The 56535-nt window shown below is 61.8% G+C and carries 53 protein-coding genes (2 of these 53 cut by a window edge); 36 read left to right on the top strand and 17 right to left on the bottom strand.

Annotated features, from left to right (window positions below; translation table 11 throughout):
* Positions 1-58, top strand: the final stretch of a protein-coding gene (locus tag HMPREF9697_RS12605) for a heme ABC transporter ATP-binding protein (protein ID WP_002717611.1). Its footprint begins 746 nt before the window's first position; 58 of the gene's 804 nt are visible here — the last part of the coding sequence; its start codon lies beyond the left edge, outside the window; its stop codon occupies positions 56-58.
* A gap of 50 nt (positions 59-108) precedes the next feature.
* Here HMPREF9697_RS12605 and HMPREF9697_RS12610 read toward each other — a convergent pair whose 3' ends face one another.
* Complete coding sequence (locus HMPREF9697_RS12610) at positions 109-513, bottom strand: lipid-binding SYLF domain-containing protein (protein WP_244597965.1); 405 nt, start codon at positions 511-513, stop codon at positions 109-111.
* Between the two features lie 327 nt (positions 514-840).
* Between HMPREF9697_RS12610 and HMPREF9697_RS12615 the strand changes: the two genes are divergently transcribed.
* Positions 841-1701: an SDR family oxidoreductase gene (locus tag HMPREF9697_RS12615; RefSeq protein WP_002717613.1), complete on the top strand. Its 861-nt coding sequence runs from the start codon at positions 841-843 to the stop codon at positions 1699-1701.
* A gap of 39 nt (positions 1702-1740) precedes the next feature.
* Here the strand turns inward: HMPREF9697_RS12615 and rfbA are convergent, their stop codons facing one another.
* The 5 genes from rfbA to HMPREF9697_RS20960 all read right to left on the bottom strand — a co-directional run bounded on the left by rfbA (position 1741) and on the right by HMPREF9697_RS20960 (position 6729).
* Positions 1741-2625, bottom strand: coding sequence for a glucose-1-phosphate thymidylyltransferase RfbA (gene rfbA / locus HMPREF9697_RS12620; RefSeq protein WP_002717614.1), 885 nt, complete (start codon positions 2623-2625; stop codon positions 1741-1743).
* A complete protein-coding gene (rfbB, locus tag HMPREF9697_RS12625) occupies positions 2622-3674 on the bottom strand; it encodes a dTDP-glucose 4,6-dehydratase (RefSeq protein ID WP_002717615.1) in 1053 nt (350 codons plus the stop codon). The genes rfbA and rfbB overlap by 4 nt, the downstream gene beginning before the upstream one ends.
* A gap of 12 nt (positions 3675-3686) precedes the next feature.
* Positions 3687-4235, bottom strand: coding sequence for a dTDP-4-dehydrorhamnose 3,5-epimerase (gene rfbC, locus HMPREF9697_RS12630; protein ID WP_040308264.1), 549 nt, complete (start codon positions 4233-4235; stop codon positions 3687-3689).
* A gap of 222 nt (positions 4236-4457) precedes the next feature.
* Complete coding sequence (locus HMPREF9697_RS12635; RefSeq protein WP_002717617.1) at positions 4458-6272, bottom strand: ABC transporter ATP-binding protein; 1815 nt, start codon at positions 6270-6272, stop codon at positions 4458-4460.
* A gap of 55 nt (positions 6273-6327) precedes the next feature.
* On the bottom strand, positions 6328-6729 hold the full coding sequence (locus HMPREF9697_RS20960; protein WP_147293895.1) for a hypothetical protein: 402 nt from the start codon (positions 6727-6729) through the stop codon (positions 6328-6330).
* Between the two features lie 64 nt (positions 6730-6793).
* On the opposite strand from HMPREF9697_RS20960, the gene HMPREF9697_RS12640 reads away from it, so the two are divergent.
* The gene (locus HMPREF9697_RS12640; protein WP_002717618.1) at positions 6794-7894 is read left to right on the top strand and encodes a glycosyltransferase family protein; all 1101 of its coding nucleotides are present in this window, start codon (positions 6794-6796) and stop codon (positions 7892-7894) included.
* On the opposite strand, the gene HMPREF9697_RS12645 is transcribed toward HMPREF9697_RS12640, so the two are convergent.
* Positions 7884-9632 (bottom strand): NADPH-dependent assimilatory sulfite reductase hemoprotein subunit, encoded by a 1749-nt coding sequence (locus tag HMPREF9697_RS12645; protein ID WP_002717619.1) that lies wholly within the window; start codon positions 9630-9632, stop codon positions 7884-7886. The genes HMPREF9697_RS12640 and HMPREF9697_RS12645 overlap by 11 nt on opposite strands.
* Before the next feature lie 11 nt (positions 9633-9643).
* A complete protein-coding gene (locus HMPREF9697_RS12650; protein ID WP_002717620.1) occupies positions 9644-11473 on the bottom strand; it encodes an assimilatory sulfite reductase (NADPH) flavoprotein subunit in 1830 nt (609 codons plus the stop codon).
* A gap of 623 nt (positions 11474-12096) precedes the next feature.
* Between HMPREF9697_RS12650 and HMPREF9697_RS12655 the strand changes: the two genes are divergently transcribed.
* Complete coding sequence (locus HMPREF9697_RS12655; protein ID WP_002717621.1) at positions 12097-13713, top strand: PAS domain-containing sensor histidine kinase; 1617 nt, start codon at positions 12097-12099, stop codon at positions 13711-13713.
* Positions 13714-13768: 55 nt separating this feature from the next.
* Positions 13769-14143 carry a hypothetical protein gene (locus tag HMPREF9697_RS12660; protein WP_002717622.1) on the top strand — a complete coding sequence of 125 codons (375 nt, stop codon included), beginning with the start codon at positions 13769-13771 and terminating at the stop codon, positions 14141-14143.
* On the opposite strand, the gene HMPREF9697_RS12665 is transcribed toward HMPREF9697_RS12660, so the two are convergent.
* From HMPREF9697_RS12665 to HMPREF9697_RS12675, 3 genes are all read right to left on the bottom strand, one after another.
* Positions 14140-14820, bottom strand: coding sequence for a polysaccharide biosynthesis/export family protein (locus HMPREF9697_RS12665; RefSeq protein WP_002717623.1), 681 nt, complete (start codon positions 14818-14820; stop codon positions 14140-14142). The genes HMPREF9697_RS12660 and HMPREF9697_RS12665 overlap by 4 nt on opposite strands.
* A 120-nt stretch (positions 14821-14940) precedes the next feature.
* A complete protein-coding gene (gene msrA, locus HMPREF9697_RS12670; protein WP_002717624.1) occupies positions 14941-15597 on the bottom strand; it encodes a peptide-methionine (S)-S-oxide reductase MsrA in 657 nt (218 codons plus the stop codon).
* A gap of 66 nt (positions 15598-15663) precedes the next feature.
* Positions 15664-15981, bottom strand: coding sequence for a hypothetical protein (locus HMPREF9697_RS12675; protein ID WP_002717625.1), 318 nt, complete (start codon positions 15979-15981; stop codon positions 15664-15666).
* 328 nt (positions 15982-16309) lie between these two features.
* On the opposite strand from HMPREF9697_RS12675, the gene rpsT reads away from it, so the two are divergent.
* The 7 genes from rpsT (at position 16310) to HMPREF9697_RS20170 (ending at position 25608) form a co-directional block, all read left to right on the top strand.
* On the top strand, positions 16310-16576 hold the full coding sequence (gene rpsT, locus HMPREF9697_RS12680) for a 30S ribosomal protein S20 (protein WP_002717626.1): 267 nt from the start codon (positions 16310-16312) through the stop codon (positions 16574-16576).
* A gap of 375 nt (positions 16577-16951) precedes the next feature.
* Complete coding sequence (locus HMPREF9697_RS20965; protein WP_157223250.1) at positions 16952-17128, top strand: hypothetical protein; 177 nt, start codon at positions 16952-16954, stop codon at positions 17126-17128.
* A 680-nt stretch (positions 17129-17808) separates the two neighbouring features.
* The gene (gene dnaA, locus HMPREF9697_RS12685) at positions 17809-19242 is read left to right on the top strand and encodes a chromosomal replication initiator protein DnaA (RefSeq protein WP_002717628.1); all 1434 of its coding nucleotides are present in this window, start codon (positions 17809-17811) and stop codon (positions 19240-19242) included.
* 171 nt (positions 19243-19413) lie between these two features.
* Positions 19414-20529 carry a DNA polymerase III subunit beta gene (gene dnaN / locus HMPREF9697_RS12690; RefSeq protein ID WP_002717629.1) on the top strand — a complete coding sequence of 372 codons (1116 nt, stop codon included), beginning with the start codon at positions 19414-19416 and terminating at the stop codon, positions 20527-20529.
* A 178-nt stretch (positions 20530-20707) separates the two neighbouring features.
* Positions 20708-21844, top strand: a complete 1137-nt coding sequence (recF, locus tag HMPREF9697_RS12695; RefSeq protein WP_002717630.1) for a DNA replication/repair protein RecF — start codon at positions 20708-20710, stop codon at positions 21842-21844.
* A gap of 240 nt (positions 21845-22084) precedes the next feature.
* Positions 22085-24517: a DNA topoisomerase (ATP-hydrolyzing) subunit B gene (gene gyrB, locus HMPREF9697_RS12700; RefSeq protein ID WP_002717631.1), complete on the top strand. Its 2433-nt coding sequence runs from the start codon at positions 22085-22087 to the stop codon at positions 24515-24517.
* A 164-nt stretch (positions 24518-24681) separates the two neighbouring features.
* Positions 24682-25608: a glycosyltransferase family 2 protein gene (locus HMPREF9697_RS20170; RefSeq protein WP_002717632.1), complete on the top strand. Its 927-nt coding sequence runs from the start codon at positions 24682-24684 to the stop codon at positions 25606-25608.
* Here HMPREF9697_RS20170 and HMPREF9697_RS12710 read toward each other — a convergent pair.
* The 3 genes from HMPREF9697_RS12710 to HMPREF9697_RS12720 all read right to left on the bottom strand — a co-directional run bounded on the left by HMPREF9697_RS12710 (position 25600) and on the right by HMPREF9697_RS12720 (position 28526).
* Entirely contained in the window at positions 25600-26892 is a 1293-nt protein-coding gene (locus HMPREF9697_RS12710) for a lipopolysaccharide biosynthesis protein (protein WP_002717633.1), read from the bottom strand. The two genes, HMPREF9697_RS20170 and HMPREF9697_RS12710, sit on opposite strands and share 9 nt — an antisense overlap.
* 226 nt (positions 26893-27118) lie before the next feature.
* Positions 27119-27844 (bottom strand): bestrophin-like domain, encoded by a 726-nt coding sequence (locus tag HMPREF9697_RS12715; RefSeq protein ID WP_002717634.1) that lies wholly within the window; start codon positions 27842-27844, stop codon positions 27119-27121.
* Positions 27845-27956: 112 nt separating this feature from the next.
* Positions 27957-28526 (bottom strand): methyltransferase family protein, encoded by a 570-nt coding sequence (locus tag HMPREF9697_RS12720; RefSeq protein WP_002717635.1) that lies wholly within the window; start codon positions 28524-28526, stop codon positions 27957-27959.
* A gap of 168 nt (positions 28527-28694) precedes the next feature.
* Between HMPREF9697_RS12720 and HMPREF9697_RS12725 the strand changes: the two genes are divergently transcribed.
* Both HMPREF9697_RS12725 and HMPREF9697_RS12730 read left to right on the top strand, forming a co-directional pair.
* A complete protein-coding gene (locus HMPREF9697_RS12725) occupies positions 28695-29612 on the top strand; it encodes a pirin family protein (RefSeq protein ID WP_002717636.1) in 918 nt (305 codons plus the stop codon).
* A 38-nt stretch (positions 29613-29650) separates the two neighbouring features.
* Positions 29651-31027 (top strand): malonyl-CoA decarboxylase, encoded by a 1377-nt coding sequence (locus tag HMPREF9697_RS12730; RefSeq protein WP_002717637.1) that lies wholly within the window; start codon positions 29651-29653, stop codon positions 31025-31027.
* A 14-nt stretch (positions 31028-31041) separates the two neighbouring features.
* Here the strand turns inward: HMPREF9697_RS12730 and HMPREF9697_RS12735 are convergent, their stop codons facing one another.
* Both HMPREF9697_RS12735 and HMPREF9697_RS12740 read right to left on the bottom strand, forming a co-directional pair.
* Complete coding sequence (locus HMPREF9697_RS12735) at positions 31042-31371, bottom strand: hypothetical protein (protein WP_002717638.1); 330 nt, start codon at positions 31369-31371, stop codon at positions 31042-31044.
* Between the two features lie 157 nt (positions 31372-31528).
* The gene (locus HMPREF9697_RS12740; RefSeq protein WP_002717639.1) at positions 31529-32530 is read right to left on the bottom strand and encodes an adenosine kinase; all 1002 of its coding nucleotides are present in this window, start codon (positions 32528-32530) and stop codon (positions 31529-31531) included.
* Between the two features lie 161 nt (positions 32531-32691).
* Between HMPREF9697_RS12740 and murJ the strand changes: the two genes are divergently transcribed.
* From murJ to HMPREF9697_RS12805, 13 genes are all read left to right on the top strand, one after another.
* On the top strand, positions 32692-34251 hold the full coding sequence (gene murJ, locus HMPREF9697_RS12745; RefSeq protein ID WP_002717640.1) for a murein biosynthesis integral membrane protein MurJ: 1560 nt from the start codon (positions 32692-32694) through the stop codon (positions 34249-34251).
* A 48-nt stretch (positions 34252-34299) separates the two neighbouring features.
* On the top strand, positions 34300-35337 hold the full coding sequence (gene trpS / locus HMPREF9697_RS12750) for a tryptophan--tRNA ligase (protein WP_002717641.1): 1038 nt from the start codon (positions 34300-34302) through the stop codon (positions 35335-35337).
* Positions 35338-35497: 160 nt separating this feature from the next.
* On the top strand, positions 35498-36061 hold the full coding sequence (locus HMPREF9697_RS12755; RefSeq protein ID WP_002717642.1) for a NifU family protein: 564 nt from the start codon (positions 35498-35500) through the stop codon (positions 36059-36061).
* Positions 36062-36198: 137 nt separating this feature from the next.
* Complete coding sequence (gene tsaB / locus HMPREF9697_RS12760; protein WP_002717643.1) at positions 36199-36876, top strand: tRNA (adenosine(37)-N6)-threonylcarbamoyltransferase complex dimerization subunit type 1 TsaB; 678 nt, start codon at positions 36199-36201, stop codon at positions 36874-36876.
* Positions 36876-37376 carry a ribosomal protein S18-alanine N-acetyltransferase gene (gene rimI, locus HMPREF9697_RS12765; RefSeq protein WP_002717644.1) on the top strand — a complete coding sequence of 167 codons (501 nt, stop codon included), beginning with the start codon at positions 36876-36878 and terminating at the stop codon, positions 37374-37376. Before tsaB ends, rimI begins: the two co-directional genes overlap by 1 nt.
* A gap of 23 nt (positions 37377-37399) precedes the next feature.
* The gene (locus HMPREF9697_RS12770) at positions 37400-37849 is read left to right on the top strand and encodes a Fur family transcriptional regulator (RefSeq protein WP_002717645.1); all 450 of its coding nucleotides are present in this window, start codon (positions 37400-37402) and stop codon (positions 37847-37849) included.
* 130 nt (positions 37850-37979) lie between these two features.
* On the top strand, positions 37980-39407 hold the full coding sequence (miaB, locus tag HMPREF9697_RS12775) for a tRNA (N6-isopentenyl adenosine(37)-C2)-methylthiotransferase MiaB (RefSeq protein ID WP_002717646.1): 1428 nt from the start codon (positions 37980-37982) through the stop codon (positions 39405-39407).
* Positions 39400-40458, top strand: a complete 1059-nt coding sequence (locus HMPREF9697_RS12780; RefSeq protein WP_002717647.1) for a PhoH family protein — start codon at positions 39400-39402, stop codon at positions 40456-40458. The genes miaB and HMPREF9697_RS12780 overlap by 8 nt, the downstream gene beginning before the upstream one ends.
* A 4-nt stretch (positions 40459-40462) precedes the next feature.
* The gene (gene ybeY / locus HMPREF9697_RS12785; protein ID WP_002717648.1) at positions 40463-40957 is read left to right on the top strand and encodes an rRNA maturation RNase YbeY; all 495 of its coding nucleotides are present in this window, start codon (positions 40463-40465) and stop codon (positions 40955-40957) included.
* A gap of 1 nt (position 40958) precedes the next feature.
* Positions 40959-42065, top strand: coding sequence for a hemolysin family protein (locus HMPREF9697_RS12790; RefSeq protein WP_002717649.1), 1107 nt, complete (start codon positions 40959-40961; stop codon positions 42063-42065).
* Positions 42062-43669 carry an apolipoprotein N-acyltransferase gene (gene lnt, locus HMPREF9697_RS12795; protein WP_002717650.1) on the top strand — a complete coding sequence of 536 codons (1608 nt, stop codon included), beginning with the start codon at positions 42062-42064 and terminating at the stop codon, positions 43667-43669. The genes HMPREF9697_RS12790 and lnt overlap by 4 nt, the downstream gene beginning before the upstream one ends.
* Positions 43670-43872: 203 nt before the next feature.
* Positions 43873-44283 carry a helix-turn-helix domain-containing protein gene (locus HMPREF9697_RS12800; RefSeq protein ID WP_002717651.1) on the top strand — a complete coding sequence of 137 codons (411 nt, stop codon included), beginning with the start codon at positions 43873-43875 and terminating at the stop codon, positions 44281-44283.
* A 111-nt stretch (positions 44284-44394) separates the two neighbouring features.
* Complete coding sequence (locus HMPREF9697_RS12805; RefSeq protein ID WP_002717652.1) at positions 44395-45117, top strand: tRNA (guanine(46)-N(7))-methyltransferase TrmB; 723 nt, start codon at positions 44395-44397, stop codon at positions 45115-45117.
* 18 nt (positions 45118-45135) lie between these two features.
* On the opposite strand, the gene HMPREF9697_RS12810 is transcribed toward HMPREF9697_RS12805, so the two are convergent.
* Entirely contained in the window at positions 45136-46212 is a 1077-nt protein-coding gene (locus HMPREF9697_RS12810) for a DUF2336 domain-containing protein (protein WP_002717653.1), read from the bottom strand.
* 335 nt (positions 46213-46547) lie between these two features.
* Here HMPREF9697_RS12810 and rimP point away from each other — a divergent pair, with 335 nt between their 5' ends.
* The 9 genes from rimP to pnp form a co-directional block, all read left to right on the top strand.
* Positions 46548-47330, top strand: a complete 783-nt coding sequence (rimP, locus tag HMPREF9697_RS12815) for a ribosome maturation factor RimP (RefSeq protein ID WP_002717654.1) — start codon at positions 46548-46550, stop codon at positions 47328-47330.
* Between the two features lie 3 nt (positions 47331-47333).
* A complete protein-coding gene (gene nusA / locus HMPREF9697_RS12820) occupies positions 47334-48944 on the top strand; it encodes a transcription termination factor NusA (protein WP_002717655.1) in 1611 nt (536 codons plus the stop codon).
* A 15-nt stretch (positions 48945-48959) separates the two neighbouring features.
* The gene (locus HMPREF9697_RS12825; protein WP_002717656.1) at positions 48960-49637 is read left to right on the top strand and encodes an RNA-binding protein; all 678 of its coding nucleotides are present in this window, start codon (positions 48960-48962) and stop codon (positions 49635-49637) included.
* A gap of 41 nt (positions 49638-49678) precedes the next feature.
* Entirely contained in the window at positions 49679-52297 is a 2619-nt protein-coding gene (gene infB, locus HMPREF9697_RS12830; protein ID WP_002717657.1) for a translation initiation factor IF-2, read from the top strand.
* Between the two features lie 136 nt (positions 52298-52433).
* Positions 52434-52856 carry a 30S ribosome-binding factor RbfA gene (gene rbfA / locus HMPREF9697_RS12835; protein WP_002717658.1) on the top strand — a complete coding sequence of 141 codons (423 nt, stop codon included), beginning with the start codon at positions 52434-52436 and terminating at the stop codon, positions 52854-52856.
* On the top strand, positions 52856-53950 hold the full coding sequence (gene truB / locus HMPREF9697_RS12840; protein WP_002717659.1) for a tRNA pseudouridine(55) synthase TruB: 1095 nt from the start codon (positions 52856-52858) through the stop codon (positions 53948-53950). Before rbfA ends, truB begins: the two co-directional genes overlap by 1 nt.
* 12 nt (positions 53951-53962) lie before the next feature.
* Positions 53963-54232 (top strand): 30S ribosomal protein S15, encoded by a 270-nt coding sequence (gene rpsO, locus HMPREF9697_RS12845; protein WP_002717660.1) that lies wholly within the window; start codon positions 53963-53965, stop codon positions 54230-54232.
* Between the two features lie 122 nt (positions 54233-54354).
* Complete coding sequence (locus HMPREF9697_RS20970; protein WP_147293859.1) at positions 54355-54537, top strand: hypothetical protein; 183 nt, start codon at positions 54355-54357, stop codon at positions 54535-54537.
* A protein-coding gene (gene pnp, locus HMPREF9697_RS12850) for a polyribonucleotide nucleotidyltransferase (protein WP_002717661.1) crosses the window boundary here: on the top strand, positions 54530-56535 show its 5' portion. 139 nt of this gene lie beyond the right edge of the window; 2006 of the gene's 2145 nt are visible here — the first part of the coding sequence; it begins with the start codon at positions 54530-54532; its stop codon lies off the right edge, out of view. Before HMPREF9697_RS20970 ends, pnp begins: the two co-directional genes overlap by 8 nt.

Consider the following 56535-nt stretch of genomic DNA (forward strand, 5'->3'; position numbering starts at 1 on the left):
GCCCTTCGTGCTCCAGCAGGATATGGCGATCTTCCAGCCCTCCCGGCAAAACCATTGAACGGCCTTGCCGGGGACGAGCCGCCACCTGACTCCGATGAAACGCCTCTGTTATCGTTTCTGGATGGAGACGTTCATTCCGCTCAGGTCGAAATCGAACTGAAGCCCCAGTTGCTTGCCTTCGAGGGTGAGGATGACGCCTTTTGCGTTACGCATCTGAATGACACGCACGCCGCCAATCACCGCCACGCCCGCACCAAGCGCCGTGTAGACACCCTCGATGTCGGTCGGCTGGTGCATGTTGCGAACGGTACCGACGAAATCCGTCGAGGAACCACCGAACGTCAGTCCCGCACTGATCCCGCCGATATGGAACGGATAGATCTGCTTGCGAAACTCCAGAATACCGGAGCCGGTCTGCGCGCCCACGAACCAGCCCGCCTTGAAGAATTTGAAGCGAACCGTCCCCGTCTCCGCGTAGGAGGGAGATGCCATCGCCGCAAACAATACGGCCAAGACTGCGATTCCGAGGACAGAGCGCGCCCTGAAAAGGTTGGAGATTCGAGCGCGGATTCCCCGAGCAGACCGTTGACCGTCATTCAGCATCGCGCGCCCCTCATCCCCTATTGGCAAAACACAAGCAGCCGACACTCAGGATAGGCTGAGAATCAGAGCTTTGAAAGGCCTTGCCATTCCGTGACCCATGAAATCAACCTGCTTCCGCCATGGGCCGCGGATGGGACCTTTTTTAAGAAACATTTAAACTCTGCATCGCGAGAACTATACTCGCGCCGACTGCGATCCATTGATGCACACCAGTCGTATTATTTTTGAGGGGACAACGTGACTGCATTTCTGGTGACGGGCGCGACCGGCATGTTGGGCGGCTATGTATCGAGCATGGCGGACGCGCGGGGTTACGAGACGATCGCTCCTCCCCGCTCGGAATGGGACTTGAGAAATCCGGGATCGATCGCTGCCCTCATCAAGAAAGTGAAGCCCGCCTACGTCTTGCACCTCGCAGCCAAAACGGATGTCGACGCGTGCGAGCGAGACCCGGCCAGCGCAGCGCAGATGAACGTCACCGCCACGGAAGAAATCGCAAAGGCAACTGCGGAGGTTGGAGGCTGGCTGGCTTATATTTCCACCGGCTGCGTTTTCGGCGGCGCAGGTAAACCGACCTACAACGAATTGGATTTGCCCTGTCCGGTTCATTATTACGGCCGCTCCAAGCTATGGGGCGAATACGCCGTCAACAAACATCTCCCCTTCAATCACCTGATCGTCCGTGCAGGCTGGATGATCGGAGGCGGCCCCGAGAAAGATCACAAATTCGTCGGGAAGATCATTTCGCAGATCCGAAACGGGGCAAGCGAGATCAAGGCCGTCGACGACAAGCATGGCACCATCACCGTGGCCAGAGATTTGGCGAACTTCCTGCTGGCATCGGCGAACGAAGGACGACGCGGTCTTGTTCACTTCGCCAGCAAAGGCCTTGCGACCCGATTCCAGATCGCGGCAGAAATAGCGAATGCGCTTCACTATCGTGGATCGTTGCTGCCCGTGACGTCGGATATGTTTCCGCTAGCTGCGCCGCGGCCGACCTTCGAAGGACTTGAATCCGTCTATCTCACAGGCGAGAGCGGGAGCAACTATTTCGAGCGCTGGCAGGACGATCTCAGAAAATACGTTTCGGAATTCTAGCCCGAATTTTCAGCACGGACAGAATATCCGCAGCGCCCGTTACAGGTCGTTCTCGGTTTTCAGTACATGCTGCAGGTACAGGCCGTATCCGCTTTTGCGAAGCGGTGCGATAAGACGCGTAAACTGGCCATCGTCGATCCATTTCTGCCGCCATGCGATCTCTTCCGGCGAAGCAATCTTGATACCCTGACGTTCTTCGAGCGTTGCAACGAACTGGCTGGCATCGAGAAGGGACTGATGCGTGCCGGCGTCGAACCAGGCGAATCCTCGGCCCATGATCTCGCCGTGGAGATTGCCGGCTTCGAGATAACGGCGATTGAGATCCGTAATCTCCAGTTCGCCTCGCGCCGAGGGCTTCAGGTCGTGCGCATATTCAACCGCATGGTTGTCGTAGAAATACAGACCAACGATGGCATAATTTGATTTGGGCTGCTTCGGCTTTTCTTCAATCGCGGTCACGCGTCCCTGACGGTCGAAACTCGCAACGCCGTACCGTTCGGGATCCTGAACGTGGTAGGCAAAGACCGTGGCGCCATCGCTGCGTGTGTTTGCAGACTGGATGAGCCGCGTCAGGTCGTGGCCGTAGAAAATGTTGTCGCCCAGCACCAGCGCCGATGGACTGTTACCTATGAATTTTTCGCCGATAATGAAGGCCTGTGCGAGTCCATCTGGAGATGGTTGAGGAGCGTAGTTGAGCGAGAGACCCCATTGGCTTCCATCACCGAGCAGCCGCTGGAATAACGGCAAATCCTGAGACGTCGAAATAATCAGAATCTCGCGAATACCGCTCAGCATCAGCGTCGACAATGGATAATAGATCATCGGCTTGTCGAAGACCGGCAGGAGCTGTTTCGAGACGACCTGTGTCGCAGGATGAAGCCTTGTGCCGGAGCCGCCTGCGAGAATGATGCCTTTGCGAGTCATGCGATTGCGACTCCAAGCCGTTCGCCGCGATAGACGCCGGAGCGGATGCGTTCCCACCAATTGCGATTGGCCAAGTACCAGGCAACCGTCTGGCGCAGGCCCGACGCGAAGGTTTCGCTGGGCCGCCATCCGAGCGATGCGTTGATCTTGTCGGCGTTGATGGCGTAACGGAAATCGTGACCGGGCCGGTCGGTCACGAATGTAATCAGTTCCGCGTGCGGCGTGGATTTCGGCGACAGCTCATCCATCAGCGCGCAGATCGTCCGCACGACATCGATATTCTTCATCTCTGCGCCACCACCGACATTATAGGTGCTGCCGGGCTTGCCTTCGCTAAGAATGAGATCGAGCGCGGCGACGTGATCCCCGACATACAGCCAGTCGCGGACATTCTCGCCACGGCCATAGACGGGAAGCGGCTGTTTCTCCAAAGCGTTCAGGATCGTCAGAGGGATCAGCTTCTCCGGAAACTGAAACGGGCCGTAATTGTTCGAGCAGTTGCTGATAATCGTCGGCAGGCCATAGGTGCGGTGCCAGGCACGAACGAGGTGATCCGAGGATGCCTTGGTGGCTGCGTAAGGCGAATTCGGCGCGTAGGGTGTTTCTTCCGTGAACGCGCCCTCGTTCCCCAGTTCTCCATACACTTCATCCGTCGACACGTGATGAAACCGGAAACGCTCCTGACGCGCTCTGTCGAGTTCATTCCAATAGGCTCGCGCGACCTCGAGCAGCGTATGCGTCCCCTGGATATTCGTGCGGATGAAAGCTGCAGCCCCGTCGATCGAGCGGTCGACATGGCTTTCCGCTGCCAGATGCATGACGGCATCAGGCCGGTATTCGCGAAAAATCCGGGCGATCAGGGGCTGATCGCAGATGTCAGCTTTGATGAAGTTGTAGTTCGGCGCCTCGGCGATGGAGTTCAGCGAATCAAGATTGCCCGCATATGTCAGAGCATCGACGTTGACGACTTCGACTGACGATCGACCCGCGAAATGGCGAACGACTGCAGAGCCGATAAATCCCGCACCGCCGGTGACCAATAACTTCATCGACCGTGTCCGTTAAAAGATTTGAGGAAGGTCGCGAAAGGCCGGCAACTTTCCATCCTTTTCGGAGAGATGGACCTCTGATTTGCTCGGCCAATCAATAGCAAGATCGCGATCGTTCCACAAAAGACCCCGATCATGCTCCGGAGAATAATAATTGCTGACCTTATAAATGACCTCGGTGTCTGGCTCCAACGTCATAAAGCCGTGGGCGAACCCGACCGGCACCAGAATCTGATTCCATGCGTCAGTGGAAATGACAGCGCTAACGTGCTGGCCGTATGTGGGCGAACGGCGGCGAAGATCCACCGCGACGTCGAACACCGCCCCCCGCACCACGCGGACGAGCTTGTCCTGCGCGAACGGAGGAAGCTGGAAATGAAGCCCGCGCACGGTATGAACCGCGGAGGACAGTGAGTGATTGTCCTGCACAAATTCGATATCGATACCGGCTTCGGCAAAATCCTTCCGGCTATAGGTTTCTGAAAAGAAGCCACGAAGGTCACCGAATTTGCGCGTCTTGATGAGCTTGACGCCTTCCAAACCCAGATTTTGAATTTCTATCGCAGCACTTGCCAAAATTCGTCTATCGCCCGTGTGATCTGTGGTCTGAATGAGACTTGGAATAAGCTCGGGCTCACACTAATGGACACCGGCGATTCATGAAAGCGGCGATTGTTCCGGGGGCACCGCCGTCATCGCTGCCTGACCGCAACAGACGGGATTTTCTGCAAGATTGAGCGAAATCAGCCCTGATGGCCACCCCGCCACAATCCGCCAGTCTTTTTATCCGCCAGCTCTGGCCAATACCGCATCAGCGGTTTCGTCACTCGATTCACGCTGCTGCAACCGAAAGAAGGCTGCATAGCGGCCGTTCCTACGAAGCAGTTCATCATGAGGGCCCGATTCGACGACCACGCCGCCTTCGATCACGAGGATCCGGTCGGCACGTATGATCGTATGAAGCCGATGCGCGATAACGATCGTGGTGCGGTCCTTGCAGAGATGCGCGATCGCCTCCTGCACGAATTTTTCCGACTCGGAATCCAGCGCCGCCGTGGCTTCGTCAAGCAGGATGATCGGCGCATCCTTGATCAGGGCGCGCGCGATGGCAACACGTTGCCGCTGCCCACCCGAAAGTTGGGTGCCGTGCTCACCGACCGGCGTGTCATAGCCGAGCGGAAAGCTCGAGATAAAATCATGCGCATAGGCCGCCTTCGCCGCCGCCACGATGTCATCCTGCGTTGCACCGGCTTTTCCGAAAGCGATGTTCTCGCGGATCGTGCCCCGAAACAGATAAACGTCCTGCCCGACATAGGCCGTCTGCCGGCGAAGCGAGTTCCGCGAGCACTTCGAGATATTCTGATCGTCGATCATCAACGCGCCCTCGCCGGGCTCATAGAACCGGAGAAGAAGCGACAGGATCGTCGACTTTCCGCCGCCCGATGGGCCAACCAGTGCGGTGACTTGGCCCGGCTCCGCGACGAAATTCATCGACTTCAATACCGGATCTGCCGGACGGTAGGCGAACGTCACATCGCGAAACTCGATCTGCGACCGCGTAAGCTTCAGCGCGGGCTTGTCACTGTCATCCGGTTCCGACGCCGGCCTGTCTATAACGTCGAGCAACATCCGCGCACCGACCATCAGCCCGCTCAGATCTATATTGAGACGGGCCAAGCGCTTCGCCGGCTCATAAGCCAACAGGAAGGCGGTAATGAAAGAGATGAACTCTCCCGGCGCGGCGTTCGTGGCGATGACGCGATAGCCGCCATACATCAGCGCACCGGCGATCGCGATGCCGCCCAGCATCTCCATCAGCGGAGCGGAACTGTTGGCGACCTTCGCCATCCTGTTAGCACGCGCTTCCAGTTCCGCGACGCTCCCGTCGACCCGTCGCTGCATCGCCTCCTCGAGGGTGAAGGCCTTCACGGTACGGATGCCCTGAAGCGCCTCCTGAACAGCTTCCATGATAAAGGCGCCGCTGGTGAACTGACCTGACGCGATCTGCCTGATCAGGCGCACGAGCTTGCGAACGAACAGGAACATCGGCGGCGCGATGACGAGGCTGAGCAGCGACAGCAGGGGATCCTGCGTCACCATCACGATCACAAGCCCGATTAGCGTCAGGAGGTCACGTCCAGCAGTCGTAATCAGCAACGACAGGATTTGCGTAATGGAGGCCGCACCGACCACAAGTCTGTTCAGATGATCTGACGAATGGGATTGCGAGAAAAAGCCGACGCTTTCCTGCATCAATTTTGCAAACAGCTTCCGCTGATTGTTGGCGAGAATGGCATTGCTGATTCGCGACAGGATAACCGCCTGCCAGTACGTCGCGATTCCCTTGGCCGTGAAAAGACAGATCACGATCGCCGACAACGTCATGATGCCGCTGACGTTGCGATAGACATAGGCTTCGTTGATGACCTTGCCAAATAAATAGGCCGAGCCGGCGCTTGCCGCAGAGCCGATCGCCATCAGGACAAACACAACCACATAGCGCCGCCAGTACACGCGTCCCTGTTCAGTCACCAATCGCTTGATAAGCTGAAACATTCCGTAGGGATCATTTGTGATCTTCGAGGAAGATCGCGCCATAAATTGTCCGATCGAATGCAGCGGCTCGTTTCATTGCCCGTTGCAGCGCCGGTTTTCAAGACAAACAGGCGGAAATTTCGCAAGGAATCCCGGCCTGCGAACCGTTGTGGCCGCCCGTCCGACCATTCGCGACCGAGACAACCAGACGCGCGAGAATATCGGCGACAAGGTTCTTTCTCGCCTTCTTCTTGAATCTCGCGACCGACGTGGCCGCGATGGATCTGTGTAGAAAGCTGCCTGCCGACGCCCCGACATCGACGCGGAAGCAGTACGCCGCGCGCCCAAAGATTCCCCGCCCTCTACAAAAATACCAGACGGGAGCGGCATCACGCGCTAAAACATTTTTAAAACGTGGCATTTTCAGGCATGGGCAATCCACCGCTCCTTTGAGGCCTTTATTTGAGTCCTTTGTCGGGGCCCATTCTCCTGCGGCGAAGATCGACAGGCGGCGTTCCATATTTTTATTATGACCCATTTCCCAAATAGCTTATGTTTGAATCACGAAACCTGCCGGGATGGCGATGCTTTTTTCTCATTCTCATTTCAAATATCGACTCGATACCGAGCCGTCTGTTCTGGCCCTTTCGTCGGACACCGAACTGAATGAGATTCGCGTCCGGCCTTTTCTTGCAGCCCTCCTTGCCCGCGGCGTGATCTCCGACTTTCAGTTTGCGGACCGCAAGATGAACTTGACGGGGTGGCACAAGGATTTTGCCTTCACCCACATCTGGTGTCATCGCAACGTATCGACTGCGCAATATCGCTTCTTGCGGAAGCATCAGCATGTTCCGATCATTTATGATATCGACGACCTCCTGACCGCAGTCCCCGATTTCGTCAAAAACAGGCCGCATGTCGTCGAACGCATCCGCTGGTGCCTCGAGAACGCGCAAGTCGTCACCACGTCCACGGACGCGCTCAGATCGCACCTGCTGTGCGACCAGCACTCAACCGACAAAATCATAACCCTGAAAAACGGCCATCTGGGCCACGAACCACCGCCTCGGACGATTCAAAAGAAGATCATCTGGACGTCGGGCGATCACCCGTTCATGCTGCGTAAAAGCCCTGAATTCACCGGCAAGCTCGCGAACATCGCCAATCACCATGATTACGAGGTGATCTTCATCGGCCGCTTCAATCCCGCCATGGGGCAGCAGTTCAAGCGTTGGCGATACATTCAACGGCTGGACGTCAATTCCTATCGGGAATTCCTGCGATCCTTTGGCGGATCGATCGGGCTCGCTCCATTGCCGTCAGGCTTGTCGACGCACAATCAACAATTCTTCGACGCCAAGTCGGACATCAAGCTGCTCGATTACATCTCGAACGGCCTTGTACCGATCTGCACGAGCACGCCACCCTATGCCAACTCGGAGCTCTACGTGCCGGAGCTCGGTGCGGACGACCCGGACGGACTTCTGCGCAAACTCGATCTCTGCATCCAGGATCATGCGGGCTGGCTCGAACGGATGGATATGAGATTCCATCGCAATGGCGCGCTTGACGAGCGGCGGTACAACAACCTCTCACGGAAACTGGACGTCATCTTCACACGACATGAAGATGACGTCGCAAGCAAACCCGGCCCATCGCCAGCCGCGGCAGCGCTCAGTCGTTGAAGTAACGCCCCTCCTTCACCTCCGCGACGTAACCCGCGCGAATGGCGAAGTCCCCGAAATGCTCACCATTCTTGCGCTCGCGCGCGAAATGACCGAGCACCTTGTCGAGCGCCTCCAAAATCGCTGGCTCGCCGACGTTTTCGAGATACATCTTGTTCAGACGCTCACCGTGGAATCCGCCACCGAGGTAGAGATTGTATTTGCCCGGCGCACGCCCGGTCAGCGCGATCTCGGCGATATAGGGCCGCGCGCAGCCGTTCGGGCACCCAGTCATGCGGATCGTGATCGGCTCGTCCTTGAGGCCGTGCGCATCGAGCAACGTCTCGATCTTGGTGACAAGGTCAGGCAAGTAGCGTTCGCTCTCAGCCATCGCGAGAGCGCAGGTCGGTAGCGCCACGCACGCCATCGAGTTGAGCCGCAGCTTGCTGCGAGTCTCGAACTCGTCGAGCTTGTACTCCTTCATCACCGCTTCGATCGCGGACCGATCCTCCGGAGCGATGTCGGCGATGGTGAGGTTCTGATTCGGCGTCAGCCGGAAATGGCCTTTGTGAATGCGGGCCACCTCGCGTAGTCCATCCATCAGCGGATAGCCCGGCCGGTTGATGACGCGGCCGTTCTGAATGAACAACGTGCAATGCAGACGGCCATCCTCGCCGGTGATCCAGCCGAGTGGATCGCCGTTCGAGGTGAAGGTATATGGTTTCGCCGGAGCAAGGTCGAAGCCGAGCCTGTTCTCGATCTCGCCCTTGATCCAGTCGAGGCCTTTGTCATCGATGGTGTACTTGAAGCGCGCATGCAAGCGGTCGGTGCGGTCGCCATAATCGCGCTGCACCGACATCACCGCGTCGATCGCCGGGATCACCTTGCCGGCATCGACATAGCCGATCACGCTCGCGAGCCGCGGATAGGTCTTCGGGGCTTGGTCCGTGCGGCCGAGGCCGCCGCCAATGGCAACGTTGAAGCCCTTGAGCTTGCCGCGTTCGACGATGGCGATGAAGCCCAGATCCTGCGAGTAGACATCGATGTCGTTGCTCGGAGGAATCGCGAAACCGATCTTGAACTTGCGCGGCATATAGGTGCGCCCATAGAACGGCTCCTCGCTGCCGTCCGGCACCGACTTGACGGTGGAGGGGTCACGCTCCTCCTCGTACCAGATCTCGCGATAGGCGCCGGTACGATGCAGGGCATGCTCGCTCGCCTGCTTCGCGAGGGCGTAGACGTCGGCATGCGCCTTCGAGACCAGCGGGTTCACTGTGGCCATCACGCCGCGGGTGTCGTCGCCGCAGGCCGCCTTGGTGTCGAGCAGCACTTCGCGCAGCCCCTGCAACGCCGGGCGCAGATTATGCTTGAGTACGTGATGAAGTTGGAAAGTCTGTCGCGTGGTCAGGCGCACCGTATCACCGCCATAGGCGCGGCCGAGTTCGTCGAGCTTGAGCCACTGACTCGGGCTGCAAACGCCGCCCGGCAGGCGCACGCGCGCCATGAACGAAAAAGCGGGCTCCAATTTTTGACGGCGGCGCTCGTCGCGAATGTCACGGTCATCCTGCTGATAGATACCGTGAAATTTCATCAGCTTGTTGTCGCTCGGATCGACCGACAGCGTGATCGGATCCGCAAGACTCTTCGCGATCGTGCCGCGTAGCTGATCGCTGTTGGCCTTCAGCGTCTCATCGGGGCCGAGCTTGTCGAGCGGTTGCGACCGATCGCGACTGCGATCAACTTGAACTTTCACATCCATCACATGCGCCTTTAGTAAACGTCGAGCAGATAGCGGCGGTCGCGCTGCAACTCGGTGAGATATTCATTGGCGGCCTCGCGGCTCAGTCCGCCGTGGGTTTCGACGATGGCGGCGAGCGCCGCATGCACGTCGGGCGCCATGTGCGCGGCATCGCCACAGACATAGACCTGCGCGCCCTCTTCAAGCCACGCATAAACATCGTGGCCCTGCTCGTGCAGACGATCCTGGACGTAGACCTTGTTCGCGCCGTCGCGGGAGAAGGCGACATCCATGCGGCTCAGTGCGCCGCTCTTGAGCAGAGCCTGCCATTCCACTTGATAAAGGAAGTCGCTGCGGAAATTACGTTCCCCAAAAAACAGCCAGGAGCGTCCCGATGCCGCCTCTGCCTCGCGCTGTTGCATGAAGGCGCGGTAGGGCGCGACGCCCGTGCCGGCGCCGATCATGATGATCGGAACATCATTCGCCGGCAGATGGAAATGCGCGCTCGGCTGGATATAAACCGGCAGCGTGGCATCCTCACCCGTCAGAGAGGCGAGATAGCCTGAGGCCACGCCCGCGCGCGGCGCGTCGTGCAGATTGTAGCGTACGGTGCTGACCGTGAGGTGGACCTCGTCCGGCGCGGCCGCGAGGCTCGATGCGATCGAATAGAGCCGCGGCTGCAGCGGACGCAGGCCCGCAAGCAGCGTTGCAGGCTCGATGCCCGACGCCGGGAAGCGGTTCACGATGTCCAGAACATGATGATTGTGCAGAAACGCAGTGCGCGCCGCGCCCTCCTCAGGACTGCGCAGCCGCTCCAGCTCAGATGCGCCGGTGACGGCGGCCCAGTGGTCGAGGAAGCGCGGAGTCGCCGCCGTGATCTCGAAGGCGCTGCCGAGCGCTTCATGCAGCGGCAAGGTCCGCTGTTTCACCGTCACGGGCGTATCGGCGTTCAGTTTGAGTTTCTCGATCAGGGTCGCTACCAGCGCCGGATCGTTGCGCGGCACCACACCGAGCGCATCGCCCGGCTGATAGGTGAGGCCCGAATCGGCGAGCGACAATTCGATATGCCGCGTCTCCTTGCTGGAGTTGCGCCCCGTCAGCACGATGTTATCGATCACGCTTGCGATAAACGGATTCTTCTTATCAAAAGATGCCGCTTGCGCAGGAGTAACGGCAGACGAACCCCCCGCCGGTGCAACGGTGGATACCTGCGCGGCTGGCGCAAGACGACGCAGCACGTCGGTGTGCCATGCTGAAGCTGGCTCTTCGTAATCGACGTCGCAATCGACGCGTTCGGCGATCCGCTGGGCGCCCAGCTCTTCGAGACGGCGATCGATGCGCTTGCCGGCCTCGCAATATTTCTCATAGGTGGAATCGCCGAGCGCCAGCACCGCGAAGCGCAGTTGCGGCAGTTTCGGCGCCTTGCGGCTTTCCAGAAACTCGAAGAAGCCGACGCCAGCCTGCGGCGGGTCGCCCTCGCCGTGGGTCGAGGTGATGACGACGAGATCCTCCTCATCCTTCAGGGCGCGTACCTTGTAGTCAGCCATGCTGGCGGCGCTGGCATTGATGCCCTGTGCCTTGGCGTCCTGCGCGAGCGCCTTGGCGAGCGCCGCGCTGTTGCCGGTTTCGCTGGCGTAAAGAACGGTCAAGGTCCGGCTGGCCACCGCAGGCGCGGGCGTAGCAACCGCCGGCGGCTCGGCCAAGGCCGTTCCACCGCGAGTTCCGAGGCGGAAAGAATCGCTGACTCCGGAAAAATAACCGCTGATCCAGGTCGCCTGCTCAGGCGACAAGGTGGTCGCCAGCGAGCTGATCTGCTGCCACTGGTCTTCGGAAAGGGCCGGGCCGGGGAATACTTTTGTCATCGCAACCTTGCTCTCGATGCAGCACGAACCCGTCGGCTCGCGGAGGCGCCTGTCGTCTCGAAAAGCCGCTGCAGGACCGCTCGCCTGCACGCCATTTCGGCGAAGGACAACGCCGTTGTGCATCTTCATATGGGGCAATGCAAACGCGAGACGAGGTTTGGTGGCGATCGCAAAAAATCAAGTTATGCTTGCGAGAGAAGGCCTTTTTGCAACGACACGATGGAAGAAAACGTCCTTACTGCGCCCCGGACCGCAGCGAGAATATCCTTCTGTCGGAACCCGGCATTGACCCTTCCGCACCATCGAAAAATTTTTTTTGAGAGGCTGCGAAACGCGGGCGGCGCTTCCCGATTTCCGGAATTTCCGTGGCGGATCTGCGCAAGGACGCTGTCCCTTAAGCCCAGACCCCACTCCTCCGGCCCGGACCGAGTAAGCCATCGCCGCCGCCCTTGATCCAGAGACGGATCAGCGCGTCCGCCCAATGCTGCGGCCGGTAACCATCCGGGCGATTTTCCCGCCTCAAGCCGCCGGAAAAAGCTGGAACGAACAAGGCTTGCCGATGTTAGTAAGGCCAGCGCGGCTTCCAGGAAGCCCCGTCGTTTCAAAGGGTCTTTTTGAGGGTCATGGAATTCTCCGACCATTCCGCCGCGTCCCAGATAGAAGATGGCCGTTACCGCCTGCTGGTTGAAGCAGTGACGGACTACGCCATCTATATGCTCGACCCCAGCGGCATCATCACGAGCTGGAATCCCGGCGCACAGCGCTTCAAGGGATATGCGGCTAACGAGATCATCGGCCAGCACTTCTCCCGCTTCTATCCCGAAGCCGACCGCAAGAACAGGCTGCCCGAGCGGGCGCTGGAGACGGCGCGGCGCGAAGGCAAGTTCGAGAGCGAAGGCTGGCGCGTGCGCAAGGACGGCACGCAGTTCTGGGCTTTTGTCGTCATCGATCCGATCCGGGCACCCGACGGCAGCGTGGTCGGCTACGCCAAGATCACGCGTGATCTCACCGAGCGCCGCAACGCGCAGATCAATCTGGATCAGCACCGCGAGGCGCTGCTGCACTCGCAGAAGATGGAAGCCATCGGCCAGCTCACCGGCGGCATCGCGCACGATTTCAACAATCTGCTGATGGCAGTGATGGGCAGCCTCGAATTGATGCGCAAACGGCTGCCGGACGATCCCAAGCTCCACACCCTGCTCGAGAACGCGATGCAGGGCGCGCGGCGCGGCTCGACGCTGACTCAGCGCATGCTCGCCTTCGCACGCCGGCAGGACCTCGTGCAGGCCGCGATCGATATTCCCAATTTGATCCGCGGCATGACCGAACTGCTGCAGCGATCGCTCGGCCCGTCCATCGATATCCAGACGCAGTTTCCGCTAGCCATCGCACCGGCACTGACGGACGCCAATCAACTCGAAATGGCACTGCTCAATCTTGCAGTGAACGCCCGCGACGCCATGCCGGATGGCGGCCGGATCGTGATCGCCGCACGAGAGGAAGACATTCCTGAGGAAAACAAGCTGGCGCTCTCACCGGGACGCTATGTCTGCCTCAGCGTCGAGGACGGCGGCAGCGGCATGGATGCGGACACGCTGCGCCGCGCAGCCGAACCGTTCTTCACCACCAAGGGCCCGGGCAAGGGTACCGGTCTCGGCCTTTCGATGGTGCATGGCCTGACCGAACAATGCGGCGGCCGTTTCGTATTGCAAAGCGCCACCGGCAAGGGCACCACCGCCGAATTGTGGCTGCCGGTCGCTACATCGACACTCTCGGCCACACAACAAACGTCGCAGATCACCCGGGTTGCCCCCGGACAGGAATCGATGGTCGTGCTCGCGGTCGATGACGACACGCTGGTACTGACCAATACCATCGCGATGCTGGAAGACCTCGGTCATATCGGGGTTGCCGCCTCCTCGGCGCAGGAAGCGCTCGATATTCTGCGCAACCACGACGGCATCGACCTCGTCATCACCGATCAGGCGATGCCGCACACGACCGGCCTGCAACTAATCCAGGCCATCCGGGCACAGTGGCCCGCACTTCCCGTGATTCTCGCGACCGGCTACGCCGAACTCGAACCTGGTGCGGGCGACGACGTGGCGAAACTGGCAAAGCCTTTCACCCAGGTCGAACTGAGACGCGAGATCATGGAAGCAGGCGGCTACGTCCCGCGCAATGATGCGACCAAGGAAGCGGCGCAGATTCTGCCATTCCGGCAGGGCGCTGCGTCCTGATCTGTGGCCGGCAATTCCCGCTTGCCTTCAGGCGCGGGAATGCAACAATCGCAGCATGATGAAATCCGCTCTCGTCTCACGCTCCGCCATGCTCGCGTGCTGCGTCACACTCGCGATCAGCACCGCCCTGTCCTCGCTCGCGATGGCGCAACAGGACGCACCGCAGCGGCCATTCACCTCGACACTGTCGAACACAGCGCCGCTCACATTCGGCATGGACGCTGAAAGCGCGGCTGCGGCACTCGGCACGCCTCTGACTTATGTGCGCGGATCGCCCGGCAACGAGACCTTCGTGGTTATCCGCATGGTCAATGGCGAGGGCTTTCTGTTTCGCAAGGACCCGCTCTATCTGCAATTCCGCCACGGCCGCCTCACCGGATGGAAGGGCGACTGGAGCCGCGACTGGCTTGGTAAATCGCCGCTGTTTTAAAACCAGCGCTCGCCGACAAGGATGGTATCGCCCGGCTTGAGCGTGGTCGCGAGCGGCACGGTCGCGGTGAGCGGCCCTGCGGGATAAGTCCGCGTCAGCTTGACATCCTGCCGCTGCGCACGCGGCGTAAAGCCCCCGGCGATCGCCACCGCGCTCTCCGCCGTCATGTTCGGCACATAGGGATACTGACCCGGTGCCGTGACCTCGCCGAGAATGAAGAACGGCCGATAGGCTTCGATCTCCACCGCCACATAAGGCTCGCGGATATAGCCATGCTTCAGGCGCGCGGTGATGACGCCTGCAAGTTCGGCAGGTGACAGTCCCTTTGCGCGCACACCACCGATCAGAGGCATGGTGATGGAGCCACCGGCATCGACCGCATAGGTGTTGGTCAGCCCCTCCTGACCAAAGACGACGATGCGCAACTTGTCGCCGGCATCCAATCGGTAAGGTCCTTCCGTCGCAGCATAGGCATTAGCGACGGTCGCAGGCATCGCCGCGTTCGCGGACATCGCAGCTGGCGCACAGCGCGGCGGCGCGCAAGGCGCAGTCTTGTAGATCAGCGCGTCCAGATTGGCACGCGGGGCCACGACCGGAGGCGCAGCAGTACGCATGCAGCCCGACACCGCGAGCGCAAGCAGACCAACACCAATCAATGACACGCGAAACGGGCGCACCAAACGCTCCGGGCTTGCCCTTTCTCAAGAAAGGGTTTGTCCCGGTGTGCAGCATTTATGGTTAACAAAGGGTAAGTGACGCGACATCGGCGCTTTCCCGGGCGGGAAAGCGCCCTCTTCTCAGGCCGTGATACCGGTACCGATCTGGCAGGAGACGCCGGTACCGCCGAGGCCGCAATAGCCTGCGGGATTCTTGGCGAGGTACTGCTGATGATAGTCCTCGGCGAAATAGAAGTGCTCCAGCGGCGCGATCTCCGTCGAAATCGCCGAATAACCCTTCTCCGCCAACGCTTTTTCATAGGCGGCCTTTGACGCGAGCGCCGCCTTCATCTGCGCATCGCTGGTCGTATAGATCGCCGAACGATACTGAGTGCCGATATCGTTGCCCTGACGCATACCCTGCGTCGGATCGTGGCTTTCCCAGAACGTCTTCAGTAGCGTCTCGTAGGAAATCTTCGCCGGATCGAACACCACGAGCACCGCTTCGGTGTGCCCTGTCATGCCGCTGCAGGCTTCTTCATACGTCGGATTGGGCGTGACGCCGCCGGCATATCCGACCGCGGTGACATAGACCGCATCACCGAGCTCCCAGAACTTGCGTTCCGCGCCCCAGAAGCAGCCGAGCCCAAACACCGCGCTTTCCAGCCCTGCGGGATAAGGCCCTTTCAGCGCATGGCCGTTGACGAAATGGGTGCGCGCTGTCGGGATCGGCGTCGGCCGCCCGGGCAGAGCCTCGGCGGCGGTCGGAATGGCAAGCGGCTTGCGGGAAAAGAACATGGCGGTCTCCTGCGCTGTGACGAGGATATAGGTACTACGCAGGCGACGGCGAGAGGTTACGTCCGCTCAGTCACGCCCATAGCCGATCAGCGGCTTGGCCGGGCGGCACAGCACCAGCAGCGCGATGCCGAGAACACCGAGCACCACGCAGGTCGGCTGATGCAGCAGAACCTTGACGACGTGATCCCAGAGGAAGGCCGACGTCTCCTCGACTTTCGCCTGAAAGGCCCGCTGGCTCGCCTGATTGATGTCGTTCCAGAAGTCGCCGAGGCGGGTCAGGCGCAGGGTCTGATCGGCGATCGAGCGCGCGCCGTCATAGACCAGAAAGATGAAAGCCCCCGCCAGCAGCAGCAGACCGATGAGGCGAAACAGACCGCGGATCATGAGCCCCCCTTGCCAAGACGAAGCGGCAATACCGGGCAAAGCCATAAAATTCAACCAAATCCGCCCGATTTTCCTCGAAACCGGGCTGTTCCAGGGCCTGCGAAGTCGTTGACGGTCGAAAGTTGCGCCCTTATAAGGGGCCCCAATCTGGCGGCGGAGAAATCCGGCCGCCGCTGTTCTTTGAGGCACGCCTCATTTGTCTGACCAACGGTCTGACAGGCGCAGGCTTCCGGGACGCGGAACATCAACACTATCGCATCGGCCGCGTGGCCGAGCACGACCAGCCCGGCCTCTTTAACGGAGCGCCGCCGAAGGACGCAAAGAGACCATGGCCAATACTACCTCCGCCAAGAAGGCGACCCGCAAGATTGCCCGTCGCACCGCGATCAACAAATCCCGCCGCACCCAGATGCGCGGATCGGTTCGTCTGGTCGAGACCGCGATCCAGAAGGGCGACCGCGCCGCGGCCGTCGAGGCGATGAAGCAGGCCGAGCCGCAGCTCATGCGCGCCGCCCAGCGCAACATCATTCACAAGAACAATGCGAGCCGGAAGGTGTCGCGCCTCACCGCGCAGATCGCCAAGCTCGCGAAGTAACCAAGTCAACCATTCCTGCTTCAGCAGAATGGATCGAAGGCCCGGCATCGCCGGGCCTTTTTGTTTTTCAGATTGGTCTCTTCGGATCGTTGTTTTCTTCGAACTGCGCGTCGCCCTGCACACCATCGCCATGCGGCGGCTCGTCACACATCGCAACGCAGCGCGCAAAAAGCAGACACTTACACCTCGCACATGCGCACCGCATCTGCGCGGCAGCACGGTTTCGCGCTGTCAATAGCTTCACCTCACACGCACAGCCGCGCACCGAAAGTTACCCTGCTGCAATGAACAGAAATTAGCGCGACTCGATAATCACTTATCGGCATAGCGTGACAGACCACTTCGAAAGCACGGCGGCGCTCAGGTGAATCGTAAATGATTTATGAATTTTTTTTGGCGCGCCCGGCTTTTGTGACAGCGGATGACGTCTGCGAATCTATGCGGAGATTCAAAAAGTTGGCGAAGCACATCGCGACCTTCACCGACATCGCGCACACGCCGCGCTGGTTTTTTCGTCACGCGCTGAAAATCATTCCGTTGCGGGAAGTTTAGCCTCGTGTATCTCTTAACCCGTCGCGGCGCCCCGCGACTGATCGGATCGAACGGTCTTTGAAGCAAAGAACTGTCGAACGAAAGGTCAAGGGCGGACGTGCAGATCAAGGTGCAGGTTAGCGACGCTTCCTCAGCGATGACGGAGAACTCGACTCACACGGTTTGTGAGATTGGCTTGCTATGTCGAATTCGTCTTCCTCGCACCGGATCACCGGGACGGGAGAAAAGCCGGAGCACAGAGCAGCCGCCTTCGTCGACGCAGGGGATGCAGAGGAACGTAGGGCAAGCGGGTCAAGACGGCAAAGCCAGAAGGCGTTAGGCGCCAGGCTGCCGCGATTTAAAAACTGGAATGACACGAGCTCGCTGCGACCCACGCAGTGAGAGGGGGAGTACTATGCCTTTCGAGACGTCCTTCGACATCGGTCTTCGCTCCACAACGGCAGACTCTGCGACGGCAACTGGCCCCACTGAAAGGCACCCCACGCGCACCCTGCGCTACTGCGTGCTGCGCCCGCCCAGTCCGCATTTAACTCCGCGCTGACTTTCCCGCTTTCGTCCCCGAATTCAGTGACCGCCGCCGGTGCGTTCGCGCCGAACGCGGAACTGTCTTCGACGAAGCGCCAAGGAAGCATTTTATTCGCCAAACCAACCAGAAACTTCAAACGAGAAAAGCAAACGAAATGGCAATCGCTGAAGGCATCGAACAGGATCGTTGGACCCGAGTGAAGGGGCGGCTGCGCTCCACGGTGGGAGAGGATGTTTATTCGAGCTGGTTCGCGCGCATGGATCTCGAGCGCGTCGGTGGAGAGAGCGTGCATCTGTCGGTGCCGACGCGCTTTCTCAAGAGCTGGATCCAGACCCATTATGCCGACCGGGTGCTGAGCTGCTGGCAGGCGGAGTTGCCGGAGGTGAGCCGGGTCGATCTCACCGTGCGCACGCCAGTCCGCGCGCCGGTCGTCGCCAAGGACGTCAAGGCGAGCGTCGAGGAACGGCTGAGCGAGCACGAGCATCGCGGTCCTTCGGAATTGCGCGCGGTCGCGACCGTGCCGGTCTCGGCCAGCCATGAGGCGCTCGGTGGCTCGCCGCTCGATCCGCGTCTGACATTTGCAACTTTCGTCGGCGGCCGCTCCAACACCCTGGCACTCGCCGCCGCACGTCAGGTGGCCGAAGGCCGCCGCGGCGACAATGTGATGTTCAACCCGCTCTATATCCATGCGGGCGTCGGCCTCGGCAAAACTCACCTGCTGCAGGCGGTGACCTGGGCCGGCAATTCCGCCGATCGGAAGGTTCTGTACCTGACCGCGGAAAAATTCATGTACGGCTTCGTCGCCGCGCTGAAGACGCAGACCGCGCTGGCCTTCAAGGAAGCGCTGCGCGGCATCGACGTGCTGGTGATCGACGATCTGCAGTTCCTGCAGGGCAAATCCACTCAGGCCGAATTCTGCCATACGCTCAACGCGCTGATCGATGCCGGCCGTCAGGTGGTGATCGCCGCCGACCGTCCACCGTCCGATCTGGAGAGCCTCGACGATCGCGTCCGTTCGCGCCTCGCAGGCGGACTCGTGGTCGAGATGGGCGCGCTCGGCGAAGAGCTGCGCCTCGAAATCCTCAAATCGCGCGTCTCGGCTGCCCGTGTGCATCACGCGAGCTTCGACGTGCCGTTGCCGGTGCTCGATTATTTGGCGAAGGCCATCACCCATAACGGCCGCGACCTCGAAGGCGCGATCAACCGCCTGCTCGCCCACTCCAAGCTCAACTCTACGCCGGTGACGCTGGAAATGGCGGAGCGCGAAGTCCGCGACCTGATCCGCCCGCAGGAGCCGCGCCGTGTCAAGATCGAGGACATCCAGCGCGTCGTCGCACGGCAGTACAATGTCAGCCGCTCTGACCTCCTTTCCTCGCGCCGTACCGCCAATGTGGTGCGCCCGCGGCAGGTCGCGATGTATCTCGCAAAGACGCTGACGCTGCGCTCCCTGCCGGAGATCGGACGCCGGTTCGGCGGCCGCGACCACACCACCGTGCTGCACGCGGTGCGCAAGATCGAAACGCTCGTCTCCAAGGATGTGACGTTGTCCGACGAGGTCGAACTGCTGAAGCGGCAACTCCAGGAATAACGGAAATCCAGCCGTTAAATCGGCCGGCTCTCTCTTGCACTGTGCCGCCAATCACGGCACCTTAACCGCCCCGCGACGGGGGCCGGGCACATCGCCCCGGTCCCCTTGCGGTGTCATGACCGGCGCGCCCACAGGGCTGCCCGGTTTCCCAACGATCGATGGCGGAGTGTCATGAAAGTTACGGTCGAGCGCGCGCAACTGTTGAAGTCTCTGGGACACGTTCACCGCGTGGTCGAACGGCGCAACACCATTCCGATCCTCGGCAACGTCCTGATCCGCGCCGATAGCCGGCTGAGCCTGAAGGCGACCGACCTCGACCTCGAAGTCACCGAAACGCTGCCGGCGGAAGTTGCCACCGGCGGCTCCACCACCGTGCCCGCGCACATGTTCTACGACATCGTACGCAAGCTGCCCGACGGCTCCCAGATCGTGCTGGAGAGCGACGGCGAGCGCTCTGTGCTCGCGATCCGCGCCGGGCGCTCGCGCTTTACACTGCAGACGCTACCGGAGAGCGATTTCCCGGATCTCGCGGCGGGCGAGATGACCCATTCGTTCACGCTCACCGCCGCCGACGTGAAACGCCTGATCGACCGCACGCAATTCGCGATCTCGACGGAAGAGACACGCTACTATCTCAACGGCATCTATCTGCATGCTGCAGGCTCGGCCAAGGAGCAGACGCTGCGCGCGGTCGCAACCGACGGCCATCGCCTCGCGCAATTCGACCTGCCGTTGCCCAAGAGCGCCGTCGGAATGCCGGGTGTCATCGTGCCGCGCAAGACCGTCGGCGAAGTGCAGCGCCTGATCGAGGACACCGAAGCCGAGATTTCGATTGAGCTGTCGCAGGGCAAGATCCGCTTCACGCTCTCCAATGTGGTGCTGACCTCGAAGCTGATCGACGGCACCTTCCCCGATTACGGCCGCGTCATTCCGCAGAACAACGAGAAGGAACTCGTCGTCGACAAGCGCGACTTCGAGGCCGCCGTCGATCGCGTCTCCACCATCTCGAGCGAACGCGGCCGCGCCGTGAAGCTCGCGCTGTCGGCAGGCAAGCTCGTGCTGTCGGTGGTCAATCCGGATTCCGGCAGCGCCACCGAAGAGCTTGAGGTCGACTATGCCTCCGATCCGCTCGATATCGGGTTCAACTCGCGCTATCTGCTCGACATCGCAGCCCAGATCCAGGGCGACGCCGCGGTGCTCAAGCTCGCCGATCCCGGCTCGCCGACGCTCATCCAGGACAAGGCCAACCGCGACGCGCTCTACGTGCTGATGCCGATGCGGGTGTAAGGTTTTTCCTTCTCTGATGCGCTTTATTCGTCATGCCCGGCCATAGCCGTTCGAAGAACGGCGTTGCTTCGCTTCGTCTATAGTGCCGGGCATACGCGTCTTTGCCATTCGATGTCTGGAAAGTATTCAAGACGCCGACGGCCGGGACACGCCCGACCATGACGAACATAAGTTACCCATGATCCTCTCCCGCATCCTGCGCCTCAGTCTCACGCAATTCCGCAGCTATCGCGCGGCAAGCGTTGCGCCGCGCAGCGATCTCGTGGTGCTGGTCGGCCCGAACGGCGCAGGGAAAACGAACTGCCTCGAGGCGATCTCGCTGCTCGCGCCGGGACGCGGATTGCGCCGCGCGCGTTTCGAGGACATCGCCAACCGCACGGGCGACGGCTCCTGGGCCGTCGCGGCGGAGGTTGAAGGTGCAGGCGGGCTTGCCACGCTCGGCACGGGCATCGACGCCCCCACAGGCGAGGGCACCTCGCCGCGCCGCGTTCGCGTCGATCGTGAAGCCGTATCCTCCGCAAGCGCCTTCGGCGAGCATTTACGCATGGTGTGGCTCACACCGTCGATGGACGGGCTGTTCACCGGCCCCGCCTCGGAACGGCGGCGCTTCTTCGACCGTCTCGTGCTCGCGATCGACAAGGACCATTCCAGCCGCGTCTCCGCGCTGGAGCGCTCGCTGCGTTCGCGCAATCGCCTCTTGGAGGATCGCAATTTCGATGCGCACTGGTGCGAGGCGATCGAACGCGAGACCGCCGAGCTTGCTGTTGCTGTCGCTGCCCAGCGCGGCCATACGCTACAGCGGCTCAGTGCAATGCTCGCGGCGCGCGGCGCGACCTCGGCGTTTCCGTCGGCCCGCATCACGCTCGACGGCTGGATGGAAAACGCGCTGATGAGTGAGCCCGCCACGGCGGTGGAGGACCACTATCGCGATATCCTGCGCAAGAGCCGCCTGCTCGATGCGGCCGCCGGGCGCACACTGAACGGCCCACACCTCACCGATTTGCATGTGATCTACGCGCCGAAGGACATGCCCGCGAAAGAAGCCTCCACCGGCGAGCAGAAGGCGCTGCTGATCGGTCTCATCCTCGCGCACGCAAGCCTCGTCGCCGAAATGACCGGAATCACACCGCTGTTGCTGCTCGACGAAGTGGTCGCGCATCTCGATCCGCGCCGCCGCGCGGCCTTGTTCGACGAACTCGCAACGCTCGGCGCACAGGTCTGGATGACCGGCGCGGACCCCGCCGCATTCATGGAAGCCGGCGCCCGCGCCGATCGGTTCGAGGTCGAGGACGGGGCGATCAAACCGGCCCGATAGGCGTCCATTTCAGCCTTTCCGCGCACCTGAAAACCGCCTTCGAAGGAGCCGCGAATCAGGCTTTTTGCAAGCCCTCGAAAGGCCTGTTCGCGGCCTTGAAAAATGGTCAGAAAATACTATTTTTTCAATAACTTGAAGGCACCTACTTTGTCCTAGGCTCTGGCCTGGTTTCGTGCCACAAATCAGCGCTTCGCGGCGTCTTTTTTTCAGACGCGCGTTCGTTACCCGCAAAGGTTTCTCATGACCGAACCCGCTCGCCAGCAGACCCCCGAATCCGTGGCCGCCGAATACGGCGCCGAATCGATTCGGGTGCTGAAAGGCCTCGACGCGGTTCGCAAGCGGCCGGGCATGTACATCGGTGACACCGATGACGGCTCCGGCCTGCATCATATGGTCTACGAGGTCGTCGACAACGCGATCGACGAAGCGCTCGCGGGCCATGCCACGCGCGTCGAAGTGACCCTCAATCCGGACGGCTCGATCACCGTGTACGACGATGGTCGCGGCATTCCGACCGGCATCCACAAGGACGAAGGCATTTCCGCAGCCGAGGTCATCATGACCCAGCTTCATGCCGGCGGAAAATTCGACCAGAACTCCTACAAAGTGTCCGGCGGCTTGCACGGCGTCGGCGTCTCGGTCGTCAATGCGCTGTCGAGCAAACTCGCACTGCGCATCTGGCGCGACGGCAAGGAACACTATATCGAGTTCAAGCACGGCGACGCGGTGGCGCCGTTGGAAGTGGTCGGCGATGCCAATGGCAAGCGCGGCACGGAAGTCACGTTTCTCGCCTCGCCCGAGACATTCACCCACACCGAATATGATTTCGACACGCTGGAGCATCGCTTGCGCGAGCTCGCCTTCCTTAATTCCGGCGTCAACATTCTATTGTCGGACAAGCGTCACGCCGTCGAGCGGCGCGAGGAACTGCATTACGAAGGCGGCGTCGAGGCCTTCGTAAAATTTCTCGACCGCAACAAGAAGGCCGTGGTCGATACGCCGATCGTGATGCGCGCCGAGCAGAACGGCATCAGCGTCGAAGTCGCGATGTGGTGGAACGACAGCTACCACGAGAACGTGCTCTGCTTCACCAACAACATCCCCCAGCGCGACGGCGGCACCCATCTCGCCGGCTTCCGCGGCGCGCTGACACGCCAGATCACCGGCTATGCCGACGGCATGGCGAAGAAGGAAAAGATCGCGCTCACCGGCGATGATTGCCGTGAAGGCCTCACAGCTGTCCTGTCGGTGAAGGTACCTGACCCAAAGTTCTCCTCGCAGACCAAGGACAAGCTCGTCTCCTCCGAAGTCCGGCCCGTTGTCGAGAACGTCATCAACGCCTCGCTCTCTGCCTGGCTCGAAGAACACCCCACCGAAGCCAGGACCATCGTCGGCAAGGTGGTCGAGGCGGCGGCGGCGCGCGAAGCCGCGCGTAAGGCACGCGACCTCACCCGTCGCAAGGGCGCGCTCGATATCGCCTCCCTGCCCGGCAAGCTCGCCGACTGTCAGGAACGCGATCCGGCGAAGTCCGAACTGTTCATCGTCGAGGGCGATTCCGCAGGCGGCTCCGCCAAGCAGGGCCGCAACCGCGAATTCCAGGCCGTGCTGCCGCTGCGCGGCAAGATCCTCAATGTCGAGCGCGCGCGCTTCGACAAGATGCTGTCCTCCGAGCAGATCGGCACGCTGATCACCGCGCTCGGCACCGGCATAGGTCGCGACGATTTCGATCTGTCGAAGCTACGTTATCACAAGATCATCGTGATGACGGACGCCGACGTCGACGGCGCGCACATCCGCACGCTGCTCTTGACGTTCTTCTTCCGCCAGATGCCGTCGCTGATTGAAGGCGGGCACCTCTATATCGCCCAGCCGCCACTCTACAAGGTGACGCGCGGCAAGTCCGAGCAATACCTCAAGGACGAGCGCGCGCTCGAGGATTATCTGATCGAAACCGGGCTCGACGATTGCACCCTCAAGCTCGCTACCGGCGAGGAGCGTAAAGGCCGCGACCTGCAGACGCTGGTGGAAGACGCCCGCACCATTCGCGGTCTGCTTGCCAACATCCACTCGCGCTATAACCGCGCGGTGGTCGAACAGGCCGCGATCGCGGGTGTGCTGAATACCGGCGTGATCGGCAGCCCCGAAACCGCCAATGCTGCTGCGGATTACATCGCCAAGCGTCTCGATGCGCTCGCGGATGAAGTCGAGCGCGGCTGGATCGGCACGTTCACCGAAGGCCAGGGCTTCACGTTCGAACGCACCGTGCGCGGCGTGAAGGAAGTAGCAATGATCGACGACGCGCTACTGTCTTCCGCCGAAGCGCGCAGGCTCGACGATTTCGCGGCTGCGCTGCAGGACGTCTATCCGCGCAGCGCCGTGCTTCGCCGCAAGGACTCGGAAACGCCGATCCACGGCCCCGTCAGCCTGTTCGAAGCCGTCACCGATGCCGGCCGCAAGGGCGTCGCCTACCAGCGCTACAAAGGCCTCGGCGAGATGAACCCCAACCAGTTGTGGGAAACCACGCTCGACACCAACGCGCGATCGCTGCTGCAGGTGAAGATCCGCGAGGTGGATGCCGCCGACGATATCTTCACCAAGCTGATGGGCGACGTCGTCGAGCCGCGCCGCGAGTTCATTCAGGACAACTCGCTCGACGCGAATGTGGACGTGTAAGTTTTCGATCCCCTGCGTTCTGGAACCTGCTGGCGTCACGAAACAGGTTTGCCACGGCGGCTAACCGTCCGTTAACGCAACTGCACGCCGCGCCCATGGCGGCACGTCTGCGCGCGCCCACAAACTTTTAACTGCCGTTTGCTAGTCAGGGGTCCCGAAGCGGCATGGGCACGCCTGCCCAAAACGCCACCGAGACCCCTGTGATGCAATCCGTCGCCGTCATTGTCGCCGCCTACAACGCGGAAAGCACGATCGTCGCTTCGGTCGAAAGCATCCTGCTCGGCACGACACCATGTCACATCTATGTTGTCGACGATTGCAGCAGGATTCCCGCTGCGACCGCCCTTTCGCATCTGGAAGACCGGATCGAGATCATCCGTCTCGATCAGAATGTCGGGCCTGCCGCTGCCCGCAACATTGCGATCGACAGAGCAATCAAGGCAGGTTTTGAATTCATCGCGATCCAGGACGCCGACGATATCTCGTTTCCGACTCGCCTCGAAAAGCAGATCGCATTCATGCGCGGCCACCCGCGTGTCGGCGCCTGCGGCACATGGACATGCCTGCTGGACGAAAACCTGACCGGCGCTTTCTCGCCCGAACTGGAGGCCAAAGCTGTCGCAGTCCGGGAAACGAAAAAAATCGGCAACTTCGGCACATGGACATTGCTGTTCGACGAGCAGTCGCAGCGGACGGTCCATCTGTTTTCACGCGTGACAGACCCGAAGGATGTCCGCAACACGATGTTCTTCAACATCGGCCTGTCGCATACATCGGCGGTTATGCGGAGTGAAGCGCTCAGGAAAGTCGGACTCTATTCAACCGATTATCCCGCTGCGGAAGATTACGAACTGATGCGCCGGATCGGCACGCAGTTCGATCTCGCGAACATTCCGGAATGCCTCGTGCATTACCGGATTTCGCCGGGCGGCATTTCGCAGAGCCGCCGCCGCCGCCAGTTGTACGACCGTCTCATGATCCAGGTGAAATACTTTGAAGTGACGCAATGGCGCGCTTGGGTCGGCGCGGCGAAAACGCTGGCGACGATGGTCATTCCGCGTCAGCTCAAGGACATGATCCGGTCAGCCTGACGATTGCGTAATCGCGCTATTTGGCGTCTGCGCGCTTCGGCGGCTCAGAACCAGCCGTGGGATGATCAGCAACACCCCTGTGAACAAGTACGCCAGGCTCGCGCCTCCCAGACCGAACAGCGGAATCAGCACGGCATAGAGGGCCGCCGACAACGGGACGGCTGCCAAAGCGATGATCGCTATGGCGCGATCATGATGAAGCGCGACCAGAACATAATTGTAGCTGTCGACGCCAACCCGGAACAGGGTCGCGGCTACGATGATCCAGAATACGGACAGATGCTCTGCCAGCAACGGCCGCCCCACATAGGGAATGAGAAACGGCAAAGCGACAATCAGGGCAACCCCCAAAGACACCGCAAAGCCGGCCGTGCGCAGCTCGACCCGAGCCAGCAACTCGCGAAATTCCGAGATGCTCTCCCGGGCGGAACGGACGAGATTCGAGAGATAGGGGAGGAAGATGGCGGAGAGTGAAAGATTATGGATCACATTGGCTATCGACCAGAAGAACGTATAGACGCCCGTCAATTCGAGGCCGAGCAAAAGCGAGACCAGAAAGCGATCGATGTAGAGATTCGTCGCGACGCTCATGTCCTTGAGATAGAACGGAACGCTCTGCGGAATGCCTTCCGTGAGCAGCCGGGTATCCAGCCGCACATATCTCCACGCGCCGCGGCGCGTGACAAAGGCCGCGAGAACAATCCACATCAGTACAAGGCCGGCAAGCCAGCCGGCGATCAGCATCTCCAGCGTTCGAGTCGACGGCACGAGCAGGCCGAGGGCGATCACGCCGATCGGCCATAGTCCGGCGCGAAGAAAGAACAGCACGTTCGACAGCACCACATGACCGCGATAGGTCAGCATGATGGCGGCGTCATCAGACAGATGTTCAAGCAGCGCTACGCCGCTGAATAGCATCAGAACCGACCAGGGCACAGGCGCGCCCATCACGGCGTTGACGACATAGACGATCGCCTGAAGAACTAGATTGAATCCCACCGACAAGACCAGCCGCGTGGCCATCAGCGGACCGACGCGGGCAAGCGTTGAGCGTGCCGCTTGCCGGCCGATCCAGTCATTCGTACCGAAACCCGCAAAGGCAGGCAGTATCGTGGTGCCGGCCACCAGCAGCCCGTAGATGCCGAGTTCGCTCAGGCCGAGATAGCGCGCGGTATAGAGTGACAACGCGAATTTCGAGACCGTGTTGAGGCCACGGATCGCGATGAGCAGTAAGGGAGTCATGAGGTTCGACCAGTTCAGGTCGAACACATTTGCGCGTTTCATAGTTAAGAGGCCTGACAGGCGGCTATCATGGATGGTTTCGCAAACTTTATCATGCCATCCGCATGATGAATCTTAAGAGCGAGGAGCCGACTGATCGGCGCTGTCCGGCAGTGTTAAGAAATCCATAACGAATGGGCATGCCGGCACTGCAGAGTGTCCCGAAAGTTTGTTCACGACACCTCGCTCAACGCCAACCTGATCAACGCTTCATCTCCACTAGCGCTTCCTACATCGGGGTTGGAGAAACCTTGATGTATCCCGCGAAGGGATGCTCCATATCGACGATCAAATTGACGGCCGCAGCGATGGAGAATGCCGCAACGGCAAAGGCGACGAACACGACAGCATTCGGCGGCGCGAACACCGCGTAGCTGAAGAACAATACACTCAACCAGAATATCACCGCGATCAGAAAGAGATGCGGCGTGTGTGCACTTGTTTGAAGAGCCAGCAACCGACTGGTTTGCATGAGGTCGTCGATCATATGCAGACCGCTTGCGCGAGCTTCCCGGCCAACATCGTCTTCCGGTGTGAAGGCACGCAGCCTGCGCTGAATTTCGTTCAGCATTCCAACGCTGCGAGAATGATCGGTCGAGACCGCCATAGAGGCCGTCCATGTCTGCGCAATTTTTTCTTCCGTGAAGGCGCGCAGCAAGTCGCGCACCGGCTTGGCCTCCGGGCCGAAATGCACCGCCTCGCGATCGAACAATCTGAGATTCGTACTGAACTGCTCGATCGCCTTTCTGCTGCTATCCAGATCGGTCTTGGCGTTCGCGATCAGCAAGCCGACGACAAGCGCCGCCATAAGACCCACGGCACTCATCGCGAGATGAACTGTTTTGCTTGTCGGTTCAGAGAGGTAGCGTTTAGGAAGCTTCCTGCTGAGCAACAGGCCCGCCAGACTGGCCCCGAAAATGCAAACGAAAGCAATAAAACCCGTACCGGTGAACATTTGGCCACCCCAGACGAGCGTGCAAAGACCTAACGATCCGCGGCCGCCGGTCTGGTGTCAAGCAATCTCATCGAGCGGCCAGAACTTCCCGCCTTGGCCACGTTAAAGCCTGTTACGGCCTCATGAACGGCACCAGCATCGGCACCCTTTTGCGGTAGGCGTCGTATTCGCCTTCACCGAGTTCGGCGCGAAGCCAATTCTCCTCGATCCGGGCCTTGAGCCAGATTCCTGCTGCGATGAAGACAATCGACAGCAGACTCAGCACCGTCGCCAGCGCAATGGCCGTCGCGATCACGGCGACCAGCAAGCCAGTATAGATCGGGTGGCGCACAATGGCGTATGGACCCGTTTCAACAACATGATGCCCTTCTTTCAAGGTCACCGATCCTGACCACAGGCGCCCGAGATGAATGCGCGCCCACCACGCGAAGCAAAAGCCAAGAATCGCCAATACCGCCAGCGCGTAGCCACCACCGAAACCGACATGATAGAGACGCCCCGCGCCGAGCCATCGCGCCGTCCGATAATAAAGCAATACGCTGCCTGCGAGCAGCAGGGACTGATACAGCCACGTCAGCGGCGTTACCGGCTTGCGCAGGGTCGCACTGCTCCAGAGTGCAGCGACAACCCATGACGCGATCCAACCCACCCAAGCGCCGAGAAATATCAAGCCAGGTCGCATGGTGCCCTTCCGTCGATGGAACTTGGTAAACATTATGTACCGCTTCACAGTCACAAGTATGTCAGCGACATGATCGATGGAGCGTCTCGAAGCTTTAGTCTAACCGCAGTGCCCTCGCGGCCCGTTCCGATCGATGTATAATCCCACTTCCGAACAGGGAGACGTGCGATGAGCTGGATGCCCTCCAACGACCCGATCCTCGGCGACCCGCAATCCTGTGACGCGCTCGAACTCGTCATCGTGCCGCGCACCCGCGATCTCGGCGACGGCTTCGCCGTTCGCCGCGCGCTGCCACACGGCAAGCGCCAGATGGTCGGCCCTTTCATCTTCTTCGATCATTTCGGCCCAGTGCAGTTCATCGCAGGTCAGGGCATGGACGTGCGGCCGCATCCGCATATTGGCCTTGCCACCGTCACCTATCTGTTCGACGGCTCCATCATGCACCGCGACAGCGAGGGCAACATTCAGGAGATCAAGCCGGGCGCGATGAACCTGATGACCGCCGGGCGCGGCATCGCCCACTCCGAGCGCACGCCGGACGTGCCCCGCGCCAACGGGCAGAAAATGCTCGGCCTGCAGAGCTGGATCGCACTGCCGCAGAACCGCGAGGAGATCGCGCCGTCGTTCCAGCATTACAGCGCCGCCAGCCTGCCCCTCGTCAGCGACACCGGGCTCAAGGCGCGCATCATCGCTGGCAAGGCGTTCGGCGCAACATCACCCGTCGATCAAACCTCCGAATGGTTCTACGCTGAGGTCAGCCTCGATGCCGGATCGCACGCACCGCTCGATGCCGATCACGAGGAGCGCGCGGTCTATCTCGTCGAGGGCGAGGTGGAAATCGCGCATGAACGCTACGAGGCTCCGCGCCTCCTGATCTTCCGCCCCGGCGACCGCATCACTATCAATGCGGTGACGCCGACAAAAATGATGTTCCTCGGCGGCACCGCGCTCGAGGGACCGCGTTACATCTGGTGGAATTTCGTCTCATCGAGCCGCGAACGCATCGAACAGGCCAAACAAGACTGGAAGATGGGCCGCTTCGCGCATGTCCCCGAGGAGACCGAATTCATTCCGTTGCCGGAATGAAAATTCATGACTGTCCCATGAGCGGAGACGCCTGACCGATGCCAAGCCTGACATTCGACCGCGCCTTTCTCACTAATCTTCTCGGCACCTTGACCGACCGGGGACGTGACCTGATCCGCGGTTTGACGCAAGGATCGCCGCATCGCCTTGCCGACGGCGAACTCGCCGAGCTTGGCGAGACATTGCTGTCCCGGCGTGGCGAAGCCACCGGCGTCGCTCTCGCACAAGCGCTGCTGGCCGGCTATGAAGCGGCGACGCCTGAACAGCGCCTCGCCTTTCTCGAAGCGCTCGCCGATATGTTCGGTCCCGAACGCGAAGCCATCGAAAGCGCAATCGAGAAAGTGCGCGCCGAAGGCTTGAGTCCGGATGCAGTCAGCGCGCTGCATGAATCCGCCGAGCCGCGGCGACAGGAGTTGATCCGCCGCCTCAATCTCGCGCCCGGCGGCACCGCCGCGCTGGTGCGAATGCGGGAAGAGCTGCTGGCCTATCTCGGCGAGCATCCGCAGTTGCGCGTAGTCGACGACGATTTTGTCCACCTATTCGCATCGTGGTTCAATCGCGGCTTTCTGGTGCTGCATCGAATCGACTGGACGACGCCCGCCAACATTCTGGAAAAAATCATCCGCTACGAAGCGGTGCACGCCATCAAGAACTGGGACGATTTGCGCAATCGGCTCGCACCGCCTGACCGGCGCTGCTACGGCTTCTTCCATCCCCGGCTTGTCGACGAGCCACTGATCTTCGTTGAGGTCGCGCTGACGAAGGAGATTCCCGGCGCCATCGCGCCGCTGCTTGAGGAAACCCGCACGCCAATCGCACCTAAACAGGCCACCACTGCCGTGTTCTATTCGATCTCGAACACCCAGCGCGGCCTCGGCGGCATTTCGTTCGGCAACTTCCTCATCAAGCAGGTGGTCGAGGACCTGAAGCGCGAGTGGCCGAACCTCAATACGTTCGTGACTCTTTCGCCGGTGCCGGGGTTCGCGGCGTGGCTCGCGCGCGAGCGCGCGTCGGATAGTCCCGCGGCCCTTGACGCTGCGGACAAGGAGACACTGACCGCACTCGACCAGCCCGGCTGGATCGACGACCCTGCGATCGCCGAACGCGTGAAGCCGGTGCTGCTGGCTGCGGCAGCCTACTATTTCCTGGAAGCCAAGGACAAACGTGGCCGCGCCGTCGATCCGGTCGCGCGCTTCCATCTGGGCAATGGCGCAAGATTGGAGAAGCTCGATTACCTCGGCGACACTTCGACCAAGGGTCTCAAGCAATCACACGGACTGATGGTGAATTATTGCTACGACCTCGACGACATCGAGGATAATCACGAAGCATTTGTCGAGAAAGGCGTCATCGCCGCCTCAACCGCCGTGCGCAAAAGACTGCAGACCAAGTCCGGCCTGAGCGGCGCGGCATAGCCAGCGTCAGACGCTCACGCAGCGCCTGACAAATAAGCTTCGCGGCGGCCAATCATCCGCTCTGCGGCGATCTTCGCGGCTTCCTTGGTATCGGTCGCGCAGATGCGATACTCGAGCGCCGGCAATACAATCGCGTCACGCCGGATGAAGAACGATTTCAGCGAACGTGAGGGAATCGCCACGCGCGCGAGCGCTTCGGCAACGTTATCGACTGCACCGAAAGCGAACAGCGCACCGGTCGTAGCCACGCGTACTTCGTAAATTCCGGGACCAATGGGCGCTTCCAGTTTGTCGCCTCGCGCTGCCGTCGGATAGCGCTTCCAGTCGCCCCAAGTGGTAATCATCTCAGCCTCGGAAAAGTTAACGCAAAACTGCTCAGTATTGATTAGTGCGGTTCAACGCCTGCAGGTTCAATTTGTTCCAAATGTGGTTGCCACACGCGCGTTGTTCAAGGATGTCGCGCTTTCGTGAAGATAGTTCGTGAAGATAGAAAGTTCCGGGTCAGATGGGCAATCCGTGCTTCTGCGCCAGCTCTTTCAGCGACGTCTGCGGGCGGGCACCGATGTGCTGGATCACTTCCGCCGCGGCCATTGCGCCGAGCCGGCCGGCCTGCTCGTAGCCGGCTTCACGAACGAGACCGAACAGGAAACCGGCGGCGAACAGATCGCCTGCGCCGGTGGTGTCGACCACGCTCCGTGCGGGGAAAGCGGAGACTGCGGTGATCCCTTCCTTCGCCGCGACGACGCACCCCTTCTCGCTGCGCGTGACGACACCGAGCGCGACATCGTTGCGCAACTGCGCGAGCGCGGCGTCAAAATCCTGCGTGTCATAGAGCGACTGCAATTCCGCTTCGTTGGCGAAAATCAGATCGACCGTCTTGTCACGCATCAGGGCGATGAATTCATCGCGATAACGGCCAACACAGAACGCATCCGACAGCGTCAGCGCGACCTTGCGGCCGTGCTGGTGCGCGATCTGCGACGCCTTGACGAAAGCATCCTTGGCGTCCTTCGGGTCCCACAGATAGCCTTCAAGATAGATGATCGACGCCGCGGCGATCTCATTCTCAACAATATCAGCCGCTGACAGTTCCTGCGCCGCACCGAGGTAGGTGTTCATGGTGCGCTCGCCATCGGGCGTGACCAGGATGTAGGAACAGCCGGTCGCAGGCCCATCCTTTGCGGCTGCCGTGCCGAACGCGACACCCGCAGCACGAATGTCATGTGCATAGAGCTGGCCGATCTGGTCGTCCTTGATTTTGCCAACATAGGCCGCGCGGGCGCCCAACTGGGCGACGCCGACGATGGTGTTGGCCGCCGAACCGCCGGAGACTTCCGTCGCAGGGCCCATGTCGCTGTAGATCGACGCGGCGCGGGCCTCGTCGATCAGCGCCATCGAACCTTTCGTCATGCCGTGGTCGGTCAGGAACTTGTCGTCCACCCGCACAAGAATGTCGAAAAGGGCGTTACCGATGCCGAGAACATCGTATTTGGCGCTGTTCATTAAGATTAATCCTGCGGAGTGAGGCCGAAACCGGCGAAAGCTGGTAAAAGACGGAGACGTTCGCAGCGGGTTGAACGCCAGCGCGACCTATCACGACAAACCCTCTGCCAGCAAGCAGCGGTACTTTCGATCCATTCCAAGACAGCCCTTCCAAGACGCCGATGATCCGCCACATCCTCACGGTTTCCGCCGGAACGCTGATCTCGCGGGTCTTGGGCTTTCTCCGCGACACCCTGATCGCGGCGCTGCTCGGCGCGGGTCCGGTCGCGGACGCTTTCCTGGTCGCGCTGCAATTCATCAATGTCGCGCGCCGCGCGCTCTCCGAGGGCTCGCTGAACGCTGCGCTGGTACCGATCTATCTGCGGCTGCGCGACAGCGAGGGCGCAATCGCGGCCACCGCTTTCGCGGGACAGGTGATGGGAAGCCTCTGCCTGATCCTGATCGGCATTGCCGTTGTGTTCACTGGGTTGATGCCGTTCGTGATCTCGGTGATGGCGCCGGGCTTTATCGGACATCAGACCATGCAACTCGCAATCGACGATGCGCGGCTGATGATGCCATACTTCGCTTTCGTCGGCCCGATCACGGTGATGATGGGCGTGCTCAACGCCGAGCGGCGTTTCCTGCTCACCGCATTCTCGCCGGTGCTGTTCAACCTGATGATGATCGCCATCATCCTGTCGCTGCTCCTGTGGCATCACGATGCGCAAACATCCGCGACGATTATCGCGGGCGCGGTCGGCGTTGCCGGGTGCTTCCAGATGCTGGTGCTGATCCAGCGGCGCCCATGGCGCAGCGGCCTCGCCGCGCCCATTCGCATCTCCTTCAATCCGCAGATCCGCGCCTTCTATCGCAAGGCCGTCCCCGGCATGATCGCGAATTCCGGGCCGCAATTCCTGATCGTCGCAGGCGCGATTATCGCCTCCGGCGCGCCCGCCGCCGTCTCCTGGCTTTATTTCGCCAACCGCCTGATCGAACTGCCGCTCGGCATGGTCGGCGTCGCCATGGGCACCGTGCTGATGCCGGAATTCACCCACGCGATCCAGAACGACGACCATGATGCCCTCACCCATGCGCAATCGCGCGGCGTCGAACTCGCCCTCGGTCTGGTGCTGCCGGCAACGCTCGGTTTGATGCTGCTGAGCGAACCAATCATCGGCATCCTGTTCCAGCACGGAGCGTTTACCGCAACCGACACCGTCGCAACCGCGGAGGCGCTGTCCGTGCTCGCGCTCGGGCTTCCCGCCTATGTGCTGGTGAAAGTTCTGTCCCCCGCCTTTTTCGCGCGCGAGGACACCCGGACGCCGCTTCTCGCTACGCTCGCAGGCATCGCAAGCGCGGTGATTGCGGGCCTTCTGGTCAGCCATCGCTTCGGCGTGTCCGGCATTGCCGCGAGCATCTCGCTCGGCGCCTGGATTTGCGCCCTGATCCTCACCTGGCGCGGTGCATCCTCGTTCGGCTTTTCCATCGACGAGACCGCGCGCATGCGGCTGCCGCGCATCGTGCTGTGCGCCGCCATCATGGGCCTTACGCTTTTCACCTCGCAATATTTCGTCGCCCCCCTGACGGAGAACGCGCCGTTCTTCCCCCGCCTCACCATCCTGGGCGGAATGATCGCGGCCGGCATTTCGTTCTACGGCCTGTTGCTCGACCTGTTCGATGTCGTGAGCTGGGGCGAGGCTTTCGGCGACTTGCGCGACCGGAGCCCGCGTGGCAAGTGAGCGGCGGAAGCGGCTCGCGGCCTTGAGCCCTTTCACGGGAACGGCATCATGACAGCGATTCAGCGGGTTTTTTCAGGCGTCCAGCCGACGGGCAATCTGCACCTCGGCAACTATCTCGGCGCCATCGTCAATTTCGTCAAACTGCAGCAGACCCACAACTGCATCTATTGCGTGGTGGACCTGCACGCGATCACCGTGTGGCAGAACCCGACCGAACTGACGCACAACATCCGCGAAGTGACGTCGGCGTTCCTCGCGAGCGGCATCGACCCCGAAAAGCACATCGTGTTCAACCAGAGCCAAGTGGCCGAGCATGCGGAGCTCGCCTGGGTGCTGAACTGCGTCGCGCGTCTCGGCTGGCTGAACCGCATGACCCAGTTCAAGGAAAAGGCCGGCAAGGATCGCGAGAACGCATCCGTCGGCCTTTACGCCTATCCAAACCTGATGGCGGCGGACATTCTCGTCTATCGCGCGACCCATGTGCCGGTCGGCGAGGACCAGAAGCAGCATCTCGAACTGGCACGCGACATCGCGCAGAAATTCAACAATGACTTTTCTGAGTCTATCGCCGCGAAGGGGTACAACGCGAAATTCTTCCCGCAACCCGAGCCGCTGATCACCGGCCCGGCCACGCGCGTAATGTCGCTGCGCGACGGCTCGAAGAAAATGTCGAAATCCGATCCTTCGGATTACTCGCGCATTAACCTCACCGACGATGCCGACGCCATCGCACAGAAAATCCGCAAGGCCAAAACCGATCCCGAGCCGTTGCCCTCCGAGGAGGAAGGCCTGAAGTCGCGCCCCGAAGCCGACAATCTCGTCGGCATCTACGCCGCGCTGTCCGGCCGCACCAAGGCGGACGTGTTGCGCGACTTCGGTGGCGGACAATTCTCCGGCTTCAAATCGACACTGGTCGACCTGTCCGTGCACAAACTGGGCCCGATCGGTGCGGAAATGAACCGGCTGATGCAGGACCCCGGCCATGTCGATGCCGTGCTGGTGAAAGGTGCCGAGCGCGCCCGCGCCATCGCCTCCGAGACCATGAAGGCGGTGAAGGACATTGTCGGCTTCGTGCAGGCAAAATAATCCGCTTTTCGCGACACAAGCCCTTCTGCCATCAACCTTATTTCAGGGCCGCATATCTGCGCTGCGGCCTTGACCGTGCTTTTTACGGCGCCATCTGTTAGGAGAAGGCATCGCAACCCGATCGCGCCGGCCTTGAACCGGTGATGTGTTGGAGACACCCATGTTTATCCAGACCGAAGCTACCCCCAACCCCGCAACGCTGAAGTTCCTGCCCGGCCGCACCGTACTCGACAACGGCACGATGGAATTCACCAGCCGCGACAGCGCCGTGCGCTCGCCGCTTGCGGTGAAACTGTTCGACATTCCCGGCGTCACCGGCGTGTTCTACGGCTCCGATTTCGTCACCGTCACCAAGGACGACGGCGACTGGCAGCACCTGAAGCCCGCCATTCTCGGCACCATCATGGAACACTACATGTCCGGTGCGCCGATCCTTGCCGACGGTGCGCAGCCAGATGCCGGTCCGCATGCCGAGGAATTCTTCAACGAGGCCGACGCCGAGACGGTCGGCATCATCAAGGACATCATCGAAACCCGCGTCCGCCCGGCGGTCGCCAGTGATGGCGGCGATATCACCTTCCGCGGCTTCAAGGATGGCATCGTGTTCCTCGACATGAAGGGCTCGTGCTCGGGCTGCCCGTCCTCGACCGCGACGCTCAAACACGGCATCCAGAACCTGCTCAAGCATTTCGTGCCCGACGTTGTCGAAGTGAGGCCGATGTAAGCCTCCTCGCACCTGCGAGAGCGACGATTTGACGATGGCCGGGCTTGACCCGGCCATTTATTTTTTCGAATGCTTGCGCAACAGCAGGGCCTTTCCGCCTGCGATTTCAGCTTTCACGAAACCCTTCTCCTACAATCATGCTCGTTCTCGCCATCGATACCGCGCTGGAATCCTGCGCCGCCGCGGTGCTCGACACCGAAGCGGAAGCCTTTCGCGCACGACAGAGTCTGCCGATGAAGCGCGGCCACGCCGAAGCGCTGATGCCACTGATCGACGAGGTGATGACGGCCTCCGGCCTTTCCTATGCAGCGCTCGACCGGATCGCGGTCACCGTTGGTCCGGGCAGCTTCACCGGGCTGCGGGTGGGCATTTCGGCGGCCCGCGGACTGGGTCTTGCCGCCAACCGTCCTGTTGTCGGCATCACCACACTCGCCGCCTATGCCGCTCCGCTGATCGGAGAGGAAAGCGAAACACCGGTGATCGCGGCGATTGACGCCCGCCACGGCCATGTCTACGCCCAGGTGTTTTCTGGCGACGGCACAACGCTCATCAAACCCGCCATCATACCGCTCGAGGAGGTTTTCCGCGCCGCGCGCTTCGGCGCAGCGCATATCGTCGGCGACGCCGCCGATATGCTCGCGGCGCAATGGCCGTCGCAGTTCGAACCGCCCATGTCGGCCGACCGGCAGGCAGCCCCGGATATCGCATGGGTGGCGTGGCTCGGCGCCAGCGTCGATCCGGACGAGGCACCGCCGCGTCCGTATTATCTGCGCGCGCCCGATGCCAAGACCAAGGCCGAACTGGCGCAACGCTGATGGCGGGCCTTATCGCGAAATTTCTGTCGCTTTTCTCGTCACACAATAATGCGGCGGTCGAGCCCACGAATTTGCGCGACGCGCCCGCGATGGCGCGGCTTCACAAATCCTCCTTCCATCGCGGATGGGATGTCGGCGAGTTCGAGCAATTGCTCACTGACCGCAGCGTGCTCGCACACAAGCTGCGCATGGGCCGCACCGTCGCGGGCTTTATCCTCTCCCGCATGGCGGCCGATGAGGCGGAAATTCTGTCGGTCGCGATCGCGCCCAACCTGCGCGGCCGCGGCCTTTCCGGCCCGCTCGTCCGGACCCATCTCGGCTATCTTGCAGGGCAAGGCATTCGCACGGTTTTTCTCGAGGTCGAGGAAAACAACCAGCCCGCGCGCGCGCTATATGCGCGGGCGGGTTTCAGCACCGTCGGGCGCCGTGAGCGTTACTATAAAGATGACAGTGGCGCTCAATTAAATGCCATCGTGATGCGGCGCGACTTGTCGTCGTAGCTTCGGAATGGCAAAATAGCGCCATGCCAGTTGTGAAACCCGTTCCCGCTTCGACATCGACCGACATCGAGTCGCGCTGTGCCGCGACCGGCATGCGCATGACCGAACAGCGCCGTGTGATCGCGCGCGTACTTGCGGAATCCACCGACCATCCCGACGTGGAAGAACTCTATCGGCGCTGTGTCACGGTCGACGACAAGATCTCGATTTCGACAGTGTACCGCACCGTCAAGCTGTTCGAGGATGCAGGCATCATTGAACGTCACGACTTCCGCGAGGGCCGCGCGCGCTATGAGCAGGTGCCAGACAACCATCACGACCATCTCATCAACCTGCGCGATGGCAAGGTGATCGAATTCACCTCCGAGCAGATCGAGGTGCTGCAGACCGAGATCGCCCGCAAGCTCGGCTACCGGCTGGTGGATCACCGCCTGGAACTGTATTGCGTTCCGCTGGATGACGATAAAAGCTGAAATTCCATGATTTTCAGCGGCTTTTGCGGCCCGTGATCGCTGGATTCGGTCCCCGATCCGCTATATCTGAAGCGCCTGTCGCGAAAGGGGCCCTGTTCCTTCCGCCATCGCCGCAACTAACCCGGTTCTCATGACGCCGCCGCGCAAGCTGCACATCAAATCCTACGGCTGCCAGATGAACGTCTACGATGCGCAACGCATGGTGGATACGCTGGCTCCTGAAGGATTCGTGGAGACGGCGGACGCCACTGAGGCCGACCTCGTCATCCTCAACACCTGTCACATCCGCGAGAAGGCCTCGGAGAAAGTATTCTCCGAACTCGGACGCCTGCGGGTGATGAAGGAAGAGGCTGCGCGCGAGGGGCGCGAGATGAAGATCGCTGTCGCCGGCTGCGTGGCGCAGGCCGAAGGCGAGGAGATCACCCGCCGCGCCTCGACCGTCGATGTCGTGGTCGGCCCGCAGAGTTACCATAATCTGCCAAAACTTCTGGCCAGAGCACGCAGCGGCGCGCCCGCGATCGAAACCGAATTTCCGATCGAGGATAAATTCACATCTTTGCCCGCGCCGAAGCCCGCGGCGATCCGCGCGCGTGGCATCTCGTCGTTCGTCACCGTGCAGGAAGGCTGCGACAAATTCTGTACCTTCTGCGTGGTGCCCTATACGCGCGGCATGGAAGTGTCGCGACCGGTCGCGGCCATCGTCGATGACGTGAAGCGCCTCGTCGACAATGGCGTGCGCGAAATCACGCTGATCGGTCAGAACGTCAACGCCTATCACGGCGAAGGCGAGGATGGGCTGACAGGGTCGCTTGGCCGCCTGCTGCATCGCCTCGCCGCCATTCCGGGGATCGCGCGGCTGCGTTATTCGACGAGCCACCCACGTGACGTCGATGATTCGCTGATCGAAGCCCATCGTGACATTCCCGCCGTGATGCCGTTCGTGCATCTGCCGGTGCAGTCCGGCTCCGACCGGATTCTCGCGGCGATGAACCGCAAACACACTGCGGCCGATTACATCCGCACCATCGAGCGGTTCCGCAAGGCGTCCCCGGCGATTGCATTTTCCTCGGATTTCATCGTCGGGTTTCCAGGTGAAAGTGAACAGGATTTTTCCGATACCCTCGCACTCGTCACACAAATCAGCTACGCTGGCGCCTATTCGTTCAAGTATTCGCCCCGCCCGGGCACCCCGGCGGCGGACATGCAGGAGACGGACACGGCCTTGGCGGTTCCAGCAGCGGTGATGGACGAGCGCCTGGCGCAGCTCCAGGCCTTGATCGACGCCCAGCAGGCGAGCTTCAACAGGGCTGCCGTCGGCCAGACGGTCGAGGTGCTGTTCGAACGCGCGGCGCGTGAACCCGGCCAGATCGTCGGTCGTACTCCCTATCTGCAACCGGCACATGTGATGGCGCCCGCCGACATCATCGGTCAAGTTCTGCCGGTCACCATCGACAGTCTGGAACGCTACAGCCTCAAGGGCCGCCTCGCGCCCACACATGCGGCGGACATACCTCGCATATCTTCGATCCCTGCAACGGAGCCTGAAACCTTTGCCTAAAAGCGCAGCGGATTCATCTTCACTCGCTCCCGGCCGCAAACCCGATCGCGACCTTTCCTCCTCACCGGAAACACAGATCGTCGTTGCCTTCGACGACAACCGCGCGGCCTCCGCGCTGGTCGGGCCATATGGCCAGCATCTTGCTCTGATCGAACGCCGCCTCGGCGTGGTCGCCGACTCGCGCGGCAACCACGTCACCATCGCGGGCTCACGCGATGGCTGCGACGCCGCGCGCCGCGTGCTGGAGACACTCTACAAGCAGGCTTTGGCCGCAACCGATATCAGCCACGGCGATGTCGAAGGCGCGATCCGCGCCATTCTCGCGCAGGGCTCGCTGTTCGATTTCGAGTCCCGCCCCGGCAAATCCTCGTTCGAGGAAATCAATCTGCGCAAGCGCCCGGTGCGCGCCCGCACCGCCGCGCAGGACGCCTATATCCGTGCACTGAAGCGCAACGAACTGGTGTTCGGCATCGGCCCCGCGGGCACCGGCAAGACTTGGCTTGCGGTCGCGCAGGCTTGTCAATTGTTCGAGCGCAAGGAAGTCGACCGCATCATCCTGTCGCGACCGGCAGTGGAAGCGGGCGAGCGACTCGGCTTCCTGCCGGGCGACATGCGGGAGAAGGTCGATCCTTATCTGAGGCCGATCTACGACGCACTGTACGACCTGATGGATGCGCGCGTCGTCGAGCGCGCGCTTCAAAGCGGCGAGATCGAGATCGCACCGCTCGCCTTTATGCGCGGCCGCACGCTCACCAATGCCGCGATCATTCTCGACGAGGCTCAGAACACCACGTCGATGCAGATGAAGATGTTCCTGACGCGCCTCGGCGAAAACAGCCGTATGATCATCACAGGCGACCCGAGCCAGGTCGACCTGCCGAACGGCCAGCAGTCGGGCCTCGCGGAAGCCTCAAAACTTCTGTCCGGTGTGGAAGGCATCGCGCAGGTGACGTTCGCCGCCGAAGACGTGATCCGCCACGAACTGGTCGCGCGCATCGTTGCAGCTTACGAAGGCGCGCCGCGTCCCGCCTCTCCGGCCAAGCCCACCTGAGACGATGCCGCTCCCTCCTACCGCCGATGTTCTGATCGCCGCCGATTGCTGGCAGGTGCAGACCGATGCCGAAGATATCGTCCAGCGCGCCATCACGACTGCAGCTTCGTTCGTCGAACTGCCCGCGAATGAGACCGAAGTCGCGGTGATGCTGACCGACGATGCGCGCATTCGTGAACTCAACCGGGAATGGCGCGGGCAGGACAAGCCGACCAATGTGCTCTCCTTTCCCGCCGCCCAGCCGCCCGGTGCGACGCCGCAGCCGCTGATGCTGGGCGACATTGCCATCGCCTATGAAACAACGCGCAACGAGGCGGAAGCGGAAGGCAAGCCGTTCCAAAATCATTTGAGTCATCTCGCCATTCATGGCTTCCTCCACCTGCTCGGCTACGACCACCTCAACGATGACGAGGCCGAGGAGATGGAGGGGCTGGAGCGGGATATTCTGGCGAAGCTCGGCATCGCCGACCCCTATCTCACCAGCGATCAGGCGAAATAAAGTGTCCCCGGATTCCGACGATAACGCGGTCCCACCCGCTCCTTCGAACACCTCGCTGCCCGTTCCGGTGCAGCAGGGCGAAGTGCTGCGGCCGGCCGCAGAATCCTGGCTCGCGCGCGCGATCCGTTCGCTGTTCGGCTGGAAGGCGGGCTCCGCGCGCGCCGATATCCAGGTCGTGCTCGACGCCACCGCACCCGACGACGAAACGAGCTTCACCACGGTCGAGCGCACCATGCTGCGCAACATCCTGGCGCTGCACGACCGCCGCATCGCCGACGTCATGGTGCCGCGCGCCGACATCGTCGCCGTGCGCCGTGATATCTCACTTGCCGAATTGATGTCGCTGTTCGAAAGCGCCGGTCATTCGCGTCTTGTTGTCTACAACGATACGCTCGACGAGCCCGAGGGCATCGTCCACATCCGCGACCTCGTCGCCTTCATCACCTCGAAGGCCAAGGTCGATCCCGAGGTCAACGCCAAGCGCAAGAAGCCCTTTCCCGCGGGTCTCGACCTGAAATCTGTCAATCTCGCCGTTCCCCTCGCGGACACGACGATCATGCGCGAGCTTTTGTACGTGCCGCCGTCGATGCCCGCGATCGACCTGCTGGCGCAGATGCAGGCGACACGCATCCACCTCGCGCTGGTGGTCGACGAATATGGCGGCACCGACGGTCTTGTCTCGATCGAAGACATCGTCGAGCAGATTGTCGGCGAGATCGACGACGAACACGACAGCGACGAAGCGCCCTCCGTGGTGCGGCAGGCCGACAATTCCTTCATCGCCGACGGGCGCGCGAGCCTCGAGGATGTGCAATCCGTGGTCGGCGATACGTTCAACACCGGCGAAGCCGGCGAGGACGTTGATACGCTAGGCGGCTATATCGTCAATCAGGTCGGACGCTTCCCGGTGCGCGGCGAAATCATTCCCGGCCCGGGCGAATTCGAGATCGAGGTGCTCGACGCCGATCCGCGCCGCGTCAAGCGCGTGCGCATCGGCCGACGCAAGGAAGAAGCAAGTGGCCGGCCACCCCGCGACGGACGCCGACGCGATGCATCCACGGAGACAGCGGCACCCAAACCACCGCCGGGTGGAGAGACAGGGACATGAGCATCACCGCCAGCGCCCTGCACTCACCCGCGCGCGCAACCATCCTGAGTTGGGGCTGGCGGCGCATAGCGATTGCATTGTTTTCGGGCGCGCTCTCCGCGCTGGCGATGGCACCATTCAATGCATGGCCCGTTCTGTTCATCACTTTCCCGGTGCTGGTTTGGCTGATCGACGGTACCGGCCCCGGCCGCCGCGGAGTGATCAGTGCCGCCATCGCGGGATGGTGGTTTGGTCTCGGTTATTTCGTCGCCGGTCTGTACTGGATCGGCTACGCGTTTCTGGTCGACGCCGACACGTTCGCCTGGCTGCTGCCGGTTGCGATCCTCGGCCTGCCCGCGCTGCTCGCGCTGTTCATGGCCGCGGGCTGCGCGCTGGCACGGCTGATCTGGACGAAGGACTGGTCGCGCGTGTTGTCGCTGGCCGTCGCCCTCACCGTCAGCGAATGGCTGCGTGGGCATATCCTGTCCGGATTCCCGTGGAACCTGTTCGGCTACGCGCTCGCCGAACCGCTGGCGATGGCGCAAGCCGCCTCGCTGATCGGCATCTGGGGCATGAGCTTTCTTGCGATTGCGATCTTCGCAAGTCCCGCGATCCTGATCGACGACCGCGCCCGCACGAAATGGCCCTGGCTGCCGCTCGCACTTTCGCTCCTTCTGCTGGCCGCCGCCTGGGGCTACGGCACATGGCGGCTCGATCGCCATCCCACCCAATTCGTGAGCGACGTGAAGCTGCGGCTGATGCAACCGAACCTGCAGCAGGACGTGAAGTTCAACTACTCCGCCAAAGATGCCGTGATCGCGAAATACATGGCGCTGTCGGATCGCGCCACCGGTCCGCAGACGAGCGGCGTGCGCGACGCCACGATCCTGATCTGGCCGGAATCAGCGTTTCCGTTTTTCCTGACGCGCGAACCGGCGGAGCTTGCGAAGATCGCGAACTTCCTCCCACCGCAAACCACGCTTATCACTGGCGCGGTGCGCGCGCCCGATCTCTCGCCCGCGGTGAGACCGACACGCGCCTACAACTCGATCTACGTCATCAATCACGACGGCGATATTCTCTCGATCTACGACAAGCTGCATCTGGTTCCATTCGGCGAATACCTGCCGCTCCAGAGCACGCTCGAGAAACTCGGCTTCCAGCAGATCACCAAGGTGCAGGGTGGCTTCATCCCCGGCGCACGCCGCCGCACCATGACGATTCCCGGCGCGCCGCGCGCGCTGCCGCTGATCTGTTACGAGGCCGTCTTCTCCGATGCCATCGTGCCTGCAGGCGAGCGGCCAGGCTGGATCGTCAACCTGACCAATGACGGCTGGTTCGGAATCAGCACAGGCCCCTACCAGCACCTTCAGCAGGCCCGTTTGCGCGCCATTGAGGAAGGACTGCCGATCGTGCGCAGCGCCAATACCGGAATTTCCGCCGTGATCGATCCGGTCGGACGGGATGTCGGCCATCTCGCGCTCGGTCAGGAAGCCGTTCTGGATTCCGCCTTGCCCGTGGCGTTGCCGCCGACCGTCTTTGCGCGCTGGCGGCACGTGCCGCTGGCTGTCATGATCGTGCTGGCGTCCCTTGCGGTGCTGATCCGGCGGCGGCGCGAAGCCTGAAGGCGATCTCCAACTAATTTCATATATTGAAACGTCGCCGAGACTGCCGCCATTTCGCTCGTTTTCTCAGCCCAGATGGCGTTCCATTTTTTGACGGGCCGTCGTTGCGACCATATGGGTCAGGACGGCATTTGACGAAAGTCGAAAAAGCAGCTTAGTCGGGCCATCGTGACCTGCCCATGCTCCCTCGGGGACACTCTGTGATGTCGGCGAAAACACCCAACCCGGTCGACAAATATGTCGGCAGCCGCGTGCGGATGCGTCGCATCATGCTGGGGCTCAGTCAGGAGAAACTCGGCGACGCACTCGGCCTGACCTTTCAGCAGATCCAGAAATACGAGAAAGGCACGAACCGTATCGGCGCGAGCCGCCTGCATCAGATCGCCGATATCCTGCAGGTGCCGGTCTCCTTTATGTTCGAGGGCGGCCCGGCCAGCAGCACCGGCGTCGACGGCATGGGTGAGGCTCCTTCGCCCGCTTACGTCTCGGATTTTCTCGCGACTTCCGAAGGGCTCGCGCTGACGCGGGCCTTCACGAAGATCACGGATGCCAAGCTTCGGCGCAGCATCGTCGATCTCGTCGAGCAGATTGCCGCGACGCAGAGTCAGTCCTGATCTCAGGCTTGCCGCGATTTTTCGATTTCCATTTTCGCGCAGAGCCTTTTATTGCGAGCATCACCGTCGCAGGTTTCTCCTGCGCCCAATCTTTCAAGGCTTACTTCCGCCATGCCGGATGATCGATACAGCTCTCATTCCGATGAAGCATCTTCGCGACAGCCCGGTTCATTCTTCGGCCGTCGCAAGGGTCACAAGCTGCGTCCGCATCATGCCTCACTGATCGAGGATCTGCTGCCGCGCCTTGCACTCGACATCACCGCCTCCCCGCCCGCGAGTCTGACCACGCTGTTTCCCGCGGGTACGAACGCAGTGCGCCTGGAGATCGGATTCGGCGGCGGCGAGCATTTGCTTGCCGAAGCGGCGGCATTCCCCGACACCGGCTTCATCGGTTGCGAGCCTTACGTCAACGGCATGGCGAAAATCCTCGCGCAGATCGAAGCACGCAACCTCTCCAACATCCGCCTGTTCGCCGGCGATGCCGCCGAACTGCTCGCCTGGGTGCCGTCACGGTCGCTGGCACGGATCGATCTGATCCATCCCGATCCGTGGCCGAAGCGGCGGCACTGGAAGCGCCGTTTTGTGCAGCATGCAACCATCGCCGCGATGGCACGCGCGCTGACCTCACAGGGCGAATTCCGTTTCGTCTGCGATATCGACGATTACGTTGCATGGACGCTGTGGCACATGCGGGATTCCAGCGATTTCTCATGGCTCGCTGAGCGTGCGGATGATTGGCGTGCGCCGTGGCCGGGCTACACCATGACGCGCTATGGTGCGAAGGCGACGCGCGAAGGCCGCAAGGCATCCTACCTGCGATTTCAAAGGGCTTGATTGCGTTTCTGCGCGAATTTACTTTTCGCGCGCGCGCCAGAACACCAGCACACGTTGGGCCGTAGAGGTCGAAAGCCGCTCGTAATTGAGCCGCGCTTCCTCGATATCCGGCGGCGAAGGCATCTTGCCCGGCCCCAGACGCAGCACGATCAGCGCCCGCGCTGTCGCCCATTCCAGACCGATCGCGCGCGCGATCAGAAGGATCGGATCGTAGCGATCGCCGAGGATCAGCTGATCAACCGTCATCAACCGCACGCCTGACATCGCAGACAGTGCGGCAACAGCCTCTTCGTATTTGTGCTCTTTGGCGAAGTTGAGCAGCGCCGCTTCGTTCAAGCCGCCGGACTGATGCAGCGCCAGAACGAGCCGCTGCGCCAGCGCGAAGTCGCGCTTCACCAGAAGCGCGCGCGGCGCCGAGGAAATTTCCAGCATCGCCTGGTTGATCGCGAGCCGCTGCTTCGGCTTCGCCGTTTCGAACATACGGCGGCGTACGATGTCTACCGACTTCGACAACAGGTCTTTCAAGCCGTCGGGGGAAATGTCCTCGCGCTGACCGAGCGAGAGCGCCAGCACACCGTCATCGGCCGCGCGGTTGATGAGACCCGAATAGCCTGCCGCCGAAAACGTCGCGCCGGAGTTCTTCGCCAGCACGCGCACCACTTCGCGATCGGCCCGCCGCAGAATGACGTCAGTCAGCGGTGCCGCGAGCGTATCGCGTTCGGAGATCGCCGCGAGATGCGCCTGTCCCTTGGCGCGCGCAATCTCCAGCAGCAGCTCTTCGCCGATCAACGGTGACTTGCTGAGAATCGGGCCTGCGATGCGGATCTCGTCTTCACGAGCGAGATAATTGATGACGCCGGGCGGGGCATTCGGCAGGCTCGCAAAACGCGCAGCGACACCCGCACGCGCCGCAGGTTCGGCCGACGGCACAAGGCCAATCAGGATGCTATCGAAAAGATCGACGTGTTGCGGGCCAAAGATCGGCGCACCCTGCACGAACAATTCGGCGAGCTTGGTGATCGTGGTCGCGCGTTTTTCCGCGGAGCCGCTTTTCGCGATCGCATCAAGTTCGGGAATCAGGGACGTTGCTGCCATCAAATCAGGTCCGCGCAGGGTTCGAGCGCTAGTTCCCAATCTAGGGACCGCTCATGAATGAAGGGTTTAGCCAATCATTCATTTCCGTCGGGACACCAGGGTTCCCCCTGCCGGGCCTTGCCGGAAGGCCGGAAACGGGCTATATCCTTGCTCAATAAATCATCTCATACGATCGCGTAGGAGAGTGGGCCCTTCCGGACCCGCTCTTTTTTGTTACCTGACGCGGGCGCCTGAGCCGCAGGAAAAACGAGACCTTCCTGCCCGACAAACCGCCGCTGCTCCGGCAGCGTCATGAACCTTTTCTTAACCATCGCAGACGGACCGCTGACGCCGACATGACCGAACCCGCTTCCCATCCCGAGACCGCAACATCTGCGGTCGAACGCCGCCTGGTCGTCGAGCCGGGTGTTGCGGCGCGGGTGGCGGCGGTCGCCGAGCCGGTGCTCGAGGGGCTCGGCTATCAGCTCGTCCGCATCAAGATCTCCGGCGAGGCCGGCTGCACGGTACAGATCATGGCCGAGCGGCCGGACGGCACCATGCTGATCGACGATTGCGAGGCAATTTCCAAGGCGCTGTCGCCGGTGATGGATGTCGCCGACCCGATCCAGCGCGCCTACCGGCTTGAGATTTCCTCCCCCGGCATCGACCGGCCGCTGGTGCGCCAGTCGGATTTCGAGCGCTATACCGGCCACCTCGTGAAGATCGAGATGGCAGTTCCTCATGACGGCCGCAAACGCTTCCGCGGCATGCTTCAAGGCATCGAGAACGGTCTCGTGCGCGTGACCCGCGACGACGCCAAGGAGCACAAGGGCGCACAGGAGGCGGACGTACAGTTGCCGCTTGCAGATGTCTCGAGCGCAAATCTTGTCCTGACCAACGAGTTGATCGCCGAATCCATGCGTCGCGGTCGCGATGCCGAGCGCGAGCAGCTCGAGGATGCAGGCGTGCTGCCGCCGCCGCCGCCGCACGCCAAGAAAGCACGCGAGATGCGGGACAAGGCGAAACCGCGCCAACCGAAACCAGCGAAGAAGCCGCTGCCCAAAAACACCAAAGCTCACAGGCTTGCCGCCGATGCCAAACGGCGCGGAGCCTTATCCGATCCCCACGAAGGAGAGTAAGCCATGGCCGCTGTCAGCGCCAATAAACTGGAACTGCTGCAAATCGCCGATGCCGTCGCACGCGAAAAGTCGATCGACCGTTCGATCGTGATCGCGGCGATGGAAGATGCCATCGCGAAAGCGGCGCGCGCCCGTTACGGCTCCGAGACCGACGTGCATGCGGAAATCGACGCCAAGAAGGGCGAGCTTCGCCTGTCGCGGCACATGCTGGTGGTGGAAACGGTCGAGAACGCCGCCAACCAGATTTCGCTGAAGGATGCGCAGAAGGCCAACCCGACCGCGCAGATCGGCGACACTATCGCCGACACCCTGCCGCCGCTCGAATATGGCCGCATCGCCGCGCAGTCCGCCAAGCAGGTGATCGTGCAGAAGGTGCGCGAAGCCGAGCGTGACCGCCAGTATCAGGAATTCAAGGACCGCATCGGCGAGATCGTCAACGGCATCGTCAAGCGCGTCGAATATGGCAGCGTCATCGTCGACCTCGGACGCGGCGAAGCCATCGTGCGCCGCGACGAGATGCTCCCACGTGAGGCGTTGCGCAACGGCGACCGCATCCGCGCCTATATCTTCGATGTCCGCCGCGAAACCCGCGGCCCGCAAATCTTCCTCTCCCGCACCCATCCGCAGTTCATGGCGAAGCTGTTCGCGCAAGAAGTGCCGGAAATCTACGACGGCATCGTCGAGATCAAGGCGGTCGCCCGCGATCCGGGCTCGCGCGCCAAGATCGGCGTGATCTCTCGCGATTCCTCGGTCGATCCGGTCGGTGCCTGCGTCGGCATGCGCGGCTCACGCGTGCAGGCGGTGGTGAACGAACTGCAGGGCGAGAAGATCGACATCATTCCGTGGTCGCCCGACATCGCGACCTTCGTCGTCAACGCGCTCGCGCCGGCGGAAGTCGCCAAGGTCGTCATCGACGAAGACCGCGAACGCATTGAAGTTGTCGTCCCCGATACCCAACTATCCCTTGCGATCGGCCGTCGCGGCCAGAATGTGCGCCTTGCATCGCAGTTGACGGGCTGGGACATCGATATCCTGACCGAGCAGGAAGAATCGGAACGCCGCCAGGCGGATTTCGAGAATTCGACGCGCGTGTTCATGGAAGCCCTCAACGTCGACGAGGTCGTCGGCCAGTTGCTGGCTTCCGAAGGCTTCTCCTCCGTTGAGGAACTCGCTCTGGTCGACGTGCGCGAGCTCTCGAGCATCGAAGGCTTCGACGAGGAAACCGCCAACGAGTTGCAGAGCCGCGCGCGCGAATATCTCGAGCAGCTCGATGCCGAGCTGGAAGCGAAGCGGAAAGAGCTCGGCGTGGACGATGCTCTCAAGGACATTCCGGGCGTCACAGGCAAGATGCTGGTGAAGCTCGGTGAGAACGACGTCAAGACGGTCGAGGATCTCGCCGGCTGCGCCACCGACGATCTGGTCGGCTGGTCGGAGCGCAAGGACGGCGAGACCGTCAAGCACGCGGGCTTCCTCGATGCCGGCGAAGTTTCGCGCGACGAGGCGGAAGCGATCATCATGCGGGCGCGTCTTGCGGCCGGCTGGATCACCGAAGCCGATCTCGCCAAACCTGCGGAAGCGGACGAAGACGCCGCATCCGAAGACCACCCGGCATAAAGGACATGCCCATCGATGCTTACAACCTCCGAGACAACGGACCTCGATCGCGGTCCCCGGGCCAAGCCCGGGAGCACGCGGACGTGCGTCGTCTCGCGGCAGGTCAAGAGCACCGATGAGCTGATCCGCTTCGTGCTCTCGCCTGCGGGCGAGGTCGTCCCGGACGTGCGGCGAAAGCTGCCGGGCCGTGGGCTGTGGGTGTCGCTGTCGCGGGCCGCAGTCACGGAGGCGGCCAAACGCGGCCTGTTTGCAAAGGCATTCAAGCGCGCCGTGACGCTGCCGCCCGATCTGGCAGAGCAAACCGATCATCTGCTGGCGCGCAGCGCACTGGATGCGCTCGCGATGGTGGGCAAAGCAGGCGAAATCGTTTGCGGTTTCGGCAAGGTCGAGGACGCGATCGCTGCGGGGAGCGCGGTGGCGCTGATCCACGCCAGTGATGGCGCGGACGACGGAATCCGCAAACTCGACGCCAAATCGGCCTCCGCCGCGGGGAAAAGCCCGCAAATGGTGGATTCACCACGGATTCAGGCCTTTAAAATCGATGAATTGGATTTGGCCCTCGGGCGGTCAAATGTGGTACATGCAGCCCTGCTTTCAGGGCCTGCGACAAGAACCTTCCTGTCCCGCTGGCGAACCCTCGACCGTTTCCGCAATCCGGACGGCTCGACGAACGGCAAGACGGGTGGCAACTAACGGGCCGCGTCGCGGCGCACCGAACGAGATTGGACTGTTGAATGGCTGATACGAAAAATCCTGGCGACAAGCCGCTGAGCGTCGGTTCGAAAACTCTGTCGCTGAAACCGCGCACAGAGACCGGCGTGGTGCGCCAGAGCTTCAGCCACGGCCGCAGCAAATCGGTGGTGGTCGAGAAGAAAACCAAGCGACGCCTCCCGGGTGATCCCGCGCCGGCTCCCGCAGCCGAAGCCGCTCCTGCGCCACCAGTCGCACCGGCCGCGCCGCGCGCACCGGCGCCGAAGGCACCGGCTGCCCGCCCCTCCGGCATGGTATTGCGCACGCTGACCGAAGACGAGCAGAGCGCGCGCGCGAACGCGCTCGCCGATGCGCGCGTCCGCGAGGAAGAAGAGCGCCGCGCCGCAGAAGCGGAAGCCGCGCGCCGCAATACCAAAGAATATAAGGAACAGCAGGAACGCGAAGCCGCCGAAGCTCGCCGCAAGGCCGAGGAAGAGCGTCATCGCGTCGAAGCCGAGGCCAAGGCCAAGGCTGAGCGCGAAGCCACCAAGCGGTTCGGCGAAGCCGAAGCCAAAACGACGGCGAAGACGGCTGCCAAGCCGGCTGCTGCTCCCGCCGCGCGTCCTGGTGCGCCGGCAGCGCGCGCGCCTGGCGTCGCCGCCGACGGCTCCGACGAAGACGAGGCGCCACGCGTACGCCGCGGGCCCGGCGGCGCGATCCGCGCCGTCACGCCACCGAAAACCACGCAGAAACCCGGCCCTGCCAAACAGCGCGGCCGCCTGACGCTGACGACTGCTCTCAATGCCGACGACGTGCGCGAACGCTCGATCGCCTCGTTCCGTCGCCGCACCCAGCGCCTGACCAAGGGCCATCAGTCGAACGAGCCGAAGGAAAAGCTCGTCCGCGAAGTCATCATTCCGGAAGCGATTACGCTGCAGGAACTGGCGAACCGCATGGCGGAACGCTCGGTCGACCTCGTCAAGCTGCTGATGAAGCAGGGCCAGCTCGTCAAGATCACCGACACCATCGACGCCGACACCGCACAGCTCATCGCTGAAGAAATGGGTCACACGGTCAAGCGCGTTGCCGCGTCTGACGTGGAAGAAGGCCTGTTCGACGTCGCCGAGGATCGCGCATCCGACACCACGCCGCGCGCGCCGGTCGTCACCGTGATGGGCCACGTCGACCACGGCAAGACCTCGTTGCTCGACGCGCTGCGTCACGCCAACGTGGTCTCCGGCGAAGCCGGCGGCATCACCCAGCACATTGGCGCCTATCAGGTGACCTCGCCTTCCGGCGCCAAGATCACCTTCATCGACACGCCCGGCCACGCCGCGTTCACCGCGATGCGCGCACGCGGCGCCAAGGTCACCGACATCGTCATCCTCGTCGTCGCAGCCGACGACGGCGTGATGCCGCAGACCATCGAAGCCATCAATCACGCCAAGGCCGCGAAGGTTCCGATGATCGTGGCGATCAACAAGATCGACAAGCCGGACGCCAAGCCCGAGCGCGTGCGCACTGAACTCTTGCAGCACGAAGTGCAGGTCGAATCCTTCGGCGGCGACGTCGTCGATGTCGAAGTCTCGGCCAAGAACAAGACCAATCTCGACAAATTGCTCGAGATGATCGCGCTGCAGGCCGAACTGCTTGAACTCAAGACCAATCCAGACCGTCCGGCCGAAGGCACCGTGATCGAAGCCAAGCTCGATCGCGGCCGCGGTCCGGTCGCGACCGTGCTGGTCCAGCGCGGCACGCTGCGCGTCGGCGACATCATCGTCGCGGGTGCGGAAATGGGCCGTGTGCGCGCGCTCATCAACGATCAGGGCCAGACCATTCAGGAGGCCGGGCCTTCGATGCCGGTCGAGGTTCTCGGCTTCAACGGTCCGCCGGAAGCCGGCGATCGTCTCGCGGTCGTCGAGAACGAAGCACGTGCCCGTCAGGTCACCGAATATCGCGCCCACCAGAAGCGCGAGAAGTCGGCTGCGACCTCTGCCGGCATGCGCGGCTCGCTCGAACAGATGATGAGCCAGCTCAAGACCTCGGGCCGCAAGGACTTCCCGCTGGTCGTGAAGGCGGACGTGCAGGGCTCACTGGAAGCCATTATCGGCTCGCTCGACAAGCTCGGCACCGACGAAGTCGCAGCGCGCATCCTGCATGCGGGCGTCGGCGGCATTTCGGAGTCCGACGTCACGCTCGCAGAAGGCTTCAACGCCGCGATCATTGGCTTCTCCGTCCGCGCCAACAAGGAAGCGGCGGCGCTGGCCAAGCGCGACGGCATCGAGATCCGCTACTACAACATCATCTACGACCTCGTGGACGACGTGAAAAAGGCGATGTCCGGCCTGCTCGCGCCGACGCTGCGCGAAACCATGCTCGGCAACGCGCAGGTGCTCGAGGTTTTCCACATTTCCAAGGTCGGCAAGATCGCCGGTTGCCGCGTCACCGACGGCACCGTCGAGCGCGGCGCCAATGTCCGCCTGATCCGCGACAACGTCGTGATCCACGAGGGCAAGCTGTCGCAGCTCAAGCGCTTCAAGGACGATGCCAAGGAAGTTACCGCCGGACAGGAATGCGGCATGTCGTTCGAGAACTATCAGGACATGCGTCCTGGCGACGTGATCGAATGCTATCGCGTGGAGACCATCCAGCGCTCCCTGTAAGTCCAAACCTTACGGGCGCGTTGAAACGAAAGACGTCATGGCCGGGCTTGTCCCGGCCATCCACGTCTTACCATTGCATCTCAAGAAGGCGTGGATGTCCGCGACAAGCGCGGCATGACGCTTTGAAGGAACGAAAATGCCCCGTCATCAGCGCGGCAAATCTTCATCATCTGCACCCGGCGGTTCACAGCGCCAGTTGCGCGTCGGCGAACTGATCCGCCATGCGATCTCCGACATCCTCTCGCAGGGCGGCGTGCATGACGACACACTGAGCGGCCACATCATCACCGTACCCGAAGTGCGGATGTCGCCCGACCTCAAGCTCGCGACCGTCTATGTGATGCCGCTCGGTGGACACGACACCAAAGCGGTGATCGCTGCGCTCGCAAACAACAAGAAGTTTCTCCGTGGCGAGGTTGCGCATCGCGTTAACCTGAAATTCGCACCTGATCTTCGCTTCCGCGCCGACGAGCGATTCGACGAAGCGGAACGGATCGAGAAATTATTGCGAACGCCTGCGGTCCAAAAAGATCTCAACCACGATTCGGACGACACTTGATGACTGCAACACCCGCTCAGGGCACGCGCGCGGCGCCGCACGACGATTCGCGCGCGACTTCTGAAAAAAATATTTCGCAGGAAGCACCCGCGCAGAACCGCGCAGACAGCAGCGGTGACCATCGCCCGCGCCAGAAGAAACAACAGTTCAAGCGCGAGCGCCGCGACGTTCACGGCTGGGTCGTGCTCGACAAACCCGTCGGCATGACCTCGACCCATGCGGTCGCAGTGCTGAAGCGACTGTTCAACGCCAAGCGTGTCGGCCATGCCGGCACGCTGGACCCGCTCGCCTCCGGCGGGTTGCCTATTGCCCTTGGTGAAGCCACCAAGACGGTGCCGTTCGTGATGGACGGTCGCAAGCGCTACCGCTTCACGGTGCGCTGGGGCGAGGAACGCGACACCGACGACGTCGAGGGCCGCCCGACCCAGACCTCCGACGCCCGGCCGACCGCCGAGGCGATCCAGACGCTGTTGCCGCAGTTCACCGGGACGATCCTGCAGACCCCGCCGCAGTTCTCGGCCATCAAGATCCAGGGCGAACGCGCCTATGACCTCGCCCGCGACGGCGAAACAGTCGCCCTGCAGCCCCGCGAGGTCGAGATTCACGAATTAACCCTTACGGAACAACTGGATAAGGATCATTCGGTGTTCGAAACCGAATGCGGCAAGGGAACCTATGTCCGGGCGCTGGCCCGCGACATGGGCCGCCTTCTAGGCTGCTACGGCCATATTTCGGCTCTCCGCCGCACCCAGTGCGGCCCGTTCGACGAGGCCGACATGATTCCGCTGGCGGAATTGGAGGCTTTGTGCGATAGAGCCGCGTCTGGCGAGGGCAGCCTCGCCGACGCGCTTTTGCCCGTTGAGACCGCGCTGGACGACATCCCGGCACTGGCCGTCACACGGGCGGATGCCGCAAGGCTCGCAAGAGGCCAAGCGGTTTTGTTGCGCGGACGGGATGCGCCAATTCTAAACGGCACAGTCTATGTCACCGTCGGAGGAAGGCTTTTGGCCCTCGCCGAGCTTGGCAATGGCGAACTCATCCCCAAGCGCGTGTTCAACCTCACCGGGCTCGTTGCGAACCCGGAACGCAATTAAGGATATCTGACGATGTCGATTACCGCAGAACGCAAAGCGGAAGTCATCAAGACCAATGCCAAAAAGGCTGGCGACACGGGTTCGCCGGAAGTTCAGGTTGCGATCCTCTCCGAGCGCATCGCCAACCTCACCGAGCATTTCAAGACCCACGGCAAGGACAACCATTCCCGCCGCGGCCTCCTGAAGCTCGTGTCCACGCGCCGTTCGCTTCTCGACTACGTCAAGAAGAAGGACGAGGCGCGCTACAAGGCGCTGCTTGAGAAGCACAACATCCGCCGCTAAGGCCGCGCTTCCGGCCGCCACCGGCGCGAACGTCAATTCGCATCCGGCGACGGCCGACACTGTACGAACACGCAAAGCATGGCTCGCTTGCGTGAAACCCAGCAGCAATCCGGCGGCTGGGCATGACGGGCAAGGTGCCCGCACCATCGGAAGGATGGCAGCCATCACGAAATTCAGAAGCCATGGCAGGATCGCCGGACGCTGATGCACACGTGCTCAACGTCTCGCAATCTTGCGCATGGCTTTTGCTTTTTCCGGCCACGCCTGATTATCCGAAAACGATGAAAGAACACTCGAATGTTTAATACCCATTCCGTCGAACTCGACTGGGGCGGACGTCCGCTCAAGCTGGAAACCGGCAAGGTCGCGCGTCAGGCCGACGGCGCCGTGATCGCCACCTACGGCGAAACCGTCGTCATCGCGACCGTCGTGTCCGCGAAGACGCCGAAGGAAGGCATCGACTTCCTGCCGCTCACCGTGAACTACCAGGAAAAAACCTTCGCAGCCGGCCGCATTCCCGGCGGCTATTTCAAGCGCGAAGGCCGTCCCTCCGAGAAGGAAACGCTGGTTTCCCGCCTGATCGACCGTCCGATCCGTCCGCTGTTCATCAAGGGCTATCGCTGCGATACCCAGGTGATCGTCACCACGCTGTCGCACGACATGGAGAACGATCCCGACATCGTCGCGATGGTGGCAGCCTCCGCTGCACTGACGCTCTCGGGTGTGCCGTTCATGGGTCCGGTCGGCGCGGCGCGCGTCGCTTTCGTCAACAACGAGTTCATCCTGAACCCGACGCTTGACGAGATGGCCGACACACAGCTCGACCTCGTCGTCGCCGGTACTGCCGACGCCGTGCTGATGGTCGAATCCGAAGCCAAGGAACTGCCGGAAGAAGTGATGCTCGGCGCCGTGATGTTCGGCCACAAGCACTTCCAGCCGGTCATCAAGGCAATCATCGACCTCGCCGAGAAGGCCGCCAAGGAGCCGCGCGAGATCGAGACGATCGACAACAGCGAAATCGATAGGGACATGCGCGCCGTCGGCGAAGCCGAACTGCGCAAGGCCTATGCGATCCCGGTGAAGCAGGATCGTTATGCGGCAGTCGGCGCGGTGAAGAAGAAGGTCATGGACCACTTCTTCCCCGAAGGCCAGGAGCCGAAGTTCGACAAGCTGCGCGTCGCCGGCGTATTCAAGGAACTGGAAGCCGACGTCGTTCGCAACAACATCCTCGACACCGGCGTCCGCATCGACGGCCGCGACGTCAAGACCGTCCGCCCGATCGTCGCCGAAGTCGGCGTGCTGCCGCGCGCTCACGGCTCGGCGCTGTTCACCCGCGGCGAAACCCAGGCGCTGGTGGTCACCACGCTCGGCACCGGCGAGGACGAACAGTTCATCGACGCGCTCTCGGGCACGTACAAGGAAACCTTCCTGCTGCACTACAACTTCCCGCCCTTCTCGGTCGGTGAAACGGGCCGCATCGGCTCGCCGGGCCGCCGCGAAATCGGCCACGGCAAGCTCGCTTGGCGCGCGATCCATCCGGTTCTGCCGGCGCACCACGAATTCCCGTACACGCTGCGCGTCGTCTCGGAGATCACCGAGTCGAACGGCTCCTCCTCGATGGCGACCGTGTGCGGCTCCTCGCTCGCGCTGATGGACGCCGGCGTGCCGCTGAAGCGGCCGACTGCGGGCATCGCGATGGGCCTGATCCTCGAAGGTTCGCGCTTTGCGGTTCTCTCCGACATTCTCGGTGACGAGGATCATCTCGGCGACATGGACTTCAAGGTGGCGGGCACCGACAAGGGTGTCACCTCGCTGCAGATGGACATCAAGATCGCCGGCATCACCGAAGAGATCATGAAGATCGCTTTGACGCAGGCCAAGGACGGCCGCATGCACATTCTCGGCGAGATGGCGAAGGCCCTCACCGCCGCGCGTGCGGAGCTCGGCGAACATGCGCCGCGCATCGAAGTGCTGCAGATCCCGACCGACAAGATTCGCGACGTGATTGGCACCGGCGGCAAGATCATCCGTGAGATCGTCGAAAAGACCGGCGCCAAGATCAACATCGAGGACGACGGCACCGTGAAGGTCGCTTCCGCCAACGGCGAATCGATCCGCGCGGCGATCAAGTGGATCAAGTCGATCACCTCGGAGCCGGAAGTCGGCCAGATCTACGACGGCACCATCGTGAAGGTGATGGAGTTCGGCGCGTTTGTGAACTTCTTCGGCCCGAAGGACGGCCTCGTTCATATCAGCCAGCTCGCGCCTAACCGCGTGCAGAAGACCTCCGACGTCGTCAAGGA

It is taken from the genome of Afipia felis ATCC 53690 (assembly GCF_000314735.2).
Taxonomy (GTDB): Bacteria; Pseudomonadota; Alphaproteobacteria; order Rhizobiales; family Xanthobacteraceae; genus Afipia; species Afipia felis.

Excerpts from the sequence above, each read along its gene's own strand:
- HMPREF9697_RS12675 (WP_002717625.1), bottom strand. The coding sequence starts at position 15,981 with ATGATCCGCGGTCTGTTTCGCCTCATCGGTCTGCTGCTGCTGGCGGGG.
- HMPREF9697_RS12800 (WP_002717651.1), top strand. The coding sequence starts at position 43,873 with ATGTCGGCGAAAACACCCAACCCGGTCGACAAATATGTCGGCAGCCGC.
- HMPREF9697_RS12770 (WP_002717645.1), top strand. The coding sequence starts at position 37,400 with ATGCCAGTTGTGAAACCCGTTCCCGCTTCGACATCGACCGACATCGAG.
- HMPREF9697_RS12710 (WP_002717633.1), bottom strand. The coding sequence starts at position 26,892 with ATGAAACGCGCAAATGTGTTCGACCTGAACTGGTCGAACCTCATGACT.
- dnaA (WP_002717628.1), top strand. The coding sequence starts at position 17,809 with ATGGCAATCGCTGAAGGCATCGAACAGGATCGTTGGACCCGAGTGAAG.
- lnt (WP_002717650.1), top strand. The coding sequence starts at position 42,062 with ATGAGCATCACCGCCAGCGCCCTGCACTCACCCGCGCGCGCAACCATC.
- HMPREF9697_RS20970 (WP_147293859.1), top strand. The coding sequence starts at position 54,355 with ATGACGGGCAAGGTGCCCGCACCATCGGAAGGATGGCAGCCATCACGA.
- HMPREF9697_RS12640 (WP_002717618.1), top strand. The coding sequence starts at position 6,794 with ATGCTTTTTTCTCATTCTCATTTCAAATATCGACTCGATACCGAGCCG.
- ybeY (WP_002717648.1), top strand. The coding sequence starts at position 40,463 with ATGCCGCTCCCTCCTACCGCCGATGTTCTGATCGCCGCCGATTGCTGG.
- rimP (WP_002717654.1), top strand. The coding sequence starts at position 46,548 with ATGACCGAACCCGCTTCCCATCCCGAGACCGCAACATCTGCGGTCGAA.
- recF (WP_002717630.1), top strand. The coding sequence starts at position 20,708 with ATGATCCTCTCCCGCATCCTGCGCCTCAGTCTCACGCAATTCCGCAGC.
- nusA (WP_002717655.1), top strand. The coding sequence starts at position 47,334 with ATGGCCGCTGTCAGCGCCAATAAACTGGAACTGCTGCAAATCGCCGAT.
- msrA (WP_002717624.1), bottom strand. The coding sequence starts at position 15,597 with ATGTTCTTTTCCCGCAAGCCGCTTGCCATTCCGACCGCCGCCGAGGCT.
- HMPREF9697_RS12805 (WP_002717652.1), top strand. The coding sequence starts at position 44,395 with ATGCCGGATGATCGATACAGCTCTCATTCCGATGAAGCATCTTCGCGA.
- HMPREF9697_RS12730 (WP_002717637.1), top strand. The coding sequence starts at position 29,651 with ATGCCAAGCCTGACATTCGACCGCGCCTTTCTCACTAATCTTCTCGGC.
- HMPREF9697_RS12825 (WP_002717656.1), top strand. The coding sequence starts at position 48,960 with ATGCTTACAACCTCCGAGACAACGGACCTCGATCGCGGTCCCCGGGCC.
- rimI (WP_002717644.1), top strand. The coding sequence starts at position 36,876 with ATGGCGGGCCTTATCGCGAAATTTCTGTCGCTTTTCTCGTCACACAAT.
- HMPREF9697_RS12755 (WP_002717642.1), top strand. The coding sequence starts at position 35,498 with ATGTTTATCCAGACCGAAGCTACCCCCAACCCCGCAACGCTGAAGTTC.
- HMPREF9697_RS20965 (WP_157223250.1), top strand. The coding sequence starts at position 16,952 with ATGATTTATGAATTTTTTTTGGCGCGCCCGGCTTTTGTGACAGCGGAT.
- truB (WP_002717659.1), top strand. The coding sequence starts at position 52,856 with ATGACTGCAACACCCGCTCAGGGCACGCGCGCGGCGCCGCACGACGAT.
- gyrB (WP_002717631.1), top strand. The coding sequence starts at position 22,085 with ATGACCGAACCCGCTCGCCAGCAGACCCCCGAATCCGTGGCCGCCGAA.
- HMPREF9697_RS12715 (WP_002717634.1), bottom strand. The coding sequence starts at position 27,844 with ATGTTCACCGGTACGGGTTTTATTGCTTTCGTTTGCATTTTCGGGGCC.
- tsaB (WP_002717643.1), top strand. The coding sequence starts at position 36,199 with ATGCTCGTTCTCGCCATCGATACCGCGCTGGAATCCTGCGCCGCCGCG.
- HMPREF9697_RS12645 (WP_002717619.1), bottom strand. The coding sequence starts at position 9,632 with ATGGATGTGAAAGTTCAAGTTGATCGCAGTCGCGATCGGTCGCAACCG.
- trpS (WP_002717641.1), top strand. The coding sequence starts at position 34,300 with ATGACAGCGATTCAGCGGGTTTTTTCAGGCGTCCAGCCGACGGGCAAT.
- HMPREF9697_RS12810 (WP_002717653.1), bottom strand. The coding sequence starts at position 46,212 with ATGGCAGCAACGTCCCTGATTCCCGAACTTGATGCGATCGCGAAAAGC.
- HMPREF9697_RS12660 (WP_002717622.1), top strand. The coding sequence starts at position 13,769 with ATGATGAAATCCGCTCTCGTCTCACGCTCCGCCATGCTCGCGTGCTGC.
- rfbA (WP_002717614.1), bottom strand. The coding sequence starts at position 2,625 with ATGACTCGCAAAGGCATCATTCTCGCAGGCGGCTCCGGCACAAGGCTT.
- HMPREF9697_RS12720 (WP_002717635.1), bottom strand. The coding sequence starts at position 28,526 with ATGCGACCTGGCTTGATATTTCTCGGCGCTTGGGTGGGTTGGATCGCG.
- HMPREF9697_RS12735 (WP_002717638.1), bottom strand. The coding sequence starts at position 31,371 with ATGATTACCACTTGGGGCGACTGGAAGCGCTATCCGACGGCAGCGCGA.
- dnaN (WP_002717629.1), top strand. The coding sequence starts at position 19,414 with ATGAAAGTTACGGTCGAGCGCGCGCAACTGTTGAAGTCTCTGGGACAC.
- HMPREF9697_RS20960 (WP_147293895.1), bottom strand. The coding sequence starts at position 6,729 with ATGGAACGCCGCCTGTCGATCTTCGCCGCAGGAGAATGGGCCCCGACA.
- rfbB (WP_002717615.1), bottom strand. The coding sequence starts at position 3,674 with ATGAAGTTATTGGTCACCGGCGGTGCGGGATTTATCGGCTCTGCAGTC.
- HMPREF9697_RS20170 (WP_002717632.1), top strand. The coding sequence starts at position 24,682 with ATGGGCACGCCTGCCCAAAACGCCACCGAGACCCCTGTGATGCAATCC.
- HMPREF9697_RS12740 (WP_002717639.1), bottom strand. The coding sequence starts at position 32,530 with ATGAACAGCGCCAAATACGATGTTCTCGGCATCGGTAACGCCCTTTTC.
- HMPREF9697_RS12655 (WP_002717621.1), top strand. The coding sequence starts at position 12,097 with ATGGAATTCTCCGACCATTCCGCCGCGTCCCAGATAGAAGATGGCCGT.
- miaB (WP_002717646.1), top strand. The coding sequence starts at position 37,980 with ATGACGCCGCCGCGCAAGCTGCACATCAAATCCTACGGCTGCCAGATG.
- HMPREF9697_RS12725 (WP_002717636.1), top strand. The coding sequence starts at position 28,695 with ATGAGCTGGATGCCCTCCAACGACCCGATCCTCGGCGACCCGCAATCC.
- rpsO (WP_002717660.1), top strand. The coding sequence starts at position 53,963 with ATGTCGATTACCGCAGAACGCAAAGCGGAAGTCATCAAGACCAATGCC.
- infB (WP_002717657.1), top strand. The coding sequence starts at position 49,679 with ATGGCTGATACGAAAAATCCTGGCGACAAGCCGCTGAGCGTCGGTTCG.
- HMPREF9697_RS12650 (WP_002717620.1), bottom strand. The coding sequence starts at position 11,473 with ATGACAAAAGTATTCCCCGGCCCGGCCCTTTCCGAAGACCAGTGGCAG.
- rpsT (WP_002717626.1), top strand. The coding sequence starts at position 16,310 with ATGGCCAATACTACCTCCGCCAAGAAGGCGACCCGCAAGATTGCCCGT.
- HMPREF9697_RS12635 (WP_002717617.1), bottom strand. The coding sequence starts at position 6,272 with ATGGCGCGATCTTCCTCGAAGATCACAAATGATCCCTACGGAATGTTT.
- murJ (WP_002717640.1), top strand. The coding sequence starts at position 32,692 with ATGATCCGCCACATCCTCACGGTTTCCGCCGGAACGCTGATCTCGCGG.
- rbfA (WP_002717658.1), top strand. The coding sequence starts at position 52,434 with ATGCCCCGTCATCAGCGCGGCAAATCTTCATCATCTGCACCCGGCGGT.